The organism is Rhizobium pisi, assembly GCF_003938655.1.
Lineage (GTDB): Bacteria > Pseudomonadota > Alphaproteobacteria > Rhizobiales > Rhizobiaceae > Rhizobium > Rhizobium pisi.
Window position 1 is genome coordinate 57134 of sequence record NZ_RJJT01000010.1, and the last position, 57671, is coordinate 114804.

At 60.9% G+C, this 57671-nt stretch carries 46 protein-coding genes, 1 tRNA gene and 3 pseudogenes (2 of these 50 running past the window's edge); 34 read left to right on the forward strand and 16 right to left on the reverse strand.

Going from position 1 to position 57671, the window contains the following annotated elements; all coding sequences use genetic code 11:
- Positions 1-97, reverse strand: partial view of a 50S ribosomal protein L21 gene (gene rplU / locus EFD55_RS15435; RefSeq protein WP_004676173.1) — the 5' portion only. Its footprint begins 221 nt before the window's first position; only the first 97 of its 318 coding nucleotides appear in the window; the start codon lies at positions 95-97; its stop codon lies off the left edge, out of view.
- A 305-nt stretch (positions 98-402) separates the two neighbouring features.
- Here rplU and EFD55_RS15440 point away from each other — a divergent pair.
- A tRNA-Ser gene (locus EFD55_RS15440) sits at positions 403-492 on the forward strand.
- Positions 493-937: 445 nt separating this feature from the next.
- Positions 938-2569, forward strand: a complete 1632-nt coding sequence (locus EFD55_RS15450; RefSeq protein WP_125845923.1) for an ArnT family glycosyltransferase — start codon at positions 938-940, stop codon at positions 2567-2569.
- A gap of 35 nt (positions 2570-2604) precedes the next feature.
- Here the strand turns inward: EFD55_RS15450 and EFD55_RS15455 are convergent, their stop codons facing one another.
- Together EFD55_RS15455 and EFD55_RS15460 are read right to left on the reverse strand one after the other, a co-directional pair.
- Entirely contained in the window at positions 2605-3165 is a 561-nt protein-coding gene (locus tag EFD55_RS15455; RefSeq protein ID WP_125845924.1) for a DsbA family protein, read from the reverse strand.
- Positions 3166-3186: 21 nt separating this feature from the next.
- Positions 3187-4623, reverse strand: a pseudogene (locus EFD55_RS15460) (DUF6880 family protein).
- Positions 4624-4822: 199 nt separating this feature from the next.
- Here EFD55_RS15460 and EFD55_RS15465 point away from each other — a divergent pair.
- Positions 4823-5077: a DUF2934 domain-containing protein gene (locus EFD55_RS15465; protein ID WP_125845925.1), complete on the forward strand. Its 255-nt coding sequence runs from the start codon at positions 4823-4825 to the stop codon at positions 5075-5077.
- Between the two features lie 84 nt (positions 5078-5161).
- Here the strand turns inward: EFD55_RS15465 and EFD55_RS15470 are convergent, their stop codons facing one another.
- Positions 5162-5731 (reverse strand): GNAT family N-acetyltransferase, encoded by a 570-nt coding sequence (locus EFD55_RS15470; RefSeq protein WP_125846133.1) that lies wholly within the window; start codon positions 5729-5731, stop codon positions 5162-5164.
- A 61-nt stretch (positions 5732-5792) separates the two neighbouring features.
- Positions 5793-6437, reverse strand: coding sequence for a ThuA domain-containing protein (locus EFD55_RS15475; RefSeq protein WP_125845926.1), 645 nt, complete (start codon positions 6435-6437; stop codon positions 5793-5795).
- Between the two features lie 232 nt (positions 6438-6669).
- Between EFD55_RS15475 and galE the strand changes: the two genes are divergently transcribed.
- Together galE and EFD55_RS15485 are read left to right on the forward strand one after the other, a co-directional pair.
- On the forward strand, positions 6670-7653 hold the full coding sequence (gene galE, locus EFD55_RS15480; RefSeq protein ID WP_125845927.1) for a UDP-glucose 4-epimerase GalE: 984 nt from the start codon (positions 6670-6672) through the stop codon (positions 7651-7653).
- Positions 7631-9190, forward strand: coding sequence for an alkaline phosphatase family protein (locus tag EFD55_RS15485; RefSeq protein WP_125845928.1), 1560 nt, complete (start codon positions 7631-7633; stop codon positions 9188-9190). The genes galE and EFD55_RS15485 overlap by 23 nt, the downstream gene beginning before the upstream one ends.
- A 7-nt stretch (positions 9191-9197) precedes the next feature.
- Here the strand turns inward: EFD55_RS15485 and EFD55_RS15490 are convergent, their stop codons facing one another.
- Positions 9198-9695 (reverse strand): DUF1993 domain-containing protein, encoded by a 498-nt coding sequence (locus EFD55_RS15490; RefSeq protein ID WP_125845929.1) that lies wholly within the window; start codon positions 9693-9695, stop codon positions 9198-9200.
- Between the two features lie 379 nt (positions 9696-10074).
- Between EFD55_RS15490 and EFD55_RS15495 the strand changes: the two genes are divergently transcribed.
- From EFD55_RS15495 to EFD55_RS33780, 13 genes and pseudogenes are all read left to right on the forward strand, one after another.
- Positions 10075-11004, forward strand: a complete 930-nt coding sequence (locus EFD55_RS15495) for a sugar ABC transporter substrate-binding protein (RefSeq protein ID WP_027682402.1) — start codon at positions 10075-10077, stop codon at positions 11002-11004.
- 68 nt (positions 11005-11072) lie between these two features.
- Positions 11073-12614: a sugar ABC transporter ATP-binding protein gene (locus EFD55_RS15500; RefSeq protein ID WP_125845930.1), complete on the forward strand. Its 1542-nt coding sequence runs from the start codon at positions 11073-11075 to the stop codon at positions 12612-12614.
- 34 nt (positions 12615-12648) lie between these two features.
- A complete protein-coding gene (locus tag EFD55_RS15505; RefSeq protein ID WP_125845931.1) occupies positions 12649-13674 on the forward strand; it encodes an ABC transporter permease in 1026 nt (341 codons plus the stop codon).
- A 270-nt stretch (positions 13675-13944) separates the two neighbouring features.
- Positions 13945-15003, forward strand: coding sequence for a dipeptidase (locus EFD55_RS15510; protein WP_125845932.1), 1059 nt, complete (start codon positions 13945-13947; stop codon positions 15001-15003).
- Between the two features lie 35 nt (positions 15004-15038).
- On the forward strand, positions 15039-16682 hold the full coding sequence (locus EFD55_RS15515; protein WP_125845933.1) for an ABC transporter substrate-binding protein: 1644 nt from the start codon (positions 15039-15041) through the stop codon (positions 16680-16682).
- A gap of 19 nt (positions 16683-16701) precedes the next feature.
- On the forward strand, positions 16702-17769 hold the full coding sequence (locus tag EFD55_RS15520; protein WP_125845934.1) for an ABC transporter permease: 1068 nt from the start codon (positions 16702-16704) through the stop codon (positions 17767-17769).
- Positions 17766-18701, forward strand: a complete 936-nt coding sequence (locus tag EFD55_RS15525; protein WP_125845935.1) for an ABC transporter permease — start codon at positions 17766-17768, stop codon at positions 18699-18701. Before EFD55_RS15520 ends, EFD55_RS15525 begins: the two co-directional genes overlap by 4 nt.
- Positions 18698-19531 (forward strand): ABC transporter ATP-binding protein, encoded by an 834-nt coding sequence (locus EFD55_RS15530; RefSeq protein ID WP_125845936.1) that lies wholly within the window; start codon positions 18698-18700, stop codon positions 19529-19531. The genes EFD55_RS15525 and EFD55_RS15530 overlap by 4 nt, the downstream gene beginning before the upstream one ends.
- Positions 19528-20277 carry an ABC transporter ATP-binding protein gene (locus tag EFD55_RS15535; protein ID WP_125845937.1) on the forward strand — a complete coding sequence of 250 codons (750 nt, stop codon included), beginning with the start codon at positions 19528-19530 and terminating at the stop codon, positions 20275-20277. The genes EFD55_RS15530 and EFD55_RS15535 overlap by 4 nt, the downstream gene beginning before the upstream one ends.
- A gap of 162 nt (positions 20278-20439) precedes the next feature.
- Positions 20440-20628: a hypothetical protein gene (locus tag EFD55_RS15540; RefSeq protein WP_125845938.1), complete on the forward strand. Its 189-nt coding sequence runs from the start codon at positions 20440-20442 to the stop codon at positions 20626-20628.
- 127 nt (positions 20629-20755) lie between these two features.
- Entirely contained in the window at positions 20756-20920 is a 165-nt protein-coding gene (locus EFD55_RS33180) for a hypothetical protein (protein ID WP_164737544.1), read from the forward strand.
- 809 nt (positions 20921-21729) lie between these two features.
- Positions 21730-30250 (forward strand): annotated as a pseudogene (locus EFD55_RS15545) (glycoside hydrolase family 94 protein).
- A 227-nt stretch (positions 30251-30477) separates the two neighbouring features.
- A pseudogene (locus EFD55_RS33780) lies at positions 30478-31590 on the forward strand (OpgC family protein); the annotation flags it as partial.
- A gap of 52 nt (positions 31591-31642) precedes the next feature.
- On the opposite strand, the gene EFD55_RS15550 reads toward EFD55_RS33780, so the two are convergent.
- Positions 31643-31996, reverse strand: coding sequence for a VOC family protein (locus EFD55_RS15550; protein WP_125845940.1), 354 nt, complete (start codon positions 31994-31996; stop codon positions 31643-31645).
- Positions 31997-32435: 439 nt separating this feature from the next.
- Complete coding sequence (locus EFD55_RS15555) at positions 32436-34199, reverse strand: glucan ABC transporter ATP-binding protein/ permease (protein WP_125845941.1); 1764 nt, start codon at positions 34197-34199, stop codon at positions 32436-32438.
- Positions 34200-34503: 304 nt separating this feature from the next.
- Here EFD55_RS15555 and EFD55_RS15560 point away from each other — a divergent pair, with 304 nt between their 5' ends.
- The 3 genes from EFD55_RS15560 (at position 34504) to EFD55_RS15570 (ending at position 39715) form a co-directional block, all read left to right on the forward strand.
- Complete coding sequence (locus EFD55_RS15560; protein WP_125845942.1) at positions 34504-35244, forward strand: helix-turn-helix transcriptional regulator; 741 nt, start codon at positions 34504-34506, stop codon at positions 35242-35244.
- A 175-nt stretch (positions 35245-35419) separates the two neighbouring features.
- Positions 35420-38884: a pyruvate carboxylase gene (pyc, locus tag EFD55_RS15565; RefSeq protein WP_125845943.1), complete on the forward strand. Its 3465-nt coding sequence runs from the start codon at positions 35420-35422 to the stop codon at positions 38882-38884.
- A 258-nt stretch (positions 38885-39142) separates the two neighbouring features.
- On the forward strand, positions 39143-39715 hold the full coding sequence (locus EFD55_RS15570; protein ID WP_125845944.1) for an NADPH-dependent FMN reductase: 573 nt from the start codon (positions 39143-39145) through the stop codon (positions 39713-39715).
- A gap of 71 nt (positions 39716-39786) precedes the next feature.
- On the opposite strand, the gene EFD55_RS15575 is transcribed toward EFD55_RS15570, so the two are convergent.
- From EFD55_RS15575 to EFD55_RS15585, 3 genes are all read right to left on the reverse strand, one after another.
- Positions 39787-40548 (reverse strand): amino acid ABC transporter ATP-binding protein, encoded by a 762-nt coding sequence (locus EFD55_RS15575; protein WP_125845945.1) that lies wholly within the window; start codon positions 40546-40548, stop codon positions 39787-39789.
- Positions 40545-41225, reverse strand: a complete 681-nt coding sequence (locus tag EFD55_RS15580) for an amino acid ABC transporter permease (protein ID WP_125845946.1) — start codon at positions 41223-41225, stop codon at positions 40545-40547. Before EFD55_RS15580 ends, EFD55_RS15575 begins: the two co-directional genes overlap by 4 nt.
- A gap of 199 nt (positions 41226-41424) precedes the next feature.
- The gene (locus EFD55_RS15585) at positions 41425-42198 is read right to left on the reverse strand and encodes an amino acid ABC transporter substrate-binding protein (RefSeq protein WP_125845947.1); all 774 of its coding nucleotides are present in this window, start codon (positions 42196-42198) and stop codon (positions 41425-41427) included.
- Between the two features lie 329 nt (positions 42199-42527).
- Between EFD55_RS15585 and EFD55_RS15590 the strand changes: the two genes are divergently transcribed.
- The 4 genes from EFD55_RS15590 to hisC all read left to right on the forward strand — a co-directional run bounded on the left by EFD55_RS15590 (position 42528) and on the right by hisC (position 46985).
- On the forward strand, positions 42528-43304 hold the full coding sequence (locus EFD55_RS15590; RefSeq protein WP_125845948.1) for a DeoR/GlpR family DNA-binding transcription regulator: 777 nt from the start codon (positions 42528-42530) through the stop codon (positions 43302-43304).
- Between the two features lie 65 nt (positions 43305-43369).
- Positions 43370-44560, forward strand: coding sequence for an MFS transporter (locus tag EFD55_RS15595; RefSeq protein WP_125845949.1), 1191 nt, complete (start codon positions 43370-43372; stop codon positions 44558-44560).
- Positions 44561-44656: 96 nt separating this feature from the next.
- Positions 44657-45907, forward strand: a complete 1251-nt coding sequence (gene ispG, locus EFD55_RS15600) for a flavodoxin-dependent (E)-4-hydroxy-3-methylbut-2-enyl-diphosphate synthase (protein WP_125845950.1) — start codon at positions 44657-44659, stop codon at positions 45905-45907.
- 16 nt (positions 45908-45923) lie between these two features.
- Positions 45924-46985: a histidinol-phosphate transaminase gene (gene hisC, locus EFD55_RS15605; protein ID WP_125845951.1), complete on the forward strand. Its 1062-nt coding sequence runs from the start codon at positions 45924-45926 to the stop codon at positions 46983-46985.
- 8 nt (positions 46986-46993) lie between these two features.
- On the opposite strand, the gene EFD55_RS15610 is transcribed toward hisC, so the two are convergent.
- Entirely contained in the window at positions 46994-47908 is a 915-nt protein-coding gene (locus tag EFD55_RS15610) for a polyprenyl synthetase family protein (RefSeq protein ID WP_125845952.1), read from the reverse strand.
- A gap of 135 nt (positions 47909-48043) precedes the next feature.
- Here EFD55_RS15610 and mtgA point away from each other — a divergent pair, with 135 nt between their 5' ends.
- The 6 genes from mtgA (at position 48044) to EFD55_RS15640 (ending at position 51633) form a co-directional block, all read left to right on the forward strand.
- A complete protein-coding gene (gene mtgA, locus EFD55_RS15615) occupies positions 48044-48781 on the forward strand; it encodes a monofunctional biosynthetic peptidoglycan transglycosylase (protein WP_125845953.1) in 738 nt (245 codons plus the stop codon).
- A gap of 95 nt (positions 48782-48876) precedes the next feature.
- Positions 48877-49599: a DUF1868 domain-containing protein gene (locus EFD55_RS15620; RefSeq protein ID WP_125845954.1), complete on the forward strand. Its 723-nt coding sequence runs from the start codon at positions 48877-48879 to the stop codon at positions 49597-49599.
- Between the two features lie 12 nt (positions 49600-49611).
- The gene (locus EFD55_RS15625; RefSeq protein ID WP_125845955.1) at positions 49612-50259 is read left to right on the forward strand and encodes a glutathione S-transferase family protein; all 648 of its coding nucleotides are present in this window, start codon (positions 49612-49614) and stop codon (positions 50257-50259) included.
- Between the two features lie 155 nt (positions 50260-50414).
- Complete coding sequence (rpmF, locus tag EFD55_RS15630; protein WP_003543812.1) at positions 50415-50600, forward strand: 50S ribosomal protein L32; 186 nt, start codon at positions 50415-50417, stop codon at positions 50598-50600.
- 105 nt (positions 50601-50705) lie between these two features.
- Positions 50706-51095 carry a nuclear transport factor 2 family protein gene (locus tag EFD55_RS15635; protein WP_245438478.1) on the forward strand — a complete coding sequence of 130 codons (390 nt, stop codon included), beginning with the start codon at positions 50706-50708 and terminating at the stop codon, positions 51093-51095.
- A gap of 130 nt (positions 51096-51225) precedes the next feature.
- On the forward strand, positions 51226-51633 hold the full coding sequence (locus EFD55_RS15640) for a hypothetical protein (protein WP_125845956.1): 408 nt from the start codon (positions 51226-51228) through the stop codon (positions 51631-51633).
- Here the strand turns inward: EFD55_RS15640 and phaR are convergent.
- Positions 51628-52200: a polyhydroxyalkanoate synthesis repressor PhaR gene (phaR, locus tag EFD55_RS15645; RefSeq protein WP_125845957.1), complete on the reverse strand. Its 573-nt coding sequence runs from the start codon at positions 52198-52200 to the stop codon at positions 51628-51630. The two genes, EFD55_RS15640 and phaR, sit on opposite strands and share 6 nt — an antisense overlap.
- Positions 52201-52438: 238 nt before the next feature.
- Here phaR and EFD55_RS15650 point away from each other — a divergent pair, with 238 nt between their 5' ends.
- Both EFD55_RS15650 and EFD55_RS15655 read left to right on the forward strand, forming a co-directional pair.
- The gene (locus tag EFD55_RS15650) at positions 52439-53620 is read left to right on the forward strand and encodes an acetyl-CoA C-acetyltransferase (protein ID WP_125845958.1); all 1182 of its coding nucleotides are present in this window, start codon (positions 52439-52441) and stop codon (positions 53618-53620) included.
- 71 nt (positions 53621-53691) lie between these two features.
- Complete coding sequence (locus EFD55_RS15655) at positions 53692-54417, forward strand: beta-ketoacyl-ACP reductase (RefSeq protein ID WP_125845959.1); 726 nt, start codon at positions 53692-53694, stop codon at positions 54415-54417.
- Between the two features lie 364 nt (positions 54418-54781).
- On the opposite strand, the gene EFD55_RS33185 is transcribed toward EFD55_RS15655, so the two are convergent.
- From EFD55_RS33185 to EFD55_RS15665, 3 genes are all read right to left on the reverse strand, one after another.
- Positions 54782-54937, reverse strand: a complete 156-nt coding sequence (locus EFD55_RS33185) for a hypothetical protein (protein ID WP_165504875.1) — start codon at positions 54935-54937, stop codon at positions 54782-54784.
- 209 nt (positions 54938-55146) lie between these two features.
- Complete coding sequence (locus tag EFD55_RS15660) at positions 55147-55401, reverse strand: YMGG-like glycine zipper-containing protein (RefSeq protein ID WP_125845960.1); 255 nt, start codon at positions 55399-55401, stop codon at positions 55147-55149.
- A gap of 26 nt (positions 55402-55427) precedes the next feature.
- The gene (locus tag EFD55_RS15665) at positions 55428-55583 is read right to left on the reverse strand and encodes a DUF3309 family protein (RefSeq protein ID WP_017962528.1); all 156 of its coding nucleotides are present in this window, start codon (positions 55581-55583) and stop codon (positions 55428-55430) included.
- Positions 55584-56381: 798 nt separating this feature from the next.
- Here EFD55_RS15665 and EFD55_RS15670 point away from each other — a divergent pair.
- On the forward strand, positions 56382-57671 hold the beginning of the coding sequence (locus EFD55_RS15670; RefSeq protein ID WP_125845961.1) for a helicase-related protein. It continues 1863 nt past the right edge of the window; only the first 1290 of its 3153 coding nucleotides appear in the window; its start codon is at positions 56382-56384; its stop codon lies off the right edge, out of view.

Genomic DNA, 57671 nt, shown 5'->3' on the forward strand with positions numbered 1-57671 from the left:
TGGAGTCGCCTGCGGCAGCTTCCAGCTTTTCGATGGTCAGCACGTCGTTGGCTGCCACACGGTACTGCTTACCGCCGGTCTTGATGACTGCGAACATTTTTTATCCTTTCATGTTCGTTCCAGCTCTCCCCGCTACTTGAGCAAGGTGGCCGTCTTTTTATCAGTCGAAGTTAAGCAGGGATTTCAGAGGGAAAACCTCGAACTCTTCCTGCCGGTGAAGCCCCGCGCGAGCGCAGGACGAGCTAGGCACGGATTTCTCCAAACCTATTGCGCAGCCGAGATACGCGAGTGACAAAAAGGTGTCAAGGCAAAAGGATGGAATGTTTCGACTTTTCGGCTTGCCAGCCTGTCATTTGCTCGTTATGAGAACGCCCGCGCCGAACAAGCGCCGACCAAGACCGCGGAGAGGTGGCAGAGTGGTCGAATGCACCGCACTCGAAATGCGGCATACCTGCAAGGGTATCGTGGGTTCAAATCCCACCCTCTCCGCCATTTTCACGCGCTCAAGCCATTGCATTTGTTGCGCTTTATTTGGATCTCGGCAAATTGTGATCCCAGATACGATCCCGGCAGGCAAAGTTGAAGTGCGCTCGCTGCCTTGAGAATCGGCGCGACGCCAGACCTTAACCGTCGGGATCAAGAGGATGGCGCTACGAGCGTCTGAGTCAGTCGCGCACCGCCTCCTTCGCGTCCGGCGCCAACACCCCGTCAATCAACCACCCGCCAGTAAGTAATCAATCTGGGCGAATTGCTTTTTAAGGCATTGCTGATGAATTGTGGTCATGACAAAGCCGCCCCGCAAGCCTTTCAAGCCGCTGCTCGATGACGCCTACGAGCCGCTCAGCAGCCGACCGCGCCGGCGGCGAGATTCCGTGCAGCCCAATCTTCCGCTCCATCCGATCCCGCCGCGGTTGCGTCAGGCAGGGCGCGGTTTCAGATGACGGACGATCCGGAATTGAAACAGGCCGAAGGTTGGCAATACCCGCAACAGACGACCGGCCGGGACACGGCTGCTCGCAACTTCCTGAGCCTGGATACGGCGATCTTGCTCGGGATCCTCCTTATTGCGATCGTGTTCAGGTTCCACAAGATCACCTTGCCGCTGGTCGACGGCTTCAGCTGGCGCGAGATCAGCACCGCAATGATGGCCGACAATTTCCAGCAGCGCAGCTGGAACATCTTCTTTCCGGAGGTCAGCTGGACCGGGCCCGGGCCAAGCTATCAGGGCCGCGAGTTCCAGATCGTCAGCTATATCACAGCCCTGCTCTACCAACTCTTCGGCTGGCACGACTTGTTCGGCCGCACGGTTGCGGCCTTCTTCGGTCTGATGACGGTGTTTTCGCTGCACAGGCTAACAGCGCGATGCTGGGGCGAGATGCACGCCCACGCGGCGGCACTTGCCTACGCGCTAATGCCGGCGGCGATCATGATCGACAGCTCGTTTCTTCCCGATCCCGCGATGCTGGCGTTGGTCACTCTTGGCGTCTGGTTGTTCGTCAAATACTGGGTCGGCGGCAGCGGCTGGCTCTTGCCGCTCGCCACAATCAGCTTCACGCTCGGCGTGCTGTCAAAGCCACCAGGCCTCGCCGCCGGTGCTGTCATCTTCTATCTGACGGTCTGCTGGATTCTCGAGAAGAAGTGGAAGCAAGCGAGCTGGGTCTTCCTGTCGGGGCTCCTGAGCCTGGCCGTCATCGGCGCTTATTTCAGCTGGGCGATTTATCTCGGCCGCAGCTATCCGCCGTTTCATGTCGCCGGCAGCGGCGGCTATATCTGGGATGACGGCTTCTGGACATACTTCAGGAACGGTTTCTACTTCCAATCCGCGTGGAACACCTCGACCTTGTGGTTCTACGGCTATCCGTTAATGCTGCTGCTCGCAGTCGGCTTGTGGATGCCGCCCAGACCTGCCGAAGACCCTAGGCAACGCACCCTTTCGCGCATTCCCTATGTGTGGGCGGCTGCGGCCGTGATCGTCTATCTGGTGGCGGCGGGCGAGATCACCAGCAATGTGTGGAACTTCCACATCTTCCATGTGCCGGTCGCGATATTCTCAGGCCGCGGTGCGCTTCTTCTGGCAAGGCTTGCGTCGCGAACCGTTCCAACGCCGGCGTTCGTACTTCGCTCGATCTGCATCGTGGCCGTCACGCTTGTCTGGTCGACCGTTCCCCTCGTCAGGACGATGAAGAAGCCAATCGCCATGAAGGGCAAGCTGCTGGGCGAGGAACTGGCGCGGTTGGCGCAACCGGGCGACCTCGTCGTCGCCATCGCGCCCGAGGCCGGCGATCCCGTCGCAGTCTACTACAGCAGGGCGCGCGGCTGGGTGTTCCCGCCTGGTGGAGGCGATGTCGAATGGTCGAAATTCGTCGCAGATGACGCCACCGCGATCGCGCAGCTCGAGGAACTGCGTGCGCAGGGTGCGGATCTGTTCGGCGCGGCCAAGAACGCCACCGACAAGCAGAACCTGCTGTTCGTCGAGCATCATGCCGGGGTCATCGACTATCTGGACAAGACCGCAACCAAGCTTGTCGATTCGGATGATTTGCTGGTCTATAGGATCACGCGCCCATAAGGGCTGCGGCAGTCGGGACGCCCGCAAATCCAGCGTCAGGTACTCAGCACCTTCCTCACCCAGGCTGCGACCTCGTCACCGCTGCTCACATCTGTCTGTACCAGACCGTCAATCATGAAGGTCGGCGAGACATGGATGCCGTTCTGCCGGGCATATTTGCAGTGCCACTTGATCTCCCGATCGAGATCCGGGATTGCGAAGGCCTCTTTCAGCTTCACGCCGCTGTAGCCTTCCAGGCGCTCGATGATCTGGTTCGGCGTCACGTCCATATTCGGGCCGCCCGCGTGTTTGTCGAATTCGAATTCCTCTCGATGCGCGGCAACCGCGGCCATGACCTTCTTTGCCGTCTCCTTGCCGCCCTCCAGCGTCGAGGCTGCGATGACGCAGCGCGTGATGACACCGGAATACATATGCCAGGGTTGCGACTGCAGGCGGATCTTTACGGTGATCCTGTCTACGCCGGCTTGATCGAGAAGGGCGTCGAGCTTGTTGAATGCCTTGGCTGAGTAAGGATCGGTCAGCTCGAGGAAGGCCTCGAAGATGCGCGGGCCGTTGCCCCAAGTCAGCGGGTCTGCGTGCCAGGAAGTGGTCATTATGGAATTCCTCTCCGAAGCGATTTAGGTTACCAGGCTCCAGAAGCCATGCTTCTTGCCGTGCCGACGCTTAAGCTCCGCGACATAAACGTCATGGGATCCTGCGTTGCCAAAGTCATCGATGTGAGGCGCGAGGGACGCGCAGTCTGCAAGATGTCTCGCCGCGTGTTTATAGCGGCTGGAGCGGCTGTTTTCGAGCGTGAAATCGATCATGGAGCGCAAGAGAATGGTTTTCGCGAGCGGGTGTTTCTCCGCCAGAGCGTCGGCCGCCCTCGTCATCAGCTCATAGAGATCGCCGTCCAGTTCCGTCTTCCTCGTCACCACCAGTTTTGCCGCTTCGGCAGGCGCCGGCCAATTCAGGAAAAACCCGAGTGCGTGGTGGATATCAGGGAAAGTCTGGGCATGGGCGAATGCCTTCTCCTCGGCCTCGAGATCGTCGAAATCCGGCAGTCGTTTGAGGAAAGCCCGGAGGTGTTCCTGATGCAATGACCGCTTGAAGCACTCCCATCGATAGGCCTGCGCCTCCTCTGCGTCCCCCAGCGCCTCGAGCGTGTCGACGCGAGCAAGCTGCCATTCGAATGGCATGGCGGTCCAGCTTCTCATGTCGGCCTCGTCCAACGTCTCAAGCGCTTCCTTCGCCCGCCCGGCCAAGAGCAGGCGATGGGCGATATCGGCCGCAATCGTCGGCGTCTTGCGCGTTTTCTCGGGTTGTTGCGCGATGTAGGCATCGACGTCGCCCTGGGCGTCGGCAACTTCCTGTAAAGCGATGCGCACCGTCAGATCCCGGTGATTGCCGTGGATCTCATCTTCGTAAATCGGGCTTCCGCCGTTCCAGCCGATGATCTCGCGTTTATCCTCCGCCGGCGTGTCCGTCGGCTCCTTGGACCATTGGATGAAAAGGGTTTTCAGGCGATTGAGGCCATCTTTGCCGAGAGCCGGCGCCATCGCCGCAATCAGGTTGTCGTACTGCCCATAGCCATCATTCTGCGTGGCTCTGAACACCTTGTCGGCCAGAACGTTGATATCGATCCTGGCGGCGAGGGCGATTGCGCCGGCATCCTCACAAGCCTGATGAAAACTTTGGAGTAGCGAGCCGCTGCCGTCGTTGGATCTCTCAAAGATTGAATCCGCCAGTGCGAGGAACTGTCATATCAGTTCGAAGGCCTCTTCGGGATCATCGGCGGCAACAGTCTCCGCGATCGTCTTGCGCTGCGTTTCCAGGTCGTTTTTCAGCGCCTTCACCTTGCGCCAGTCGATCAAGGTGCGAGCGCGGGCAATACTGGCAAGCCGCTTTCGTACCTCACGCGCTATCTCGACGCTGCCGTGATTGCCGGCAAGCTCCATTCGCAGCCGTCGCTTGCGGGCGGCGCTGCCCATGCTGATCTCGATCAGCAGCTCGGCAAGGCGCGGGGCGCCAAGGGATTCGAGATTCTTCGCATTGAGTGTTGTCTTGGCTGCCATGGGTCATCGCCGTCGTTTCTGCCATGACCCTATCTTGGAGGCGGTACGGGGCCAAGGTGGGGAATGTGCGCAAGGGTTAATCCCTCGGCGCCTCTGTATTAGCTAAAAACTAACGCTGCCTCGTAACGACTCCTAAAGCCGGTTTTGGCACCTTGATGCCTGTCGAATATTGTTTCCAAATTTCTCGCTGGGGTTGATGATGAGTCATAATAAAGACGCCTGGGTCAGCCAGCGCGCTTATTCGCTGTGGGAATCGGAAGGCCGGCCGGAAGGGCGCGGGGAAAGCCACTGGATGCAGGCGATGAGGGAATTCGAGCAGCTGGAGCTGACGAAGGCCTCGCCCGATGGAAACGATCTCATCGAGAAGTTGAAGGCAGCCGGGCGGCTGATGCGGGTCTATGACGAGCCGGTCCTCGAAGTCGAGAACGAGCGACAGCGGAAAGCGGCCCTTTAAGGCAATTTCAGCAAAGGTGCTTATCGGTTTCGTGTCCGGAATGGCACAGGAAAAACCACGGAGCGATTTTTGCAACCAGAATAGTCAGCGACATTCCAGGCGGACGATCGGTCTTGCCGGCAGGCGTCTTGTCACTTCGACGAAGCCTGCATCGAGGAACATCGAAAGCGTTCCCGGATAGAGTTCGGCGCCGTTCGAAGCACGGGCCGCCTGATCGACGGGATAGGCCTCGAGACATTCAGCGCCATTCGCCCTTGCAAACTCGACGGCGTGTTTCAGCAGCAGGCGTGAGAAGCCCTGACGCCGGAACGGCTTGCGGACGATGAAGCAATTGATCGACCAGACCGGCCTGTCGTCGATCGGAGCGAAGGGTTTCGAGCGGCGCAGCCGGTCGAAGACGGCGCGCGGCGCCACACCGCACCATCCGGCCGGCTCGTCCTCATGGCAGGCGAGAATGCCGGGCGGGCGGGGCTGGGTCATGAGGCTTCGAAACCAGCTGCGATTTCCCTCCCCCCATCCCGCTTTATAGTCGGCATTCGGCAGATACCAGTAAGCGCAGCGGCAATTCCGGCCGCCGGAGCAATCGTCGAAGACCGCTTCTATATCGGCCTGGCGGTCGGCGGTTGCGGGGAAGAAAGAAAAGCGGTCCTGCATGCGGGGGAAGATATGGCGCGGCCGGATGATCGGCAAGCGCCTGCTCCCCGCCGCTCCAACTCTATTGGCGGGCGGCCCAGCCGAGGCCGCGCCGCAGGATCAGCGGCATATAGGGATGGTCGAATTCGGCGGCGACGTGGCCTAGGGCGGAATAAAAGATGCGGCCGGCGCCGAAATGGCGCTTGAAGACGACGGGCATCACGACATTGCGCGCCGCCGGATCGTAAGTGCCGGTAAAGGTCGTCGTCGCGAGGATTTCGACGCTCGGATCGTAGTGGAGGTAATATTGCTCCGAGTGATAGTCGAAGTCGGGAATGCCTTCCATGACAGGGTCGTTCTGTCGGGTGATGCCGACGCGGAAATCGATAATATTGCCAGGATGAGCGACCCAGGTGACGCCGGAGACGTAGCGGAAGGCAGCACTTTCCTTGAAGGAGGTGGCGAGCGCGCCGTGATGGCCGCCGAGCCCAAGCCCGCCGCGTACAGCCTCGACCAGGGCGCTGGCGTGAGCCTTTTCAAGCGTTTCGCCGGTGATAACAGGCACGAGAAGATCGGCCCTTGCGAGTTGAGGCGAGGCGAAGATGCCGAGATCACCGGTCACTTCGACGGCAAATCCGTCTTCGCGCAGGAGATCGGCGACGATTCCGGCGCATTGTTCAGGCTCATGGCCCTGCCAGCCACCCCAGACGATGATCGCCTTTTTCATATTGTGCCCTCCGCCGAAATCATTCCTTGCCCACTAGATCAGACGATTATGCAAATCACGCGAATAATGCGCCAACATTCGCGTCAATGCCCCGCGGTGAACCCTGTGCCGGCCGGAAGCGATATCGCCATTTGACGTATTGTCCGTCCAGGTTGATTGCAGTTCTTTCTTTTTATTGACGTGTATCTCGTCTAGGTTCCGCCTATCTCTCATTGAATAACAAGGGTGATACATGGCAGGTGAAACGGTTCTTGTTGTGGGTGGGGCCGGCTATATCGGCTCGCATACGTGCCTCGACTTGGCAAACAAGGGCTACAAGCCCGTCGTCTTCGATAATTTTTCGAACGGCCATCGCGAGTTCGTCAAATGGGGACCGGCCGAGGAAGGCGATATTCGCGACCGCGCCCGGCTGGATGAGGTGCTGGCCAAGCACAAGCCGGCGGCGATCCTGCATTTCGCGGCCCTGATCGAGGTCGGCGAATCGGTCAAGGATCCGGTTTCCTTCTACGAGAACAATGTGATCGGCACCCTGACGCTGCTTTCGGCGGCGCAGGCGGCCGGTATCAATGCCTTCGTCTTCTCCTCGACCTGCGCGACCTACGGCCTGCCGCAGAGCGTGCCGCTCGACGAGACGCACCGGCAGGTGCCGATCAATCCCTATGGACGGACGAAATATATCGTCGAGCAGGCGCTTGCCGATTACGACCAGTACAGGAGCCTGCGCTCGGTGGTGCTGCGCTATTTCAATGCGGCCGGCGCCGACTTCGAGGGCCGGATCGGCGAATGGCACCAGCCGGAAACGCATGCGATACCGTTGGCGATCGATGCCGCGCTCGGGCGCCGGCAGGGTTTCAAGGTGTTCGGCAGCGATTACGAGACCCGCGACGGTACCTGCGTGCGCGACTATATCCATGTGCTGGATCTTGCCGATGCGCATGTGCGCGCCGTCGAATATCTCTTGAGAGGCGGAGAATCCGTAGCACTCAATCTCGGCACGGGCACCGGTACGACGGTGAAGGAATTGCTCGGCGCGATCGAAGATGTGTCGAACAGACCTTTCCCGGTCGAATATATCGGCCGGCGCGAAGGCGATTCTCACACTCTGGTCGCCAATAACGACAAGGCGCGCGACGTGCTCGGCTGGGTGCCGCAATATGATCTGTCTCAGATCATCCGCTCCGCCTGGAACTGGCATGCAAAATCCAACCAGCATTGAGCCAACCCGCATTGAGAAGGCCCGCCGGCCGAACGTCCTGCTGATCACGGCGGACCAGTGGCGCGGCGATTGCCTGTCGGGCGTCGGGCATCCTTGCGTGAAAACGCCTGCTGTCGATGCGTTGGCGCGGGAAGGCACGCTCTTCCGGCGCCATTATGCCGGGGCCGCACCCTGCTCGCCGGCGCGGGCGACGCTTTATACGGGCCTCTATCAGATGAACCATCGCGTCTGCCGCAATGGTTCGCCGCTCGATGCCCGCTTCGACAATCTGGCGCTGGCGGCCCGGCGGGCCGGATACGATCCGACGCTGTTCGGCTATACAGACACGGCGCCCGATCCGCGCGGCATGGACAGGAACGATCCTCACCTGACGACCTATGAAGGCGTGTTGCCGGGCTTCATCGCTCGCCAGCTTCTGCCGGAGCACGAGAGACAGTGGCTCTCCTGGCTCAGGTCCCGCGGCCACATGAATGCCGTCAGTCGCGATATCCACATTCCCGTCGGCGCGGCGCCGGGAGAAATTTCCGATGCGGCGCCGGCCTACTCGCGCGACGAGACGCAGACGGCTTTCCTGGCCGGCGAGTTCATCCGCTGGATGGGCGAGCAGGACAGGCCCTGGTTTGCTCATATCTCCTTCCTGCGCCCGCATCCGCCGTTCTCCGTGCCGGAGCCGTTCAACCGCATGTTCAAGTCTGGTGACGGTCCGGCTTTTGCGCGTGCGCAAAACCACCAAGCGGAAGAAGACAGCCATCCCTATCTTGCGTATGCCATGCCACGCTCCGACAAGGGCAGCTTCGTCTATGGTGCGACGGGATCGCTCAGCTGCTGGAACGCGGAGGATTTCGCGGCGATTCGGGCGATCTATTACGGCATGATATCGGAGGTCGATACGCAGCTCGGCCGCATCTGGCAGGCCCTGAAAGATGCCGGCGCGTGGGACGATACATTGATCGTCTTCACTTCCGACCATGCCGAGATGGCCGGCGATCACTGGACGCTCGGCAAGGGCGGGTTCTTTGACGGCAGCTATCATATTCCGTTGGTGATCCGCGATCCCGCAAGCGGTGGCGCGGGCGGAACCGTCGACGATTTCACCAGTGCCGCGGATATTTTCCCCACCCTTTGCGAAAGGCTCGGCATCGAAGCAGCAAACGGGCTCGACGGGCGCTCGCTTATGCCGTTCGTCACGGGCGGGCGGGCAGAGGGCTGGCGGGATGCGGCCTTCTGGGAATTTGATTTCCGCGATATCGCCGGGGGCGAGGCGGAGCGGTATTTCGGGCTGAGGTCCAACGAATGCAACCTCGCCGTGATCCGCGACACGCGGTTCAAATATGTGCATTTCACCGGGCTGCCGCCGCTGCTCTTCAATCTCCGCGACGATCCGATGGAGCTCGATAATGTCGCTACGGATCCGGCCCATTTGGCGATCCGGCTCTGTTATGCCGAGAAGCTGCTTTCGCTGAGGGCGCGGCATCTGGACCAGACGCTCGCCTATACCGAACTCACGGAAAAAGGGCCGGTCAAGCGCCGGCCCTGATATCTTTCTAACCGAGATAATCGCGCTTGCCGATCGGCGCACCCTGGCTGCGCAGGATGGCGTGGGCCGTCGCAACGTGGAAATAGAAGTTCGGCAGGGCGAAGGTGGCGACATATTCGTCGCCCGGCAGGACGATGCCGCTTTTGCCCGGCAGGGTGATCTGGCGGCTTTCCGTGCCTTCCAGCGCTTCGGCCGAGAAGCCGGCGAGATAGGCTTCGGTTTTTTCCAGGCGCTCGCGCAGCTCGTCGAACGTCTTCTCGTTGTCCTCGAACTTCGGAGCCTCGGTCGCGGTCAGGCGGGCGAGCGTGAATTTGGCGCTGTCGCTGGCGCGCTGATACTGGCCGGAAAGCGGCAGCATGTCGGGTGCCAGCCGGGTGGAGATCAATATGCCGGGATCGAAATTCTTTTCCTTCGCATAGGCTTCGGCCTTGTCGAGATAGGTTTTCAGGCTGCCAAGGCCGCGCTGGAACATGGGAACTGTAAGGCGATATATCGAAATGGACATCTGTCCTGTCTCCAAAATCTTCAAATGATCCGGCCGCGGCGATAGGGCGAAGGCGCCACGGCCATGAGCCTGCCTTCGGCCCTCCCATAGATGGAGGTTCCCTTCGCCTTTCACAATGTGGGGAATGCAAGGCGCCGGTGGCAAAGCCCCGGCATTTGTCCCCGCATCTTCGTCTCGCCGCCACCGCTAAAGAGGCTTGACGTCGTTCCCAGAAAATGGAATGAATATTCCGCAGAGCAAATTTGACGGTTTGTTTGTTCCGTTTTTCGGACCGCCACGGGAGAGGTGGCGCATGCAGGGGATTGCGGCTTCAGGGCAAATTGCCTGGGGCTCCGGCGTGAGGAGGGTGCAGCCGGGCACCGCTTGTGGAGGAAATGAAATGAAAAAGTTTATCCTGGGCACTGCGATGGCGCTCGTCATGTCGACGGCCGCTCACGCAGAAACGGTCGGCGTCTCGATGGCGAAGTTCGACGACAACTTCCTGACCGTTCTTCGCAACGGTATGACCGATTATGCCAAGACGCTGAGCGGGGTTACGCTGCAGGTCGAAGACGCGCAGAACGACGTTTCCAAGCAGCAGAGCCAGATCCAGAACTTCATCGCATCCAAGGTCGATGCGATTATCGTCAACCCTGTCGATACCGATGCGACCACGGCGATGTCGAAGCTCGCCGCTGACGCCGGCATCCCGCTGGTTTATGTCAACCGCCAGCCTGTCAACGTCGACACGCTGCCGGAAAAGCAGGCCTTCGTTGCTTCCAACGAGCAGGAATCCGGCACGCTGGAAACCAAGGAAATCTGCCGCATTCTCGGCGGCAAGGGCAAGGCCGTCGTCATCATGGGTGAGCTTTCCAACCAGGCTGCGCGCATGCGCACCCAGGACGTTCACGACGTGATCAAGACGGATGAATGCAAGGGTCTGGAGATCGTCGAAGAGCAGACGGCCAACTGGGATCGCACCCAGGGCGCCGACCTGATGACCAACTGGCTCTCCAGCGGCATCGAATTCGACGCCGTGATCTCCAACAACGACGAAATGGCGATCGGTGCCATCCAGGCGCTGAAGGCGGCCGGCAAGGACATGACCAAGGTTGTCGTCGGCGGTGTCGACGCCACCCAGGACGCGCTTGCCGCCATGCAGGCAGGCGATCTCGACGTGACCGTCTTCCAGGATGCCGCCGGCCAGGGCAAGGGCTCGCTCGATGCTGCGCTCAAGCTCGCCAAGGGCGAAAAGATCGACAAGAAGGTTTATATTCCCTTCCAGCTCGTCACGCCTGCCAACGTCAAGGACTTCGTCACCAAGAACTGAGACGAGTGCCAACAGGATGCGGGCTCTGCCCGCATCCTTTCCGCCTGTCCGTATCCGGAGGAGATGATATGGCCGTCAGCCCGACAACCATGGCCGCCGTGCGTGCGAGCGGCGCCGTTCCGAATGCGGAATATCTGTTGAGCGCCGAGGGGGTTCGCAAGGAATTTCCGGGCGTCGTCGCGCTCGACGACGTGCAGTTCCGGCTGAAGCGCGCCTCCGTGCATGCGCTGATGGGTGAAAACGGCGCCGGGAAATCGACGCTGATGAAAATCCTCGCCGGCATCTACACGCCCGACAAGGGCGATATCCGCCTGAAGGGCGTCGATATCCGGCTGAAATCTCCGCTCGACGCACTGGAGAACGGCATTGCCATGATCCATCAGGAACTGAACCTGATGCCGTTCATGACGGTCGCAGAAAACATCTGGATCCGCCGCGAACCGAAGAACCGCCTCGGTTTCGTCGATCACGGCGTCATGCACCGCATGACCGAGGAACTCTTTACCAGGCTCAATATCGACATCGATCCCGATATCGAGGTCCGGTACCTGTCGGTCGCCAACCGGCAGATGGTCGAGATTGCCAAGGCGGTTTCCTATAATTCCGACGTGCTGATCATGGACGAGCCGACTTCGGCGCTGACGGAGCGCGAGGTCGAGCACCTCTTCCGCATCATCCGCGATCTCAGATCTCAGGGCATCGGCATCGTCTACATCACCCACAAGATGAACGAGCTTTTCGAGATCGCCGACGAGTTCTCGGTCTTCCGCGACGGCCGATATATCGGCACGCACGCTTCGACCGACGTTACCCGCGACGACATCATCCGCATGATGGTCGGGCGCGAAATCACCCAGATGTTTCCGAAAGAAGAAGTGCCGATCGGCGAGGTCATACTCTCCGTCAAGGATCTTTGCCTCAACGGCGTCTTCAAGAACGTCTCCTTCGAGGTAAGGGCGGGCGAGATTCTCGGCGTGGCCGGCCTTGTCGGTTCCGGGCGTTCGAATGTTGCCGAAACGCTGTTCGGCGTGACGCCGGCAAGCTCCGGCTCGATCGAACTCTACGGCAAGCCGGTGACGATTTCGTCGCCGACCGAGGCTATCCGTCACCAGATGGCGTTCCTGACCGAGGACCGCAAAGATACCGGCTGTCTGCTGATCCTCGATATTCTCGAGAACATGCAGATCGCCGTTCTGCAGGACAGATATGTCAAGGGCGGCTTCGTGCAGCAGGGCGCCATCGAAGCGACCTGCGAAGACATGGCAAAAAAATTGCGGGTGAAAACGCCCAATCTTTACGAGCGGGTGGAAAATCTTTCGGGCGGCAACCAGCAGAAAGTGCTGATCGGGCGCTGGCTGCTCACCAATCCGCGGATCCTGATCCTTGACGAGCCGACGCGCGGCATCGATGTCGGCGCCAAGGCGGAAATCCACCGGCTGGTCACGGAGATGGCGCGAAACGGCGTAGCAGTCATCATGATCTCGTCCGAAATGCCCGAGGTTCTCGGGATGAGTGACCGCATCATGGTCATGCATGAGGGGCGCGTGACCGGCTTCCTCAATCGCGATGAAGCAACGCAGATCAAGGTGATGGAGCTGGCTGCGCAGTGATGCGCCGTCGGCCATCGCCCAAGGGAGGTTTGACATGAGTACCAAGGCAGCAGAGGGCGCGGCTCCGCTCGCAACCCGTCAACGGCGGCGGCGCTTGCCGACTGAGCTCAGCATTTTCCTCGTGCTCGTCGGCATTGCGCTCATCTATGAAGTGCTCGGCTGGATGTTCATCGGCCAGAGCTTCCTGATGAATTCGCAGCGCCTAACGATCATGATCCTGCAGGTCTCCGTCATCGGCATCATCGCCGTCGGCGTCACGCAGGTCATCATCACCGGCGGCATCGATCTTTCGTCAGGCTCGGTCGTCGGCATGACGGCGATGATCGCGACCAGTTTCGCCCAGTCCTCGACCTGGGGGCGGGCCGTCTTCCCATCGCTGACCGACCTCCCGGCCGTCGTGCCGATCCTCGTCGGCCTGTTGATCGGGGCGGCCGCGGGTCTGGCGAACGGCGCGCTCATTGCCTACACCAAGATCCCGCCGTTCATTGCAACGCTTGGCATGTTCGTTTCGGCCAGAGGTGTGGCGAAGTGGTATACCAAGGGCCAGCCGGTTTCCGGGATCACCGAGCAGTTTCACTTCATCGGAACCAAGGCGTGGCCGGTCGTCGTCTTCCTGGTCGTTGCGCTGATCTTTCACATTGCGCTGCGCTATACCCGCTACGGAAAGTTCACCTATGCCATCGGCGCGAACCCGCAGGCGGCGCGCGTTTCCGGCATCAACATCGAGGCGCATCTCGTCAAGGTCTACGTGATTGCCGGCTTGCTTGCCGGCCTGGCCGGGATCGTTACGGCCGCTCGCGCCGAAACCGCACAGGCGAGCATGGGCGTCGGATATGAACTCGACGCGATCGCCGCAACCGTCATCGGCGGCACCTCGCTGACCGGCGGCGTCGGGCGCATCACCGGCACCGTCATCGGCACCATCATCCTCGGCGTCATGACATCAGGCTTCACCTTCCTCAGGATCGACGCCTATTACCAGGAGATCGTCAAGGGCTTCATCATCGTTGCGGCCGTCGTCATCGACGTCTACCGACAGAAGAAACGCCGCAAGCACTGATCTGCGGCCATACGATCCGAGGTTTTTCGCGGGGGCTTCGGCCCCCGTTTCGATTCTGGCGAAGCTCCGGACGTCGATGACGAATTTCTGAAAAAAGAGGTGGCGAATTCCGTCAGCTTTTCTATTCTGACTGCTTCATTCGCCCTCTGCAGCGCCGCGCGTCTGAAAAGACGCGCAAAGGACGCTGCAGCACTTTGAATGCTGCATAATTTTATTCATAAATCGATTCCGATTTAAGGAATTATGCAGTAGGGCAGCGCAGGAAGACAGATGCAATTCGTATTTGACGGTCACAACGACGTTCTCCTTCGACTCTGGACCCATGCAAAAGACGGTAGCGACCCGATCGCGGAATTCGCAGACGGCACGACGGTCGGCCATATCGATGCGCGTCGTGCGAGAGAGGGCGGTCTTTCGGGCGGTCTCTGCGCCATCTATATTCCCTCGGGCGATCTCGTCTTTGCCGATCCGGATGCCGAAGGCCGCTATGTGACGCCGATGGCGGCTCCTCTCGATCCGTTGCCTTCCCTTGCCATCGCCAATGAGATGGCGGCGATCGCGCTGCGGCTCGACCAGGCAGGCGCCTGGCGGCTCTGCCGGACGGTGAAGGATATCCGCAGCGCCATGGCGGAAGACATTTTCGCCGCCGTCATGCATATGGAAGGCTGCGAGGCGATCGGTGCCGATCTTTCTGCGCTCGAGGTATTCTATGCGGCGGGGCTTCGCTCGCTCGGGCCGGTCTGGAGCCGGCACAATGTCTTCGGCCACGGCGTGCCCTTCGCCTTCCCGATGTCGCCGGATACGGCACCTGGTCTCACCGACGCCGGTTTCGCGCTGGTGAGGGAATGCAATCGCCTCGGTGTCCTGATCGACCTTGCCCATATCACCGAGAAAGGGTTCTGGGATGTGGCGAAAACGACGGACCAGCCGCTGGTCGCAAGCCACTCCAATGCCCATGCACTGACCCCGGTCGCGCGTAACCTGACGGACAAGCAGCTCGACGCGATCCGCGAAAGCCGCGGGCTTGTCGGCATCAACTATGCCACTGCCATGCTGCGTTCCGACGGCCGTTCGGACAGCGATACGCCGCTGGCCGACATGATCCGCCACATCGACTATCTCGTGAACCGTATCGGCATTGACTGCGTGGCGCTCGGGTCGGACTTTGATGGTGCTACCATTCCCGAGGAAATCGGTGATGCGGCCGGCAATCAGAAGCTGATTGCCGCTCTCAAGGAGGTTGGCTATGCTGATGCCGACCTCGCAAAACTTGCCCGTGAAAACTGGCTTCGCATTCTGGCCCAAGCTTGGCGGGAGGACCGCGCCTAAGCCTTTTCATCCAATCAAAAACAGGGGAACAAACCATGATGATCACCAAGCTCAGCCGCAATTTCCGTGTGCTTTCCGCCGGAGCCGCTCTTTCGCTCCTGATGATGGCGGCGCCTGCCGCTTTTGCCGAGACACCCAAGGATACGCTGGTCGAGGGTTTTGCCATCGATGATATCATCACGATGGATCCGGGCGAGGCTTTCGAGCTTTCGACCGCCGAAGTCACCAGCAACAGCTACAGCCTGCTCGTTCGTCTCGACATCAACGATACGTCCAAGGTGAAGGGCGATCTCGCCGAGAGCTGGAGCGTTTCCGATGACGGCCTGACCTATACGTTCAAGCTGAAATCAGGCCTGAAATTCGCCTCCGGAAATCCGATCACCGCCGAAGATGTCGCCTGGTCGTTCGAGCGTGCCGTCAAGCTCGACAAGAGCCCGGCCTTCATCCTCACCCAGTTCGGCCTGACTGGCGACAATGTTGCCGAAAAGGCCAAAGCGACCGATGCCAATACCTTCGTCTTCACGGTCGACAAGCCCTATGCGCCGAGCTTTGTGCTGAACTGCCTGACGGCAACGGTCGCTTCCGTCGTCGACAAGAAGCTGGTGCTGGAGCATGTGAAGGCGGTGACGCCGGATGCCGAGCACAAATACGATAATGATTTCGGCAATGAATGGCTGAAGACCGGTTATGCCGGTTCGGGCGCCTTCAAATTGCGCCAGTGGCGGGCCAACGAAGTTGTCGTGCTGGAACGCAACGACAATTATTACGGCGACAAGCCGAAGCTCAACCGCGTGATCTATCGCTATATGAAGGAAAGTTCGGCGCAGCGGCTGGCGCTCGAAGCCGGCGATATCGACATCGCCCGCAACCTGGAGCCGGGCGACATCGACGCCGTTTCCAAGAATGCCGATCTGGCAACGACAAGCGCGCCCAAGGGCACGATCTATTACGTCAGCCTGAACAACAAGAACGAGAACCTGAAGAAGCCTGAGGTCCAGGAAGCCTTCAAGTACCTGGTCGACTACGATGCGATCGGCGCGACCCTCATCAAGGGGATCGGCGAAATCCACCAGACCTTCCTGCCGAAGGGCCAGCTCGGCGCGCTCGACGAAAATCCCTACAAGCTCGACGTTGCCAAGGCCAAGGAACTGCTCGCCAAGGCCGGTGTGCCCAACGGTTTCTCGATCACGATGGACGTGCGCAACACGCAGCCTGTGACGGGTATCGCCGAATCCATGCAGCAGACGCTGGCGCAGGCCGGCGTGAAGATGGAAATCATTCCGGGCGACGGCAAGCAGACGCTGACCAAGTACCGCGCCCGCACCCACGACATGTATATCGGCCAGTGGGGCTCGGACTATTTCGACCCGAATTCCAATGCCGATACCTTTACCGGCAATCCCGACAATTCCGACGCAGGCACGGTGAAGACGCTCGCATGGCGCAACACCTGGGAGGCGCCTGAACTAGACAAGGAAGCCAAGGCCGCCCTGCTGGAACGTGACGCCGCCAAGCGCGCCGCCATGTACCAGGATATCCAGAAGAAGTATCTGGCAAACAGCCCCTTCGTCTTCATTTTCCAGCAGACCGAGGTGGCCGGCTACCGCAAGAGCGTGAAGGACTTCAAGCTGGGTCCGAGCTTCGATACCAATTTCGTTGGTCCGATCGCCAAGGAATAATCCGGCGGGATTGACTGGTTTGAGTTCCGTGGAAACAACACAGGAGGCGCGGCCCCGAAAGGGCCGTGCCGGCGCCTTCGCAAAGGCGCTAGGGCGGTTCCTGTTTGCCGCCGTCACCACCTACTTCGGCCTGCTGGCCGTTACCTTCTTCATCGGCCGCGTCGTGCCGATCGATCCCGTGCTCGCCATTCTCGGCGATCGCGCACCAGCTCATGTCGTCGAGCGCGTACGACGCGAGATGGGCTTCGACCTGCCGCTCTATGAGCAGTTCTATATCTATATCAAAGGCATCCTGTCCGGCGATTTCGGCAATTCGGTGCTGACGACCAATCCTGTGATGGTGGATATCCGCCGTGCATTCCCGGCAACGGTCGAGCTTGCGACGCTCGGAACGCTCATCGGCGCCTGCGTCGGCGTGCCGCTCGGCGTTCTTGCCGCGGTGCGCCGTGGCAGCATCGCCGACCAGGTCGTGCGCGTCGTCGGCCTCATCGGTTATTCGGTGCCGATCTTCTGGCTGGCGCTGATCTCACTGGTGATCTTCTACGCGCAGTTGCGCTGGGTGGCCTTTCCCGGCCGCATCGACATCGTCTTCGAATATACCTTCACGCCGATCACAGGCTTCTATCTGCTGGACAGCGCCTGGCAGGGGCAGTGGGATGTCTTCTACGATGTCTTTCGCCACATCATCCTGCCGGCATCCCTGCTCGGCTATTTCTCCCTCGCCTATATCAGCCGGATGACGCGCAGCTTCATGCTGAACGAGCTTTCGCAGGAATATATCGTTGCCGCGCGCGCCAAGGGGCTTTCGGAAACGCGGGTGATCTGGGGGCATGCCCTGCGCAACGCCGCCGTGCCGCTCGTCACGGTCATTGCGCTTTCTTATGCCGGCCTGCTCGAGGGGTCGGTGTTGACAGAGACCGTCTTTTCATGGCCGGGCATCGGGCTCTACATCACCAATTCGCTGCAGAACGCCGATATGAACGCCGTGCTCGGCGGCACGATCGTCATCGGCACTGTTTTCATCGGCATCAACCTTCTGTCCGATCTTCTTTACCGGACACTCGACCCGAGGACGCGAAACCGATGACGGTTCCCGCCAGCCCATCCCCTGCGATGAGCCGCCGCGAATGGCTGCTTTCCGACCGGCCACAATCGCGCACACAGGCCCGCCTCGGCCGCGCCTATGTCACCTGGCGACAGTTCACGGCAAACAGGCTCGCCGTCGTCGGTCTGCTTGTTATCGTGGGGCTGCTCCTGGTGGCGGCTTTCGCCGATCTCATTGCCACGCACGATCCGGTCGTCGGCGATCTGCGCAATGCCCGCCTGCTGCCGCCGGGAACGGACGGCTTCCTGCTCGGTACGGACGATCAGGGCCGTGATATCTTTTCGCGATTGATCTACGGCTCGCGGCTGACGCTGCTCGTCGTCGGGCTCGTCGCCATCATCTCCGCGCCGATCGGGCTGATCGTCGGCACGGTATCGGGTTATGCCGGCGGCTGGGTCGATGCGACGCTGATGCGCATCACCGATATCTTTCTCGCCTTTCCGAAGCTGGTGCTGGCGCTTGCCTTCGTCGCTGCCCTCGGCCCCGGCATTCAGAACGCGATCATCGCCATCGCCATCACCTCCTGGCCGCCCTATGCCCGCATCGCCCGCGCCGAGACGCTGACGGTCAGGCGTTCCGACTATATCTCGGCGGTGAAGCTGATGGGCGCCTCGCCGCTGCGCATCATCGTGCGTCACGTCATGCCGCTCTGCATTTCCTCGCTGATCGTGCGGGTGACGCTCGACATGGCGGGCATCATCCTGACGGCGGCCGGTCTCGGCTTTCTCGGCCTCGGCGCACAGCCGCCGCTGCCGGAATGGGGTGCGATGATCGCCTCGGGACGACGCTTCATCCTTGATCAATGGTGGGTCGCGGCGATGCCCGGCATCGCCATCCTCATCGTCAGCCTGGGCTTCAACTTGCTCGGCGACGGCCTGCGCGATGCGCTCGACCCGAAGGAGAGCGGGCAATGACAACGCTTCTGACGGTCGATAACCTCAAGGTCAGCTACCCCACGCGAACCGGCGTGATCGAGGCGGTGCGCGGCGTCTCCTTCACGCTCGGCAAGGAAAGGCTCGGCATCGTCGGCGAATCCGGTTCCGGCAAGTCGCAGACCGGCCGGGCCATCATGGGGCTGACGCCGAAACACGGCATCGTCACGGCCGACAGGCTCGATTTCAGCGGCATCGACCTCATCAAGGCCTCTGCCGCGCAAAGGCGCAGCCTGCGCGGCAAGCGCATCGCCATGATCCTGCAGGATCCGAAATATTCGCTCGACCCGGTCATGTCGATCGGGCGGCAGATTTGCGAGACGCTGCGTACGCATGAGAAGGTCGGCAAGGCGGAGGCGCGCGATCGGGCGCTCGCCATGCTGGAAGCGGTGCAGATCCGCGACCCGAAACGGGTGTTCGATCTGCACCCGCATGAGGTCTCGGGCGGCATGGGGCAACGCGCGATGATCGCCATGATGCTGATTGCCGGACCCGAACTGCTGATCGCTGACGAGCCGACCTCGGCGCTCGACGTGACGGTGCAGCTCGATGTGCTGAGGATCATGGACAGGCTGGTGTCGGAGCGTGGCATGGGGCTGATCTTCGTCTCTCATGACCTGAGGCTGGTCTCTTCCTTCTGTGACCGCGTCATCGTCATGTATGCCGGAAAGATCGTCGAGGAACTCGCGGCCGCCGATCTCAAACATGCGCAGCATCCCTATACGAAAGGGTTGCTGAACTGCATGCCCGAGATCGGCGTAAACCGACATCCGCTGCCGGTGCTCGACCGCAGGCCGGAGTGGGCGGCATGAACGCAGCTCTCGCGATCGATAATCTTAGCGTCGTCTACGATCAGTTTCATGCGCTGAAGGATGTCGACATTACCGTCGAACGCGGCGAATCCTTCGGCCTCGTCGGCGAGTCCGGCTCGGGCAAGTCGACCTTGCTGCGCGCAGTTGCCGGGCTTGCGCCCGTTAGCGGCGGGACGATCCATATCGACGGCGAAGCGCTGAGAGGTTCGAAACGCAGCAAAGCCTTCTACCGGCGCGTGCAGATGGTCTTCCAGGACCCCTATGGCTCGCTGCATCCGCGCCAGACGATCGACCGGCTTCTGCTCGAACCGCTTGCCATTCACGGTATCGCCGACGGCGAAAGGCGCATCGCGCGCGCCCTTGACGAGGTTGGTCTCGGCAATGGTTTCCGTTTCCGCTACCCGCACCAGTTGTCCGGCGGCCAGCGGCAGCGTGTGGCGATCGCAAGGGCGCTGATCGTCGAGCCGTCCATTCTTTTGCTCGATGAGCCGACCTCGGCGCTCGATGCCTCGGTGCAGGCGGAGGTGCTGAACCTGCTGGAACAGATCCGCCGCGACCGCAAGCTCACCTTCGTGATGGTGAGCCACGATCTCGGTGTCATCACCCATATGTGCGACCGGCTCGCCGTGATGCGCAACGGCGCTGTCGTCGAGCGGTTGAGCTCGGAAGAGCTGGCGAAAGGCTTAGTTCAGGCGGACTATACGAGAAATTTGATGATCGCCAGCAAGGGTTTCGTCAAAGCCTGAAGGGTAATCTTTTCAAGCTCTTGAAAAGAAAAGATCGGCGACGGCGTTAAGGATAATGTTTTCCTAAAAGACGACCAATCAGCTAGACTATTGACAGTTGCCCCGGTTCTGTCATGATCCCGTTAACGATTGTTAGCTTTCGTGATCGATGGAGGTTGAGGCATGTTCTTTCTCGGTGGGATGACCATGGGTTACCTCGATCCTCCCGTGAAAGCCGAGCGCAGGGAACAGGGCTCACTATCCCTTCCTGCGGAAAAAGACCGCCGGCTGATCGACACGCCTGCCAATCCGCTTGAGAACGAGAACGTCGTTGAACGCTCGTTGATCTGGGCATGGCGCACGCTCTGCTAAAAGGGCTGGTTGAATTTTTCCTTCCGTTCGCTCTAGACGGAAATTTATCTCTACCTACCTGATAGAGAATATAAGAATATGATCGTGAGCCGCACAACCGGCCGCATAATAACAACGGAGGCGACATATGGCAGATCTGGGTATTTCGCATGCTCACGTGAACCACTATGGTTCCGCATCAAACAAGAAGCCGCTGACGACGCGCAACAGGTTTCAGGCGGCGCTGCATGGAGCGATCTTCACAGCGGCCTTCCTGTTCGTCGTAGCCATGGTTTGCGGCGTCGTCGGTTAATCCGACGGATCATAAGCTTCGGCAGGTGCCGGAGCTGCAGCGGTTTCCGCTCTCTCGAATTCCGGAACATTTAATCTGTCTCGGCATTCTCCTGACAATCGAATGTCAAAAGGAGAATGATCATGAGAGGTATTCTATTGTGGTTGATCGGTATTCCAATCCCGATCATCATCCTTCTTTACCTTTTTCACGCCGTCTAGAGGCCGTCGTATCGAATTTATTCGTGCGACGTGCTTGGATTCTTGTTGCAATCGGCTGCACGCGATTGCTGTATTCTTCTTGATACACCAGCAACCGGGCCGTCAGTCGGGCGAAGCAAGCTCTATTCCACAGCCGGACCAACCGTCACCGGGCGCATGATCCATGCGATCATGCGCCTTTCCTTTGTCCGAAATCGAAGAGTTCTTGCATTGGCGGACCCAAACGTGCCGCGACCTTTCAAATTCGCCTGCCACGTTTCAGGGCTTTGGTTTTGCGCGACACCTCAAAATGGCCGATATTTCCGTCACGCCGCGGGCCGGAAAAACCCACCCGAGGCCGCAATTCATACGCCTTGACTTGAATTATCCCGATGGTGTCCAAATTTTCGCCATGGCTTTCGCAGAGAGGATACCGATGGTCCCTATCACCCGTCGGGCTGTGCCCCGAACCAGGGCTTAACCCATTCGAAAACGCTTGGCCCTAGCGTCATTTGTCCCGCCTTCATCGATCTTCGAAGAATCGGGCTCCGTTCATGTAGCAGTCATGATAAGCAGTGCAAAAGGCTGAGCAAAACAGCCATAACTTTGTTTGGATCCAGAACCGAACCCATGTCCATTTCCAATCCTTCTCCGAGCCTTTCGCGCGAATCCGATACGAAGCAGATCGATCACAACGATTCGATCCGCTCGACCTACCTTTCCATCGAAGACATCAAGGCGATGGGCGATGTCGTCGCCCGCAACGGCGTCGACCGGCTGCCGGCTTTCGCCCCCTTCGATTTCTTCGCGCGCCATAAGGAAAACGAGAAGGAAATCCTGCGCGTCTACCGCACCACGGCCACGGACGTCGAGGCCGGCGAGACCATCACGCCGGCGGCGGAATGGCTGCTCGATAATCATTATATCGTCGAAGAAGCGATCCAGGAAGTCCGGCGCGACTTCCCCCGCCGCTTCTACCGCGAATTGCCGACGATGTCCGTCGGCGGCGTCGAGGTGCCGCGCACGCTCGTGCTTGCCTGGCTCTACGTCGCCCATACCCACAGCACAATCTCGCAGGAGAGCCTGACGGCGCTGGTCGACGGTTTTCAGGCCAACGAGACGCTCAGGATCGGCGAACTCTGGGCATTGCCCTCGCTCGTGCGCTATGTGCTCGTGGAAAACCTTCGCCGCATTTCGAGCCGCGTCGAAGCCAGCCGGCGCCTGCGCCGCCGCGCCAACGAAGCGGCCGACGAGCTGGTGCGCCTGAGCGATCCGACGAAAGCCGCTGCCTATCTGAAGACGCTGGAGCCGCTTGCCGAGGACAATACATTCTCGACGCAGTTCCTCTATCGCCTGCGCGACGGCTCGCAGACTTCGAGCCTGGCGATCACCTGGCTCGACGAGCGGCTGGAAGAACTCGGCCGCAATACCGAAGAGGCGACGACAGCCGAACACAGCCGCCTCTCCTCCGGCAATGTGACGATGGGAAACATCATCCGCAGCCTTCGCGAGATCGACGATACCGAATGGTCGGTCTGGGTCGAGCAGGTGAGCCATGTCGACAAGCTGCTCTGGGAGCATTCGGACTACGGCATTCTCGATTCCGGCTCGCGCAACAAATACCGCAAGCAGATCGAGAAGCTGGCCAAGCGCTCGCCGTTGACGGAAATGGAAATCGCCCAGCTGGCGCTCGACATGACCGATACCGCCAAGGCCTCGGGCGAGGCGCAGCCGCACGAACCGAATGTCGGCGGCTTCCTGTCCGGCGCACAGCGGCCGAAGCTCGAGGCGCGGGCGAGCTACCGCCCGACGATCACCCAGCATTTCGTGCGCGCCGTGCGCCGCTTCAACTGGCTGTCGATCGCCGCGCCCGTCATGCTGCTGACGATCCTCGCCATGTCGATCGTCGGCAAGTTCATGGCGAATGCCGGCATGGGCCCGATCGAAATCGCCGTCCTGCTGATCATGTTCTCGCTGCCGGCGTCGGAAGGGGCGACGGGTCTCTTCAACACCGTGCTTTCCTTCTTCGTGACTCCGGCCCGTCTCGTCGGCTACGAGTTCAAGGAAGGCATTCCGGAGGATGCGCGCACCCTGCTCGTCGTGCCCTGCCTGATCTCGAACCGCGACAGCGTCGACGATCATATGCGCAATCTCGAGGTTCATTATCTCGCCAATCCGCGCGGCGAAATCTATTTTGCGCTGCTCAGCGACTGGCCGGACAGCGATGTCGAGGAAACGCCCGCCGATCTCGAGGTTCTCGACTATGCCAGGCGCGAGATCGCCAATCTTTCCGCCCGCTATGCCTATGACGGCAAGACGCGTTTCTACCTGCTGCATCGCCGCCGCCTCTACAATCCTTCCGAAGGCGTGTGGATGGGTTGGGAGCGCAAGCGCGGCAAGCTGCACGAGCTGAACATGCTCCTGCGCGGCGACCGCGACACGACCTATCTGCCGGGCGCCAATGCCGTGCCGGCCAATGTGCAATATGTCATGACGCTCGACGCCGATACGCGCCTGATGCGTGACGCCGTCACCAAGCTCGTCGGTAAGCTCTATCATCCGATCAACCGTCCGGTGATCAATCCGAAAACCGGCCGCGTTGAAAGCGGCTATGGCGTGCTGCAGCCGCGCGTCACACCGTCGCTGACGACGGGCAAGGACGCGTCGGTCTTCCAGCGTGTCTTTTCGATCAACCGCGGCCTCGACCCCTATGTCTTCACCGTTTCCGACGTCTATCAGGATCTCGCCGGAGAGGGCACCTTCACCGGCAAGGGCCTCTACCATGTCGATGCCTTCGAAGCGTCGCTGAAGGGGCGGATCGAAGAGAACTCAGTGCTCAGCCACGATCTTCTCGAAGGCTCGATGGCGCGCTGCGCGCTCGTCACTGACCTCGAGTTGGTGGAGGATTTCCCGATCCGCTACGAGGTGGAAACCTCGCGCCAGCATCGCTGGGCGCGCGGCGACTGGCAGCTTCTGCCCTATATGTTCAATCCGAAATACGGCGTCACGGCACTCGGCCGCTGGAAGATGTTCGACAATCTGCGCCGCTCGCTGACGCCGATCGCCTGGTTCTTCGCCTCCGTTCTCGGCTGGTATTTCATGGGTCCGCTCGGCGCGCTCCTCTGGCAGATTCTCTTGATCTTCTGCCTCTTCGTCGCGCCGACGCTATCCCTCATCAATGGCATCATCCCGCGCACCAGCGATATCGTCGCCCGCGCCCATCTCTATACGGTCTGGTCCGATATCACCGCCGCCAACGCGCAAGTTGCGCTGCGCATCGTCTTCATCGCCGATTCGGCCTGCATGATGGCGGATGCGATCGGCCGTTCGCTCTACCGTCTGTTGGTCAGCCGCAAGCTGATGCTGCAGTGGCGAACCGCCGCCAGCGTTCAGGCCGGCGGCCAGGGAACGCTGATCTCCTATTACAAGGCGATGTGGCATGCGCCGGTATTGGCGCTGCTGGCGCTCGGTTTCGCAGCCCTTCCCGGCGGCAGTGCCTTCTTCGTCGGCATTCCCTTCGCACTGCTCTGGATCCTGTCGCCTGTCGTTGCCTGGTATGTCAGCCAGTCGGCGGAGACCGAAGACCGGCTGGAGGTGGCCGATTCCGTGTCGAGCGAACTGCGCAAGATCGCCCGGCGCACCTGGCGTTATTTCGAGACCTTCACGACGGCCGAGCAGAACTTCCTGCCGCCGGACAATATCCAGGAAACGCCGCATGTCATCGTTGCGGCACGCACCTCGCCGACCAATATCGGCGTCTATCTGCTCTCCGTCGTCTCCGGCCGGCATTTCGGCTGGTTCTCCTTCGAGGAGACGCTCGAGCGGCTGGAGCAGACGATCGCGACGATCGACAGGATGGAGAAGTTCCGCGGCCATCTGTTCAACTGGTATCATACCGATACGCTGCAGACGCTTGGGCCGCGTTATGTCTCCGCCGTCGACAGCGGCAATCTCGCCGGTCATCTGATCGCCATTTCGTCGGCCTGCCGCAACTGGGCCGAGGCGCCGTCGGCTCATATGCAGGGCAATCTCGACGGCGTCGGCGATACGGCTGGCATTCTCGGCGAAGTGCTGGCGGACCTGCCTGACGACCGCAAGACCGTGCGTCCGCTGCGCCGGCGGCTGGAAGAGCGCATCGTCGGCTTCCAGAACGCGCTTGCCGCCGTCAAGCGCGAGCACGAATTCGCCTCGATCCGCATCATCAACCTCGCCGTTCTCGCACGCGACATCGAGAAGCTCGCAGCCAATCTCGACCATGAGGTCAAGTCGAAGCAGAGCGAAGAGGTCACCCAGTGGGCGGCATCACTGGTAAAGGTCTGCGAGGCGCATATATCAGACAGCACCTTCGACCTTTCCAAGGTCGATGCGCTGAGGCCGCGCCTGGTGGCGGTGCGCGACAAGGCTCGCGATCTCGCCTTCTCAATGGATTTTGGCTTCCTGTTCCGGCCGGAGCGGCGCCTGCTGTCGATCGGCTACCGCGTCGAAAGCGGCGAACTCGACCAGGCCTGCTACGATCTTCTCGCTTCGGAATGCCGCCTGACCAGCCTCTTCGGCATCGCCAAGGGCGATCTGCCGACGGAGCACTGGTACCGCCTTGGCCGCCAGGTCGTGCCTGTGGGTTCACGCGGCGCGCTGGTTTCCTGGTCCGGCTCGATGTTCGAATATCTGATGCCGCCGCTCGTCATGCAGGAGCGCGGCGGGGGTATCCTCAACCAGACCAACAATCTCGTCGTCGTCGAGCAGATGAACTACGCCCGCAAGCTCGGCATTCCGTGGGGCATTTCGGAAGCGGCCTTCAATGCCCGCGACCATAACCTCAACTATCAATACACCAATTTCGGCGTGCCGACGCTGGGCCTGAAGCGTGGCCTCGGCCACAATGCCGTCATCGCACCCTATGCCTCGCTGCTTGCCAGCCAGTACGACCCGCCGGGTGCGCTCGAAAACCTGCAGAAGCTGCGCAAGGTCGGTGCGCTCGGCAAATTCGGCTTCCACGACGCCGTCGACTTCACGCCGACGCGCGTGCCGGAAGGCAAGAAATGCGCGGTGGTCTACAACTACTATGCCCACCATCATGGCATGTCGATCGCAGCCGTCGCCAATGTCGCCTTCAATGGCCACCTGCGCGAGCTCTTCCATTCCGATCCCGTCATCGAGGCGGCCGAACTCCTGCTGCAGGAAAAGGCGCCGCGCGACATCCCGGTCATGAGCGGCAAGCATGAATCCGATACGCCCGCCAGCATCCAGGACGACCTCCTGCGTCCGGAGCTCCGCAAGATCAGCGATCCGGCTTCGCGCGACCGCGAACTCGTGTTCCTGTCGAACGGCCATTATTCGATGATGCTGACGGCGACGGGCGCCGGCTATTCCCGCTGGAACGGCCTTTCCGTTTCGCGCTGGAAGGCCGATCCGACCGAAGACCGCTGGGGCACCTTCATCTTCCTGCGCGATACGGCCACCAACGAGTGGTGGTCGGCGACCGCTGAGCCGAAGGGCGTCGAAGGCGAAAAGATCAAGGTCGAATTCGCCGACGAGAAGGCGCACTTCACCAAGACGGTCGGCGAGCTGACGAGCGAGGTCGAATGCATCATCGCAACGGAGCATGATGCCGAGGCCCGCCGCGTCACCCTGCTCAACATGGGTGGGGAAGACCGTTTCATCGAAGTCACCTCCTACCTCGAACCTGTCATCACCTCCGACGATACCGACAACGCGCATCCGGCGTTCGCCCGAATGTTCGTCAAAACCGAGATCGGCAAGCGCGGAGACGTCATCCGAGCGGAACGCAACAAGCGCGATCCGAACGAGCCGAACATCAGCGTCGCGCATCTGATCGTCGACAATGCCGGCGACACCCGCCACACCGAATTCGAGACCGATCGCCGCAAGTTCATCGGCCGTGGCCGCAGCCTTGCCGATGCGGCGGCCTTCGATCCGGGTGCTGTGCTTTCCGGCAGCGACGGCTTCGTGCTCGATCCCGTGATGTCGCTGCGCCGCACCGTGCGGGTGCCGGCCGGCAAGAAGGTCAGCGTGTTCTTCTGGACGATTGCTGCGCCGACCCGCGACGAGGTCGACAAGGCGGTCAACCGCTACCGTCATCCCGACGCCTTCAACCACGAGCTCGTCCAGGCCTGGACGCGCACGCAGGTGCAGATGCGCCATGTCGGCGTCACCTCGCAGCAGGCGGCTGCCTTCCAGCATCTCGGGCGCTACCTTGTCTATCCCGACATGCAGCTGCGCAGCGATCAGGGGACCGTGGAGGCCGGCCTGCAGTCGCAATCGGCGCTGTGGCCGCTGGCAATCTCCGGCGACTTCCCGATCTTCACGCTGCGCATCAACGACGACATGGATCTCGACATCGCCCGTGAGGCGCTGCTGGCGCAGGAATATCTGCGCTCGCGCGGCGTCACCGCAGATCTCGTGATCATGAACGAACGCGCCTCGTCCTATGCGCAAGACATGCAGCACGCGCTCGACGCCATGTGCGAAAACGTGCGCCGCATGGGCCAGGCCGACGGCCTGCGCCAGCATATCTTCGCCGTCCGCAAGGACCTGATGGAGGAGGCCACCTATCACGCGCTGATCGCGGCTTCCCGCGTCACCTTGCATGCGAAGAACGGCAAGGTGATCGACCAGATCAACCGCGCCGTCGCGTTGTTTGCACCCTCCAAGGAGGAGCTGCAGGAGATGGAGCGGGCCGAGCGTGCCAAGCCTCCCGTCAAGCGTGTTGTGCCGGTGCCGCCGCCCGTCGTGCCCGCCGTCGTCATCGAGGAGGAAGGCGATCTCGACTTCTGGAACGGCATCGGCGGCTTTGCTCGCGACGGGCGCGAATATGTCGTGCGCCTGCCCGGCGGTCACGCGACGCCGCAGCCCTGGATCAACGTCGTCGCCAACGACAAGTTCGGCTTCCATGTGTCCGCGGAAGGCGCGGGCTTCACCTGGAGCGCCAACTCGCGCGACTACCAGCTGACCTCCTGGTCGAACGATGCGGTGGTCAACCGTTCAGGTGAGGCGTTCTATCTCGCCGATCTCGACAGCGGCACCATTATGACGCCGTTCGCAGCACTTTCCCGCCGGCCGGACATCCGTTTCGAAGCTCGCCACGGGCTTGGCTATTCCGTCTTCTCCAGCATCCAGAACGATATCGCGCTGGAACTGACGCAGACGATCGCCCGCGAAAAGCCAGTGAAACTGCAGCGCCTGCGCCTGCGCAACACCGGTTCGACCGGCCGCAGGCTGCGTCTCTACGGTTATGTCGAATGGATTCTCGGCAACAATCCGGGACGCACGGCATCTTTCATCCTGTCGAAGCATGATGAGGAGACGGGGGCACTGTTTGCCACCAATCCCTACAGCATCGATTATTCCAACCGCACCGCCTTCTTCGCGGCGAGCGAGACGCTTTCGAGCTTCTCGGCAAGCCGGCGCGAATTCATCGGCAAGGCGGGAACGATCCATGCGCCGCAGGCCGTCACCTCTTCCGCCGTCCTTTCCGGCACGACGGAACTCGACGGCGATCCGGCTGCGGCTCTGGCGATCGACATCGAGCTTGCTGCCGGCGAGGAGCGCGACTTTACCTTCTTCCTCGGCGATACCAGGACGGAGGAGGAAGCGCGCGCCGTCATCGCCGATATCCGCAAGGCTTCGTTCGACGATGCCGTCGAGGCGAACCGAGCCTTCTGGCAGGACTTCACCGGCAGGCTGCAGATTTCGACGCCGGATCAGGGGATGAACAATCTCGTCAATAGCTGGCTACCCTATCAGAGCCTCGGCTGCCGCATCATGGCCCGCACCGCCTTCTATCAGGCAAGCGGCGCCTTCGGCTTCCGCGACCAGCTGCAGGACACGCTGGCCTTCGTGTTGCACGAGCCTTCGATCGCCCGCCGGCAGATCCTGAACGCCGCCTCGCGCCAATTCCGTGAGGGCGACGTGCAGCATTGGTGGCTGCCGGGAACGGGTGCGGGCGTTCGCACGATGATCTCGGACGACGTCGTCTGGCTGAGTTACGCAATCCATCACTATTGCAGCGTCACCGGCGACAAGCGCGTGCTCGACGAGGAGCTTGCCTTCCTGGAAGGCCCGGCCCTTCTCGAAGGCCAGCACGACTCCTTCTACAAGCCGGAGATTTCCGAGGATAAGGCGAGCGTCTACGAACACGCGGCGCTGGCGCTCGATCTCGCCATTGCCCGCAAGGGGAAGAACGGCCTGCCGCTGTTCCTCGGAGGCGATTGGAACGACGGCATGAACCGCGTCGGCATCGGCGGACGCGGTACCAGCGTCTGGCTCGGCTGGTTCCTGGCGGGTGCATTGCGCTCCTTCATTCCTTATGCCGAAGAGCGTGGCGACACTGATCGCGCGGAGCGCTGGTCGGTGCATCTCACCGAATTGAAGAAGGCGCTCGAAACTGCGGCCTGGGATGGCGGCTACTACCGCCGCGGCACGTTCGACGACGGTACGCTGCTCGGCTCCAAGGAAAGCCCCGAATGCCGGATCGATTCGATCGCGCAGTCCTGGAGCGTGCTCTCCGGCGAGGGCGATCCCGCCCGGGCCGTCAAGGCGATGGATGCCGTGCTCGATCAACTGGTCGACGAAGATGCCCGCATCATCCGGCTGTTCACCCCGCCTTTCGTCAATTCCGCCAGGGATCCAGGCTATATCAAGGCCTATCCGCCGGGCGTGCGCGAAAACGGCGGGCAATATACCCATGCCTCGACCTGGGTGGTGATGGCGCTGGCGGAGCTGAAGCGGGGCGACGACGCCTTCCGCTGCTTCCAGATGCTCAACCCGATCACCCATGCGCTGGACAAGCCTTCGGCGGAGCAATACCGCGTCGAACCCTATGTCGTGGCGGCCGACGTTTACGGACATGATCCCTATACGTCGCGCGGCGGCTGGACCTGGTACACCGGTTCGGCCGGTTGGCTCTACCGTGCTGCCGTCGAAGGCATTCTCGGCATCCGCCTGAAGGCAGGCCGGCTTTACGTAAAGCCGGCGCTCCCTTCGGAATGGGACGGTTTTGCGGCAGAGGTGGAACAGGGCGGCGGCAAATACCGCATTTCGGTCTCAAAAGCGTCCAATGCCAGCGGCTACACTCTGTCGATCAACGGCAGCGAAGTCACCGATCCCGAAGGAGGGATATCCGCTCGGATAACAGCGTTCTCCACGCTGAAAAATACGGCGATTCGCGACGGCCAAAAGGGAACCCTTTTGGCCGTCGTCGCGTTTGCAAAATCGGATAATAAGGAGAGACCCATGGCAAGCACGCCGACCCAAGCCATCGTCCCTGGGCGCAGTTCCCTATCCGCAGCTGCGCCAGTGCGTGACACGAGGCTCGACGTTTTGCGTGGCCTGGCTCTGATCATGATCTTCATCAATCATGTTCCCGGGCAAATCTTCGAATATGCGACGACGAAGAATTTCGGCTTTTCCGATGCGGCCGAGGCCTTCGTGCTGATATCGGGCATTTCCGTCGGTCTTGCCTATGGTTCGCGTTTCGAGCCGGGTAATCGGCTCAGGATGGCGATCAAGGCGGTCAAACGCGCCTTCACGCTCTACCTCGCCCATATGATCACGACCTTCATGACACTGGCGCTGTTCATGTGTGGTGCTTGGCTGTTTCATCGGCCGGGCCTGCTGGTCGAAATCAACATCCTGGCGGTGCTGATGAACCTGAAGGAAGGTATTCCGGCACTTCTCCTGCTCGGCCACCAGATCGGCTACAACAACATTCTGCCGATGTACGGCGCGCTGATGCTGATGGTGCCGGTCATCCTGCTCCTGAACGCGCGAAGCCCGCTTCTGGCGCTCGCGGTCTCGGCCACTGTCTGGCTGCTTGCCGGCATCTATCAGGTGGCGCCGCACAACATGCTGATCGAAGGCTACTGGTTCCTCAACCCGCTCTCCTGGCAGTTCCTGTTTTCGATCGGCATCGTCTCGATCCTGCATATCAAGCGCGGCGGTACGATCCCGCGCCATCCGCTGCTGTTTGCCGCCGCTGCCGGTTATGTCGCGCTGTCCTTCGTCTGGGTGACGGGCCATCTCTGGATTTTCGGCAACTCGCTGGCAGCACTTGGCCTGCCGACCGTCGTCACCGGCTTCGACAAGACCTTCCTGTCGCTGCCGCGGCTGCTGCATGTGCTGGCGCTGACCTATCTCGTGATCAGCATTCCCGCGTTCTCGCGTATCCTGCGCCGTCCCGCGGACAATCCGCTGACGATCCTCGGCCGTCATTCGCTGAACATTTTCGTCGCCGGCACGATCCTCGCCATGATCGGCCAGGTGGTGCTCTACATCACCAACAAGGATCCGCTGGTCGGCCCGCTCTTCGTCATCGTCGGGATCGCGACCCAGTTCGCCTATGCCTATTATCTCGAGCGCAAACGCCGGCAGGACAAGGTCAAGACAAAGCTCATCACCGAGGCGGCCACGATTCCCGTTCCCATCCGCATCGGCGGGACGGCGAATGCCTATCGCCGGAACGACCGGAAATAAGGATAGGGTTTGCCGATCGACGGCAAGGAGCCGGTGGCCGATGGCCACCGGCTCAATTTTTATGGGCGAGAATGTTCACCAGCTTGCCGAACGGATCGCGCACGTAGAAACGCCTGACACCCCAAGGCTCGTCGGCCGGGCCGTATTCGATCGGAAAACCTGCCGCTGACACGGCCTCGAAGGCGGCATCGAGATCGTCGACCTCAATCGAGAGGTCGGGCACCGGCGTTCCGGAGCCGCCTTCGCTGGCAATGCTGAGCTGGAGGCTCATCTGCCTGGCCGCGCCGAACGTGGTGATCCAGCCGTGATCCATGATTACGTCGAGACCGAGGATATCCTGATAGAAGCGCTTCGCTGGTGTAATGTCAGGCGCCCCGATATTGGCGACGATGCGCAGGACCTTCATGGATTCGCTCCCGGATGTGCAGTGGTGAGGGGAGGATAGGGAAGATCAGCGGAGGATCAATCCGTATGGCCCGTCTGAGACGTTACGGCGTGTGGTTGTCCCCTCTGGCCTGTCGGGCAACTTCCCACAGGTGAGATCGGCAAGCGGCTGGCTCAGCGGATCTCTCGGACACCTTGCTATAGCTGAGATGGTAGACGGAACCCTGACGCCCACCCCATCTCCCCGTTGAAGATCGGGTCCCGATCACGATGGTATTTGGTGCGGCAAGCTTTAAGACGTTTGATGTTTTGCGGCGGAGTAAGCCTCCAGCCAATCTCCCTCCGTGTCTTGAGGGAAAGGTCCGGCAGCGCAGAAAGGTAGCCTCACGGCACGACCCCGAAACCAAACAAAAAGGCCGGAAGGAGCGATCCTTCCGGCCTTCGTCTGAAACCTGTACCGATCAGGCGGCTTCGGTGGTGTGGGCCTTGCGGACCTCTTCGTCCGTCAGGATACCGCTGGCGCGCAGCAGGGCGGCGAAGCGGCCGTTGCTGTGGCTGAGCTCGTCGAAGCTGCCCTGCTCGACGACACGGCCGTCATCCAGGAAGAGCACCATATCGGCTTCGCGGACCGTCGACAGACGGTGGGCGATGATGAAGGTGGTACGGTTCTGGCGCAGATTGTCGATCGCGGCCTTGACGCGGGCTTCGGTCTCGACGTCGAGCGCCGAGGTTGCCTCGTCGAGCACCAGGATCGGCGCGTCCTTGAGGATGGCGCGGGCGATCGCGATGCGCTGGCGCTCGCCGCCGGAGAGCTTGTTGCCGCGCTCGCCGACATGCGTCTCATAGCGATCCTCACGGGTCTCGATGAAGTCGGCGGCGGCGGCGGCTTCGGCCGCACGGCGCATCTCCTCTTCGCTCGCGCCCTCACGGCCGAGGCGGATGTTGTCGCTGATCGAACGGTTCAGCAGACCTGCATCCTGGAAGACGGTGGCGATGTGGCGGCGCAGCGACTTGCGGGTCACCTTGGTGATGTCGGTGCCGTCGACGAGGATCTGGCCGCCCTGGGCATCGTAGACGCGCTGCAGCAGGTTGACGAGCGTCGTCTTGCCGGCGCCGGTCGGGCCGACGATCGCAACCGTCTGGCCTGCCTTCACCGAGAAGGAGACGTTGTGCAGGCCCTGCGAGCTGTTGCCGAAGCCGAAAGAAACGTCGCGGAACTCGATCGCACCCTTGACGTCCTTGATCTCGCCGTTGCCGGCAGGCTCTTCGCGTTCACGCACCGAGTCTTCCAGCTTGTAGAAGTCCTCGAGCTTGGAGCGGGCTTCGAAAATCTGCGTCGCGAACTGGCGCATCAGGTCGAGGCGGCCGATCAGCAGGTTGGCGAAGCCGATGAAGGCGATGACGTCGCCGACGCGAATCTGGCCGGACTGAACGAGCATCGTGCCGATGATCAGGACCACCATCATCGCGATGGTGGAGGCCATGCGGTTCAGCGCGCTGGCGATTGCCCACCAGTCGAGCACCGGATACTGCGCTTCGAGCAGGCGGTCGGCGAAGGATTTCAGCGCCTTGGTTTCAGCCTCGATGCGGTTGTAGCTGTGCAGGACCGAAACGTTACTGATCGAGTCGCTGACATGCGAGAAGACGGTATGATAATGATTTTCGACCGAGGCCTGACCATCCTTGGTCCGGCTCATGACGACGCGGCCGATCAGCCAGTAGGCGATGCCGAGCACGATCAGCACGGCCGAAAGGCGCAGGTCCATCGACATGGCGGTCGGCACCAGAAGGGTAAGCGCGATGACCGTCGACAGGTGGTTGCGCATGAATTCGAGCCAGAGGCCGAACAAGGTCTCGCAGGCGCGCAGCAGCGTATGCAGCGCGTTCGACGTTCCACGCTGATGGTGCCAGCCAAGCGGCATCGAAATGATGCGGCTGAAGGCTTCCGTCAGTAGCGTCGCGCGTCGTCCATGGGCCAGCCTGTCGGCCTCGCGGGCCACAAGGACGAAGGCGATGGTATTAAACACGGCAAAGGTTGCCCACATGAAAAGGATGGGCTTGACCTCACCCTTGCCCGAGATCGCATCGATGATGCGACCGAACAGGATTGGTTCCGCGATGGTGATGGTCGCCAAGACAATATTTGCGAGAACCACCAGGGATACGCGGAGCTTATAGGCGCCAAGATAGCGCAGAGCCCTTGCATAGACCTTGAAAAGCGACACGTCTAACCTCTTGTGCATCTGCGAAAAACGGGAGGATGCGATGCTACAAAAGGTTACCTGAACCGGCGATTAACGGAGCATTCAGGGTTCAGCCGGCGTGATGATTAACACGAACGTACTATCGCAGGGTGCGACGAGATGACAATGGCGCGAAAATTGCCGCTTAGGTATATGTCGCGACAATTTGCACTTGCATTTTATTCAATGTTTAGCTCAGCATTAAATTAGAGACTGCATTTTATTGAGAAGACCGTTTCGCGACCAATCTGAAAAGCCGCCGACGGCCTCGCAAGGGGCAATATTTGTGAATATTAATTCGTTAATTCAATTGCTTGTAATTCTGGAGGAGTGCTCGAAACCCGAGGCCCTCGTCGGCGAGCTGGAACAGGTGATCCGGGGATGCGGCTTCGAATATTACAGCCTGTCGCGCCATTCGCAGCAGAATCCGGAACCCTGGGCCGGCACGCTGGCCGGCCGTTGGCCGGAACAATGGCAGCAGATATATGCCGCAAAAAAATATCTCCTGGTCGATCCGATCGTACGTTATCTCGCCCATGCGCAGCGGCCGTTCCGCTGGCGGGAGAGCATGGCGGCGTTCCGCAGGGATGCGCATGGGCGGCGTATGGAGCAGATGATGGTCGATGCCTTCGGCCACGGGCTGGAGGACGGCTATATTTTTCCGATCCATGGACGCAGCGGCATTCTCGGCGGCCTCAGCATCAGCGGCAAGCCGATCGAACTCTCGCCGGTGGAGATCGCGCTGTTCGAGGCGGTGGCGCGCAAGGCCTTCTGGCGGCTGCTTGATTTGAAAGGCGAGGCGCAGGCGCTGGAAACCGTGGTGCCGGCCGAAACGCCGCTGACGCGGCGCGAGATGGAAATCCTGCGTCATCTCGCCGAAGGCATGACCTCGATGGAGATCAGCAAGATGCTGAAGATCTCGAACCACACCGTCGACTGGTACATGAACGGCCTGCAGGATAAGCTGAAGGCGAAGAACAGGCAGCAGGCGGTGGCGCTCGCCTTTCGCCACGGCCTGATAAGCTAGGTTTCTTTTTCATTCTCACCGTCAAGGCCGCGGCAGACTTCCTGCCGGCATGTTTTGGCATGGCGAGAAAGTGCATTTCGCAGTCGCAAGAGAAATTGAACTTCTCGTGACAAGAAGTTAAGAATTTTCTTCGCGGGTGCAGCATGCCCGTGTCTGAACGACGGAGGAGACCGTTTTGCCCATATCCAAGATACTCGTTGCCAACCGCTCCGAAATAGCCATTCGCGTGTTCCGCGCGGCCAACGAGCTTGGAATAAAAACGGTGGCGATCTGGGCGGAGGAAGACAAGCTGGCGCTCCACCGCTTCAAGGCCGACGAGAGCTATCAGGTCGGCCGCGGCCCGCATCTTGCGCGCGACCTCGGGCCGATCGAAAGCTATCTGTCGATCGACGAGGTCATCCGCGTCGCCAAGCTCTCCGGCGCCGATGCCATCCATCCGGGCTACGGCCTGCTGTCGGAAAGCCCTGAATTCGTCGATGCCTGCAACGAGGCCGGCATCATCTTCATCGGCCCGAAGGGCGATACGATGCGCCAGCTCGGCAACAAGGTTGCCGCGCGCAACCTGGCGATCTCGGTCGGCGTGCCCGTTGTGCCCGCGACGGAGCCGCTGCCGGACGATATGGCCGAAGTGGCGAAGATGGCGGAAGAGATCGGTTATCCCGTCATGCTGAAGGCCTCCTGGGGCGGCGGCGGGCGCGGCATGCGCGCAATCCGCGATCCGAAGGATCTCGCCCGCGAGGTGACCGAGGCCAAGCGCGAAGCGATGGCCGCCTTCGGCAAGGACGAGGTCTATCTCGAAAAGCTCGTCGAGCGCGCCCGCCATGTCGAAAGCCAGATCCTCGGCGACACCCACGGCAATGTCGTGCATCTCTTCGAGCGCGACTGCTCCATCCAGCGCCGCAACCAGAAGGTCGTCGAGCGCGCACCGGCACCCTATCTCTCGGAAGCGCAGCGCCAGGAGCTCGCCGCCTATTCGCTGAAAATCGCGGCAGCGACCAATTATATCGGTGCCGGTACCGTCGAATATCTGATGGATGCCGATACCGGCAAATTCTATTTCATCGAGGTCAATCCGCGCATCCAGGTCGAGCATACCGTGACCGAAGTCGTCACCGGCATCGACATCGTCAAGGCGCAGATCCACATTCTCGACGGCTACGCCATCGGCACGCCGGAATCAGGCGTCCCGAAGCAGAAGGACATCCGCCTCAATGGCCATGCGCTGCAGTGCCGCATCACCACCGAGGATCCGGAGCACAACTTCATTCCGGATTACGGCCGCATCACCGCCTATCGCTCGGCATCCGGTTTCGGCATCCGCCTCGATGGCGGCACCTCCTATTCCGGCGCCATCATCACCCGTTTCTACGATCCGCTGCTCGTCAAGGTGACGGCCTGGGCGCCCAATCCGTCCGAAGCGATCGCCCGCATGGACCGGGCACTGCGCGAATTCCGTATTCGCGGTGTGGCCACCAACCTGACCTTCCTTGAAGCGATCATCGGCCATGCGAAGTTCCGCGACAACAGCTACACGACCCGCTTCATCGACACGACGCCGGAGCTCTTCCAGCAGGTCAAGCGACAGGACCGAGCCACCAAGCTGCTCACCTATCTCGCCGACGTCACCGTCAACGGCCATCCCGAAGCCAAGGACCGGCCGAGGCCGCTGGATAACGCCGCCCAGCCGGTTGTTCCCTATGCCAACGGCAATACCGTTAAGGACGGCACGAAGCAGCTTCTCGACACGCTCGGTCCGAAGAAATTCGGCGAATGGATGCGCAACGAGAAGCGCGTGCTCCTGACCGACACGACGATGCGCGATGGCCACCAGTCGCTGCTCGCCACCCGCATGCGCACCTACGACATCGCCCGCATCGCCGGCACTTACGCGCATGCGCTGCCGAACCTCCTGTCGCTCGAATGCTGGGGCGGCGCGACATTCGACGTGTCCATGCGCTTCCTCACGGAAGATCCGTGGGAGCGCCTGGCGCTGATCCGCGAGGGCGCGCCGAACCTTCTGCTGCAGATGCTGCTGCGCGGCGCCAATGGGGTGGGCTACACCAACTATCCCGACAATGTCGTCAAATACTTCGTCCGCCAGGCGGCGAGGGGCGGCATCGATCTCTTCCGCGTCTTCGACTGCCTGAACTGGGTCGAGAACATGCGGGTGTCGATGGATGCGATTGCCGAGGAGAACAAGCTCTGCGAAGCGGCGATTTGCTATACCGGCGATATCCTGAACTCGGCGCGGCCGAAATACGACCTGAAATACTACACCGACCTTGCCGTCGAGCTGGAGAAGGCAGGAGCGCATATCATCGCGCTCAAGGACATGGCGGGCCTCCTGAAGCCGGCAGCGGCGAAGGTTCTGTTCAAGGCGCTGCGCGAAGCGACCGGCCTGCCGATCCACTTCCACACGCATGATACGTCGGGCATTGCGGCGGCGACCGTTCTTGCCGCGGTCGAAGCCGGTGTCGACGCCGTCGATGCGGCGATGGATGCGCTCTCCGGCAACACGTCGCAGCCCTGTCTCGGCTCGATCGTCGAGGCGCTCGCCGGCTCCGAGCGCGATCCGGGCCTCGATCCGGAATGGATCCGCCGTATCTCCTTCTACTGGGAAGCGGTGCGCAACCAGTATGCCGCCTTCGAAAGCGACCTCAAGGGTCCGGCATCGGAGGTCTATCTCCACGAAATGCCGGGCGGCCAGTTCACCAACCTCAAGGAACAGGCCCGTTCGCTCGGCCTGGAGACCCGCTGGCATCGGGTGGCGCAGGCCTATGCCGACGCCAACCAGATGTTCGGCGATATCGTCAAGGTGACGCCGTCCTCCAAGGTTGTCGGCGACATGGCGCTGATGATGGTCAGCCAGGACCTGACGGTCGCCGATGTCGTCAGCCCCGACAGGGAAGTCTCCTTCCCGGAATCGGTGGTTTCGATGCTAAAGGGCGATCTCGGCCAGCCGCCGTCCGGATGGCCGGAAGCGCTGCAGAAGAAAGCGCTGAAGGGCGAGACGCCCTATACCGTGCGTCCCGGCTCGCTGCTGAAGGAGGCCGATCTCGATGCCGAGCGCAAGGCTATCGAGACGAAGCTGGAGCGCGGGGTGAGTGACTTCGAGTTCGCCTCCTACCTGATGTATCCGAAGGTCTTCACCGACTTTGCGCTTGCCTCCGATACGTACGGTCCGGTCTCTGTGCTTCCGACGCCCGCTTATTTCTACGGGCTGAAGGACGGCGAGGAACTGTTTGCCGATATCGAAAAGGGCAAGACGCTCGTCATCGTCAACCAGGCAATGAGCGCGACCGACAGCCAGGGCATGGTGACTATCTTCTTCGAACTCAACGGCCAGCCGCGCCGCATCAAGGTGCCGGACCGCGCCCATGGGGCGACGGGTGCTGCCGTCCGCCGCAAGGCCGAAGTCGGCAATGCCGCCCATGTCGGCGCGCCGATGCCGGGCGTCATCAGCCGTGTCTTCGTCTCGTCCGGCCAAGTGGTCAATGCCGGCGACGTGCTCGTCTCCATCGAGGCGATGAAGATGGAAACCGCGATCCATGCGGAAAAGGACGGCACGATCTCCGAGGTGCTGGTGCGCACCGGCGACCAGATCGACGCCAAGGACCTGCTCGTCGTCTACGGCGGGTAAGCAATTCGGCTGCCGGGGCGATCAAAGGTCGCTCCGGCCATTCCTCCTCGATCACTCGTTTGTGTGCAACCGCCAATCGGAATGCGAGACTTTTAAACGTTTTCCGGTGTCTGCGACTTGCCCTGCATGGCGCTTGTTTCCTAGAAACAACTCGGCGCATAGCCTGAGAGGATTACGCGCCATTTCACGGAGCGCTGCTGATGCGTCTTATCGGGCGCGGTGCTCCAGCGACCCCGCCATTCAACAGGAAAGAACCCCATGAGCCAGTTGAAAATCGCCGTCATCGTCGGAAGCACGCGTATCGGCCGCTTTGCCGATCACCCCGCTCAATGGATTGCCGAAACCGCCGGAGCGCGTTCGGAGCTTGCCATCGAGGTGCTGGATCTTCGTGATTATCCGCTGCCGTTCTTCGGCGAGGCGCGTGCAACCGAAGCCGAAAACGAGACCGCTGAGCGCTGGAAGAAGAAGCTGCGTGAATTCGACGGCTATATCTTCACCGCGGCCGAATATAATCATGCGCCGACCGGCGTCCTGAAGAATGCCATCGATCTCGGTGAATTCATTCAAAAGCCGGTCGCCTTCGTCGGCTACGGAGGCGTTGGCGGCGCGCGTGCGGTCGAGCATTTGAGGCTGATCTTTGTCGAAATGGGCGCCGCCTCGGTGAAAACGGGCGTGCACATCGCCTTCAGCGAATATCTGAGCGTGCTGAAGGAAGGCAAGAGCCTCGGCGATTATCCGCATCTCAACGAGGCGGCCAAGAACCAGCTCGACCAGCTCATCTGGTGGGGCAATGCGCTGAAGGCAGCGCGCTCGGTCATCACCTCGGCCTGAGGCAGGCCGCAGAACCGTCCAGAAGAACGCCTAAAACCGTCTCACGTAAATCACGATTCACGTGAGACAATTCAGATATCGTAGGTATGTGCGGCGTTGATCGTCGAGATGAAGCGCTTGGTGCGTTCGCGCTCCGGCGCGCTGAAGATCGCCTTGGCGCTGCCTGTTTCCACCACATTGCCGGCTTCCAGGAAGACGACGTCATTGGCGATCTTGGAGGCAAGCCGGAGATCGTGGGTCGCCATGACCATCGTCGTGCCCTCGCGGGCAAGCTGGCCCAGCACATCGACCACCTCGGCCGAAAGCTCCGGATCGAGCGCCGAGGTCGGTTCGTCGCAGAGAAGGACGCGCGGTGAAGGCGCAAGCGCCCGGGCGATCGCCACACGCTGCTGCTGGCCCCCCGAAAGCGTCGAGGGCCAGGCATCGGTCTTGTGCGCCATCCCGACCTTGGTCAGCAGCTCATTGGCGCGCTCACGCGCCTTTTCCCTCGGCCACTTCAAGACCGTCACCAGCCCTTCCATGACGTTCTCGATCGCCGTCTGGTGCGGGAAGAGCTGGAAATTCTGGAAGACCATGCCGGTTTGCCGGCGGATTTTCTGGATCGCCTGCCAGCTCGTTCGTTTGCCGGGCGCGAAGGAGAGCGTCTCCTCCCCGAGGCGGATGGCGCCTGATGTCGGGATTTCGAGCAGGTTGATGCAGCGCAGCAGCGTGCTCTTGCCGCCGCCGGACGGCCCGACCAGCGCGGTAACACTGCCCTCGGGAATGCGGATGCTGATGTCCTTCAGAATGACGGCGTCGCCGAAGCGCTTTTCGATGTTGGAAAGCTCGATCATGCATTTGCCTCCAGCATGCCGCCATAACGCGCGAAGCGGCGCTCGAGCCGCACCTGCAGCTGCGAGAGGACGGAACTCAGGACGAGATAGACCAGCGCCGCCTCGATATAAAGGATCAGCGGTTCATAGGTGGTGGCGACGATGCGCTGAGCCGCCTGGAAGAGTTCCGGCACCGTGATGGCAGCGGCAAGCGACGTATCTTTCACAAGCGAGATGAAGGTGTTCGACAGCGGCGGCACGGCGACGCGGGCGGCCTGCGGCATGATGGTGCGGCTCATCGCTTGGCGCCAGCTCATGCCGATCGAATAGGCGGCCTCCCATTGGCCTTTGGGCACCGAGGAGATAACGGCGCGGATGATCTCGGAGCTGTAGGCGCCGATATTCAAGGTAAAGCCGATCAAGGCGGCCGGAAAGGCGTCGAGCAGGATGCCGATGCTCGGCAGGCCGTAGAAGATCACGAAAAGCTGGACGAGCAGCGGCGTGCCGCGGATGACCCAGACGTAGAAGCGGGCGATGGCTGTGACCGGGGCCGGGCCGAAAAGGCGGGCAATCGCGGTGATCAGGCCGAGGATCAGGCCGAAAGCAAAGGAAAGCAGCGTCAGCGGGATGGTGAAGATCAACCCCGCCCAGAGGAGCGAGGGTAGCGATTCCGCCATCAGTTGGAGCCAGTGCGGCAAGGGGATGTTCCCTCTCGGTTGGGTGATATCTCGGAATACCCCTCCCCAACCCCTCCCCACAAGGGGGAGGGACTTAATCTAGCTCCCGCTCCCCGCACGAAATAGCGACCGAGCCGCAAGTCGAGACGTTTGTTTTGAGATGAGGCGGTGTGCCGCCAAAGCCCCTCCCCTTGTGGGGAGGGGACTTTTTAAATGGACCTTACTTCGAAACGTCCTGGCCGAAATACTTGTCGGCGATCTTCTTGTAGGTGCCGTCGGCCTTGATGTCGGCAAGCGCCTTGTTGATCGCCTCCAGCAGTTCTGGCTCGTTCTTGCGGATGATGATGCCGGAGTAATCGGCATTTTCCTGCTTGGCGGCGATTTTCACCGGCGCGTCCGGCTTGTGCTTCTTGAAATCGAGGAAGGAGAGGCTGTCGTTGATCGTGGCGTCGGCGCGCTTGGTCAGCACGAGCTGGATCGACTGGTCGAATCCGTCGGTGCCGACGAGTTCGGCGCCGGACTGTTCCGCAAGCTTGCCGAAGTTGCTGGTGAGCGACTGGGCGGCCTTCTTGCCCTTCAGATCGGCGAAGGTCTTGATGCCCTCGTCGCCTTCGCGGACGATCAGCACGGCCTTGGATGCGATGTAGGGCTCGGAGAAATCATATTTCTGCTTGCGGGCCTCGGTGATGCCGACCTGGTTGATGACGGTGTCGTAGCGCTTGGCGTCGAGGCCGGCGATCAGGCCATCCCATTTGCCTTCGACGAACTCGGCCTTGACGCCGAGCTTTTTGGCGATCGCTTCGCCGATCTCGACGTCGAAGCCGACGAGCTTGCCGCTTTCGTCATGATAGGTGAAGGGCGCATAGGTACCTTCGGTGCCGATCTTGAAGACGCCGGCCGATTTGACGGCGGCGAGGTTTTCGCCGGCATGGGCAGGCAGGAGGGCTGCGGCGTGAATGAGGGCGGCAGCGGCGACGGTTTTCAACCAGTTCATTGTTCTATCCATCCTTGGGAGGTTGTGATCGGATGAGGGATACTTTGCAGAAAACTAGGGCGCGGGAAGCGTAGAAAACTGCGAATAAAAGCAGCAACTGCAAATATTTTTCTCAAGCAGGTCCCTGAGCCGTGAATTTGCTGGAAAACGCGTCAGACAGCGACGCTGCGGTGCGGTCTTCCGCTCGGCATGCGGATCAATAGCGACCGGGCTTTCCTGGTGGAGCTTTGTTTCATCGCGTCAGAAAACGTGTGATCGTGCATGTTGCCTGCACGGTCGTAAGCGTTTATGCACGTTTTCGGTATTTCTGGTGTTGACCCGGTAGGAACATGCAGGATTTTCTGTTGCGAGAGCGTCAAGGCGTCATTTCCGAGCGGCTGCGGCTGAACGGCCGCGTGCTGGCGGCGGAACTTGCGCTCGAATTTGGCGTCTCCGAGGATACGGTGCGGCGCGACCTGCGCGAAATGGCGGCGGCGGGGCTCTGCGAGCGGGTCTATGGCGGCGCGCTGCCGGTTTCCCCGGCGCATGGGAGCCTGACGCAGCGTGTGAGCTTTGCCGCCGACCGCAAGCAGGCGCTGGCGCGGGCTGCGGCAAAGCAGATCGCCGCCGGTTCGTGCGTGTTCTTCGATGCCGGCAGCACCAATCTGGCGATTGCAAACGCCTTGCCGGCCGAACTCGAGCTGACGGCCGCGACCAACGCGCCGGCGATCGCCGCGGTGCTTATCGACAAGCCTGCCGTCAACGTCATCCTGATCGGCGGCATGGTGGACCGGCAGACGGGCGGCGCGCTCGGCGCCAAGGCCTTGCGGGACATGGAGCAGATTTCGCCCGATCTCTGCATTCTCGGCGCCTGCGGAATCGATCTCGAGGCCGGTATTACGACCTTCGGCTTCGAAGATGCGGAGTTCAAGCGGTTTGCCGCGTCGCGGAGCAAGCGAGTTCTGGCGGCTGTAACCTCGGAAAAATTCGGCACCGCCGCGCCCCACAGCGTGCTGCCGGTTGCGCATTGCGAATGCCTCGTCGTCGAGCACGATGCCGATCCCGCTATTCTCGCCGGCTATCGCGAGCGCGGATGCAGGACTGTCATCGCCGAGAAAACGAACTGAGCCGCCGTCACAGAGTTTAAGGAAATCGGGCGCTTGCGAGCCCGGCAATGAGGAAAGACCGGAAAATGGATAGTCATGTCAGTGCGCCTGGGGTCCGGAGCGGCTTCGTTACCAAAAGCAGAGCGGCGGTTTCCCTGCTCTTTCTCATGAACGGCTTCGTCGTCGGCTGCTGGGCGCCGAAGATCCCGGACTTTGCCGAGCGGCTGGCACTGAGCAAGTTCGAGCTTGGGCTGATGATCCTCGTCTTCGGCGTCGGCTCGCTGGTCATGATGCCAATCGCCGGCGCGCAGATCGCCAAACATGGCTCGCGTATCGTCGTTCAGATCCTGGCTATCGGCGTGCTGCCGCTGCTGCTGGCATTGACGCTGGCGCCGAATGTGATCACCGGGGCAATCTCGCTCTTCCTGTTCGGCGGCTTTATCGGCGCAATGGATGTGGCGATGAATGCCAATGCGGTGTCGGTCGAGAAATCCATGCGCCGCGCCATCATGTCGTCATGCCACGCTTTCTGGAGCCTCGGCGGACTGATCGGCTCAGGTCTCGGTGGTATTGTAATTTCCAAGCTCGGCATTCTCGGCCATGCGCAACTGGCGACGTTGCTGGCGGCGATCTTCCTCGCCGTTGCCTGGCCGATGATCCTTGCCGATCCCCCGCATCCCGACACCAAGAAGGAAAAGACAAGGCTGCCGATGGTGGCGCTGCCATACCTGCTTGGATTGATGGCGCTGTTCTCAATGGTGCCGGAAGGCGCTGTGCTGGATTGGGGCGCGCTTTATCTTCGGCAGGAAATGGATGCGTCGGTAGCGCTTTCCGGTCTCGGTTTCGCGGCCTTTTCGGCGACCATGGCGATCATGCGCTTTGCCGGCGACCTGGTGCGCGATCGTCTCGGCGGCGTCAAGACGCTGCGCATCTGCACACTGTTTGCCATCGTCGGCATGCTGCTTGCCAGCCTTGCGCCGGATCCGGAGATCGCCATACTGGGCTTTGCGCTTTGCGGCATCGGCATTTCCAACATGGTGCCGATCGCCTTCTCGGCGGCGGGCAATATTCCTGGCCTTAAGCCCGGCATCGGCATCTCGGTCGTGACGACCATGGGCTATTCCGGCATGCTGGTTGCGCCGTCCGTGATCGGCTTCGTGGCTGAACATGTCGGTTTTGCCGTCGTTTTCATGGCGCTGCCGGTGCTGCTTCTGGTCGTTCTGTTGTTCTCCAGGCTTGCCCGCTACGCAGACGGCGTTTCCGGCGGAGGTCACTGAGCCTCCTCCAAGTAAAAGTGATATCGGGGGCGGTTGACAAGAAAGCGGTCATGATCCACCTGAAAGACACTGTTTTAAGGGGTGCAAGAGCTTTTCATGTCTTCAGCCGCCGATTTTGATCCGAAACCGCGCCGTGCTTCCGTTGCCGTCGATGTCGGCGGCGTTATCGTCGGCGGCGGTGCGCCGATCGTCGTGCAGTCCATGACGAATACCGATACGGCCGATATCGATTCGACGGTCGCGCAGGTCGCGGCCCTCCATCGGGCGGGTTCCGAACTGGTGCGTATCACTGTCGACCGCGACGAAAGTGCCGCCGCCGTGCCGAAGATCCGCGAGCGGCTGCTGCGGCTCGGCATGGACGTGCCGCTGATCGGCGACTTCCACTATATCGGCCACAAATTGCTCGCCGATCATCCGGCCTGCGCCGAGGCGTTGGCGAAATACCGCATCAATCCCGGCAATGTCGGCTTCAAGGACAAGAAGGACAAGCAGTTCGCCGAGATCATCGAGATGGCGATCCGCTACGACAAGCCGGTGCGCATCGGCGTCAACTGGGGCTCGCTCGATCAGGATCTGCTGACGGCGCTGATGGACCAGAATGCCGAAGCTGGTTCGCCGCTTTCGGCCCGGCAGGTGACGCGCGAGGCGATCGTGCAGTCGGCGCTGCTTTCGGCAGCCCTTGCCGAGGAGATCGGCCTGCCACGCAACCGCATCATCCTGTCGGCCAAGGTCAGCCAAGTGCAGGACCTGATCGCCGTCAATTCCATGCTCGCCGATCGCTCCAATCACGCGCTGCATCTCGGCCTGACCGAGGCCGGCATGGGCACCAAGGGCATCGTCGCTTCGTCGGCGGCGATGGGCTTCGTGCTGCAGCACGGCATCGGCGACACGATCCGCGTGTCGCTGACGCCCGAGCCGAACGGCGACCGCACGCGCGAAGTCCAGGTGGCGCAGGAAATCCTGCAGGTCATGGGCTTCCGCCAGTTCGTGCCGGTCGTTGCCGCCTGTCCCGGCTGCGGACGCACGACCTCGACCGTGTTCCAGGAACTGGCGCAGAACATTCAGAACGACATCCGCAAGAATATGCCGGTCTGGCGCGAGAAATATCCCGGCGTCGAGGCGCTGAACGTCGCCGTCATGGGCTGCATCGTCAACGGGCCGGGCGAGAGCAAACATGCCGATATCGGCATTTCGCTTCCCGGCACCGGCGAGACGCCGGCCGCCCCGGTTTTCATCGACGGCAAGAAAGCGCTGACGCTGCGCGGTCCCAATATCGCCTCCGATTTCGAGGCACTTGTCGTTGACTATATCGAGAAGCGCTTCGGCCAGAAGACGGCTGCGGAATGAGAGCCCGCGATTTCGGATGAGCCGGTATTGGTCTGATATCGTCAGCAAGCTTCAGCCCTATGTCGCGGGTGAGCAGCCGCGCATCCCGGGCCTGGTCAAGCTCAATACCAATGAGAATCCTTACGGGCCGTCCCTGAGGGCGCTCGAGGCGATCAGGCAAGCTGCGGACGATCGTCTGCGGCTCTATCCCGACCCTGCCGCCACCGAACTGCGCGAGACGATAGCAGCCCGTTTCGGCGTGGCGGCGGAAGAAGTCTTCGTTGGCAACGGCTCCGACGAGGTTCTCGCTCACACGTTCCAGGCGCTGCTGAAACACGATCTTCCGCTTCTCTATCCCGACGTGACCTACAGCTTCTATCCGACCTATAGCCTGCTATACGGTATCGAAGCGATCGAGATCCCGGTCGATGATGCGTTCCAGATCCGGCTCGCCGATTATGACAGGCCATGCGGGTCGATAATCATCCCCAATCCGAATGCGCCGACCGGCATAGGTCTGCCGCTGGCCGGAATCGAGGCGCTTCTTGCCGCCCATCCGGATGCCGTCGTCGTGGTAGACGAGGCCTATGTCGATTTCGGCGGTGAAAGCGCCGTGCCGCTCATTTCCCAATATCCCAATCTGCTGGTTATTCAGACCTTGTCGAAATCCCGCTCCTTCGCAGGGCTGCGCGTCGGCTTTGCACTGGGACAGCGAGACCTGATCGAGGCGCTGGTGCGCGTCAAGGACAGCTTCAATTCCTATCCGCTCGATCGCCTGGCGCAGGTCGCCGCGACCGCCGCGATCAAGGACGAGGCGTGGTTCGAGACATGCCGGAAGAAGCTCATTGCCAGCCGGGACCGTCTCGTTCGGGAACTCGAAGCGCTGGATTTCGAAGTGCTGCCGTCCCAGGCGAATTTCGTTTTCGCAAGGCACGAAAGCCGGTCGGGTGCTGCGCTTCAAGCCGCTCTGCGGGAGCGTGGCGTTCTCATCCGGCATTTCGCCAAGCCGCGTATTTCGGACTTCCTGCGCATCAGCATCGGCACGGACGAGGAATGTGCCCGCCTGATTTCCGCTCTCAAGGAAATACTGGCAGCCTGATTGTCGGCTCAGCTCTTCCGGTCGGCGATGAAAAGCGCCGCGGCGGTCAGGGTCGAGGCGCGGGCGCCGTAGGGGGCAAGCAGCGCTTCGGCATCTTCGACATGCCGGCGGAGCTGGGTCTCGGCCCATTCCATGCCATGGAGCGCCACGAGCGTTCCCTTGCCGCGGGCTGCATCCTTGCCGGTGGCCTTGCCCATGGTCTCGGCGTCCGAGGTCAGGTCGAGAATGTCGTCGGCAAGCTGGAAGGCAAGGCCGATCTTTTCGCCGAAGGCCCGCAGGCGGCGGCGATCTTCGGGCGAGCTGCCCGCCATGATGGCGCCGGCCTCGCAGGCAAAGCGGATCAGCGCGCCTGTTTTCATCGCCTGGAGGCGGATGATGCCGGCCTCGTCGGGGGTCTGTCTTTCCGCAGCGAGATCGAGCGCCTGGCCGCCCGCCATGCCGCCGAGGCCGGCGGCGCGGGCAAGCGCCAGCACCAGAGAGGCCTTGTCCGTGTCGGGAAGGCTTGTTTCCGGTGCGGCGATAATGTCGAAGGCATAGGTCAGCAGGCTGTCGCCTGCGAGGATCGCGGTGGCTTCGTCGAATTTGATATGCACCGTCGGTTTGCCGCGGCGGAGATCATCATCGTCCATGGCCGGCAGGTCGTCATGCACCAGGGAATAGCAGTGGACACATTCCAATGCCGCGCCGACGCGAAGCGCTGCCTGCTCGTTGCCGCCGAGAAGGGCCGCACTTTCGACGACGAGGAACGGGCGTAGCCGCTTGCCGCCGTTCAGCACGGCATAATGCATGGCGCTGCGCAGGGCCTCGGGCCTGGCGATTTCATCGGAAAGGGGACTCGGTGAAAGCAACGCTTCGAGCAGCGCCTCGATTTCGCGGGCGTTGTTCTTCAGCCTCGTTTCGAAAGTATCCCGGTTCGCGTCCATGGGCGCTGTTTGGCATGAGGCACGGGGGGCTTGCAACGGAATTGTCGATGACTGCCGCAAGATTTCCCATGTGCTCTGGCATAAGCGCCGCGCAGGCGTTATGAGAACGACAGGAGCGAAATCGGGCTGGGGACATTGGATATAGCGCCGGAGATAGAGGAGAGCGTCGAGACGCCGGCCCGTCGGCAATGGCTCGGAGACCGCCGTGTATTGAAACGCATCGTTCTTGCCGTGCTGGCGCTGCTCATCCTTCCCTATGCGCTGATCTTTTTCTATGTGCTGCCCTTCATCCATCCCGTCTCGACGTTGATGCTGCGCGATCTCATGCTGCTGCGCGGCTATGACCGCAGATGGGTGTCGCTGGACGAAATCGCCCCGGTTCTGGTGCAGTCGGTGATGATGTCCGAGGATGGGCAATATTGCTTCCACGGCGGCGTCGACTGGGCCGAGATGCGCATGCTGGTCGAGGACACGCTGAAAGGCCAGGCAACGCGCGGCGGCAGCACGATTCCGATGCAGACGGCAAAGAACCTCTTCCTCTGGAACAGCCGCTCCTTCGTGCGCAAGGCGCTGGAGCTGCCGCTTGCGGTCAGCACGGACTTCGTGCTGTCGAAACGGCGGCTGATGGAAATCTATCTCAACATCGCGGAATGGGGGCCCGGCATCTATGGCGTCGAGGCGGCGGCCCAGTATCATTTCAAGGTACCGGCCTCGAAACTGACGCGGCGCCAGGCGTCCCTGCTCGCTGTCTCGCTGCCGAACCCCTTCGATCGCAATGCCGGCAAGCCCGGCCGGAGGCTCAGGACACTCGCCTCTGTCATCGAACGCCGGGCGCAGGGTTCGGGTGATTACATCAAATGCATCTATAAGTGAGATCAGAACTTGTCGCTGGAAGGGCCAAGCGTCATCTGACATTCTTAGTTCTGCCATATGGGCGAGTGCAGTCCCACCAGAACCCCTGAGTCGCCATGACCATCACGACGCTTTCGCCCGAACTTCTCCGTTTCTCAAAGACCCATAATCCGAACTCGCCCGCCCATCTCGGCAGCCGTTATCGCAAGGTCGGCGGCTTTCTGCCGGAAGCCGGCAACACCATCGTCTGTCATTCCGTGAAGGGTTCGCGCACGCAGATGGCGCTGATCGAGGCACGGGAGAAATATCTGGCGATGCCCGAGGCTCCGCAATTCCTCTTCACGCCGATCTCGAGTCTTCATATGACGCTTTTCGAAGGCATCATCGAGTCCAGGCGCCAACAGGATTACTGGCCGGGAGACATCCCTCTCGATGCGCCGATCGACGACATGACCGAACTCATGGCGGCACGGCTCGAAGGTTTCTCGATGGCCGAGCCCTTCAACATCGCCGTCGTCGAAGCCCGGCCGTCAGGCCTGCTCGTCGATGGCGCGACAGAGAAGGACCGCAGGGTCATGCGCGCATGGCGCGACGCATTTGCCGATCTTCTCGGCTATCGCCAGCCGAACCATGCGGATTACCAGTTCCATGTCACTTTCGCTTATGCGATCGAGCCGCTCGAGGACGAAGCCTTGCCGCGCTGGCAGGCGATGCTCGACGAGGTGACGGCCGATATTCGCCGCAAGGCTCCGGTTTTCGAGCTTGCGCCGCCGGCATTCTGCGTGTTCGAGGATATGAACCATTTCCATGAACTGCTGATCTTCGATTTCGACAGCTGACGGAAGAGGCCCATGGACAAACCGACGCTCTTTATCGCCAACAAGAACTATTCCTCCTGGTCGTTCCGTCCATGGATGGCGCTGACCGGCGCCGGCGTCGATTTTGAGGAGGTCCTGATCCCCTTCGACTTTCCGGGCGGCAATCCCGAGATCAAGGCCGTGTCGCCGACCGGCCGCGTGCCGGTCCTGCAGCACGGCGCATTGAAAATCTGGGAATCGCTTGCGATCATCGAATATGTCGCCGAGCTCCATCCGCAGGCGGGCCTTCTGCCGAGCGACCGGGCGGAGCGGGCGCTTGCCCGTTCTGTTTCGATGGAAATGCTTTCGGGCTTTGGCGCCCTGCGCAACGCCTGCCCGATGAATATTCGCCGGCCGAAGGGCAGGATCGCATTGCCGGACGGAGTCAAAGCCGATATCGACCGCATCGAGACGATCTGGCGCGACCTCCTGCAGAAATCCGGCGGACCGTTTCTCTTTGGGAGCTTCAGTGGCGCGGATGCGATGTTTGCGCCCGTCGTCAACCGGTTCGATATCTATGATCTCGTCAGCCGCGACAATACGCTGGCCTACATGGAGACGATGAAGGCGCATCCGGCCTGGCGGAAATGGGAAGAGGCGGCCCGCGCCGAGCCCTGGATCGTCGAGGAGGACGAGGTCTGAGGCTCGAATCTTCGGTCTCGCAAAAAATACGCATGGGGACTGGTCAAGCCCGCCCCTTGCATGTATAAGCGCGCCAAATTCCGAAATCGCGACATGTCCGTTTCGGCCGCCAGTCTGGCCGTGGGAATGTTTTGCCCGCAAGTGGAGTAAGTAAAATGGCTGTACCGAAGAGAAAAACGAGCCCGTCCAAGCGCGGCATGCGCCGTTCGGCTGATGCGCTGAAGGCTCCGACCTATGTCGAAGACAAGAACTCCGGCGAACTGCGCCGTCCGCACCATATCGATCTGAAGACCGGTATGTACCGCGGCCGCCAGGTTCTGACGCCGAAGGAAAGCGCATAATTTTCCGATCCGGTTTGTCCGATCGAAAGTTTTAAAGGCCGGCGTCACGCCGGCCTTTTGCATTTGGGCCGGGTCCTACCCTCAGATCGCCCGTTGATGCCCGGTATGGGCGCTGAGAGATCTTCGATGTCGATTGAATACGAAAACATCCTGGAAGACTTGCGTCGAAGAGAGCCGATCTTTCATCGGCGCGAATTCGGGACAAGCCGTGATGATCTGCTGCGGATGACGGATGAGGAATTTTGGGAAATCGGCGCCAGCGGAAAGATCTACACGCGCGAATTCGTCATCGCCAATTCTCTGGAGCGCTACGAGCAGCCGGAACCGCATGATTGGCCTTGCGAGGATTTTTCCATCAGTGAACTCGCCGAGAACCTGTATCAGATCAACTACATACTCAAGGAACCGGATCGGACGACCCGCAGAACGACCCTGTGGCGAAAATCCGGCGGTGGCTGGAAGATCGTTTTTCACCAGGGCACCGTGATTGCGTGAGGACCCAGGTTCGGACGATCTTGCGCGGAGATCCTCCAATATCGTTCAGGCAGCAAATATAATATTTGCAATGGCTTGAAGTAGGACGACGATTTACGGCAGTATTCTCATCGCGCCAGGAGATTTGCCGATGATAGCCGCCATGCCGCTGATGATTATCCCGTTTATTCTTTACAACCTGGCGATGCTCGGCCTGATGGGCGACGGCGGCATTGCTGCGTTGCATCATGACATCATCGTATTGTCGATGCTCTCCGGCGCGATCTGGAGCATGGCGCTCGGCGATCTCTTCATCGTCATTGCACTCGTCGTGCTGTTTTTTGAAATCCTGAAAGCGACCAGAACCGGTCCCGGCAATCTGATCAACCACATCTTGTCGATGCTGGTGTTCATCGCCTTCCTGGTCGAGTTTCTGCTCGTCCAGGATGCGGCAACTCAGGTATTCTTCATCTTGATGACGATCGCTCTGATCGATGTAATCGGCGGTTTCGCCGTCTCGATCCGCAGCGCCGGGCGGGATGTCTCAATCGGATTATAGGTTGTCGAGCTTGGTCTGGAGGGCGCGCAGCTGTTCCTTCAGCTCGTCGATATCCTTGGCCTCGGCCTTGCGGCTTTCCTTGGCGGGCGGCGTCATGAAGGGCGAGAACATCTGCATCGCCTGCTGAAACAGCTCGGTGTTGCGGCGAACCTGGTCTTCCACCATCTGCATCGGCAATTGCAGGTTCTTGCCGATCGGCGTCTCGCCGAAGGCGCGGTTCACCTGTTCGCGCATCTGCGCCTGCTGCTCGGTGAAGGCGCGCATGGAATGTTCGAGAAAGCTCGGCACGACCATCTGCATCTGGTCGCCGTAATAGGTGATGAGCTGGCGCAGGAAGGAGATCGGAAGCAGCGTGTTGCCGGTCTTCGATTCCTGTTCGAAGATGATCTGGGTCAGCACCGAATGGGTGATATCATCTCCGCTTTTTGCATCCTGGACGATAAAATCCTCGCCCTTCTTCACCATCTCCGCCAGATCTTCCAGCGTCACATAGGTGCTGGTGCCTGTATTGTATAAGCGGCGATTGGCGTATTTCTTGATGACTATCTGACCCTCATGCTTCGCCATATCAGTCTCCTGAACCCCCGTCTGATTTATGGATGTTCCTCCACTTGAGACTGTAAACGCAAAAGAAGGCCGGTGACAATCTCTTTGTGCGATGCGGCAAACCTTTAACAGAGCAGATGAATCGGCTTTGGCAGCTACCGGCGAAAAATGGCGACCCCCGGTCTTCGCGTTTGACTTGTGGTCAAAGCTTTGCCAGTTTCCACTTATGTAAGTGAGACGAAAAACGAGGAGCGTCCCCATGAGCAATTCATCCATCGTCATCGCTAGCGCAGGGCGAACAGCGGTCGGTTCGTTCAACGGCGCTTTCGGCACAGTTCCCGCGCATGAGCTCGGGGCGGCCGTCATCAAGGGGGTGCTTGCTCGCGCCGGCGTCGATGCCGCCGAGGTGGACGAGGTGATCCTCGGCCAGGTGCTTGCCGCCGGCGAAGGCCAGAATCCTGCCCGCCAGGCAGCGATGAAGGCCGGCGTTCCGAAGGAAGCAACAGCCTGGGGCGTCAACCAGCTCTGCGGCTCCGGCCTGCGCGCCGTGGCGCTCGGCATGCAGCAGATCGCCACTGGCGACGCCAGGATCATCGTTGCCGGCGGCCAGGAATCCATGTCGATGGCGCCGCATGCCGCGCATCTGCGCGGCGGCGTCAAGATGGGCGACATGAAGATGGTCGACACCATGATCAAGGACGGTCTGACCGACGCTTTCCACGGCTATCACATGGGCGTCACCGCTGAAAATATCGCGCGTCAGTGGCAACTTTCGCGCGACGACCAGGACCAGTTCGCCGTCGCCTCGCAGAACAAGGCGGAGGCGGCACAGAAGGCTGGCCGCTTTGCCGACGAAATCATCCCCTACGTCATCCAGACCCGCAAGGGCGACGTGACCGTCGATGCCGACGAATATATCCGCCACGGCGCCACGCTGGAGGCAATGGGCAAGCTGCGCCCGGCCTTCGACAAGGAAGGCACGGTCACCGCCGCGAATGCCTCCGGCCTCAATGACGGCGCCGCCGCGGCAGTGCTGATGAGTGAGGCGGAAGCTGTCCGTCGCGGCATCCAGCCGCTCGCCCGTATCGTGTCCTGGGCAACGGCCGGCGTCGATCCGTCAATCATGGGTACCGGCCCGATCCCGGCTTCGCGCAAGGCGCTCGAAAAGGCCGGCTGGTCGGTCGGCGATCTTGATCTCGTCGAAGCCAATGAGGCCTTCGCTGCGCAGGCCTGCGCCGTCACTAAGGATCTCGGATGGGATCCCGGCATCGTCAATGTCAACGGCGGCGCGATCGCGATCGGCCATCCCATCGGCGCATCCGGCGCACGCATTCTCAACACGCTGCTGTTCGAAATGAAGCGGCGCGGCGCAAAGAAGGGCCTTGCCACCCTTTGCATCGGCGGCGGCATGGGTGTCGCCATGTGCTTCGAAGCACTTTAAATAGCATACGATCCGAGTTTGATTAAAAGTCCTGCCGGGTGGCGGGACAAAAAACAAAAGGGGAGCGGAACATGAGCAGAGTGGCTTTGGTCACCGGGGGTACTCGCGGCATCGGTGCAGCCATATCGCTGGCGTTGAAAAACGCCGGATACAGGGTTGCGGCCAACTATGCCGGCAACGACGAGAAGGCCAGAGCCTTCCACGACGCCACCGGCATTGCCGTGTTCAAATGGGATGTTTCGGACTACGCCGCCTGCGGCGAGGGAATAGCCAGGATCGAAAGCGAGATCGGACCGGTCGAAATTCTCGTCAACAATGCCGGCATCACCCGCGATGCGATGTTCCACAAAATGTCGCCGCAGCAGTGGCACGAGGTGATTAATACCAACCTCAGCGGCCTGTTCAATATGACTCACCAGGTCTGGACCGGCATGCGCGACCGCAGCTTCGGCCGTATCGTCAATATCTCGTCCATCAACGGCCAGAAGGGCCAGATGGGCCAGGTGAACTATTCCGCGGCCAAGGCCGGCGATCTAGGCTTCACCAAGGCGCTGGCCCAGGAAGGCGCGGCGAAAAACATCACCGTCAACGCCATCTGCCCCGGTTACATCGGAACGGAGATGGTGCTTGCCGTGCCGGAGAAGGTGCTGAACGAACGCATCATCCCGCAGATTCCGGTCGGCCGTCTTGGCGAGCCGGAAGAGATCGCGCGCTGCGTCACCTTCCTTGTCTCCGACGATGCCGGCTTCATCACCGGCTCGACGCTGAGCGCCAATGGCGGGCAGTTCTTCGCCTAATCGGGTCGCAATCTTTCAGATTCGTTCCCCGCGCTTTCGGTCTTTGTTCTTACGTATGTCGCGCAAAACCGCTGCACAGTTTTGCGCGACATGCTTTAGCACCCAGCCCGAAAATCGAGATCGATTTTCGAAAGGGTCATGTGTGGATTGAAAGTGATGGCGCGTCCGGCAGGACGCGCTCGGATTGTTCAGAAAGTCCGCCAACGCCTCTCTTCGGCATGCTCTGGCTTGTCCCGAGCATCTACGCACAATCGATACGCAGCAGATCCTCAGCACAAGGCCGAGGATGACACCGGGAGTGCGCGTTCCCCCGAAGCGGATAGGCACGAGAGCGATGCCAGACTGGTGGCTGTTTCGCGAAAGCTTAAGAGCGGCGGTCGGTCGGGTGCCGTTGTGCGCGGACCTTGACCGGCACTTTTCGTAGTGAGCGGCCTTCATTGCGAAGGGCTGACATTGCGGTCATCAGGAATGCCGATGCGATGAGAACGGCGACGGCGGAATTCAGGAAAATCTGTGCCATGGAAGAGTTCCTTTCAGGCGCGTGAGGCGGCTTCTGCCTGCCCCGGGTGGCGGGCTCGTGCCTGCCTTTGCGCTCATGAAGGAAATATGCGCCTGCCTTTTGAGTGCCGGTAGGTTTGACTTTCGCGACCGATCGTCAACGCCATATTGACGGATGAAAAAGAAAACGGGCGCTGAAGCGCCCGTTGGGAGTCCGATATGGGTTGCTGATCAGCAACGAGCCTCGTAGCGGCGGCCGTAGCGGTCACGATAGATGCAGTAGCCGCGGCGCTCGACCGAATGGCCGATGAGCGCACCGGTCAGGCCACCCGCAACGGCGCCGACGGCGGCACCACCCCAGCTGTTGGTGACGACACCGCCGATGACCGCGCCGGTGCCGGCGCCGATCGCCGTGCCTTGCTCGGTCGCCGTGCAGGATGCCAGAGCGCCGACGAGTGCGCCAACAAGAACAATCTTCTTCATCATGTCGTAACTCCCCAGTTTGGTGGCCTTTAGATGCGGCCCATTAGTACAAGGATAATGATAATGACGAGAACTAGCCCCAAACCGCCGGAAGGTCCATAGCCCCAGCCACGGCTGTAGCCCCAATTCGGCAAGGCTCCGATCAGCAGCAGAATGAGGATAATAAGAAGTATCGTTCCAAGCATGGTATGTTCCCTTCATTTCATCCGCATTTTCGATGGACGAGAAACACGCATTGGCGATTTTTGTTCCCGGTTCAGCGCTGGAAATGTGGCGCGCTCTGGTCTCCGTCATTCCGGAAAATCGCTCATATGGTTAAAAAGGCATTTAAATACAATATGTTGCGGTGAACAAAGCGGGAAAGTTGCAATGTCGCCGATTCGTCAGCGATTCGTTCCGTTTTTGATCGACGCGCCGCTCTCGGCCACTTCGGCTTAACGTCTTCTGAATCCGGCTTTCCAAAGATTAATGCCGATGCGGGGATACAAGACGAGGAGATCTGTCGGCGATCCGCATCTAGCGTTCCGGTGCTGCTTCGCCACCAGATGTGGTCGTGAACGAAAGGCGAAAATGGCGCGGTCAGCGATTCGTCTCCGATTCGTTCCGGCTTTGGTCGAGAGGTTAATTTCGGGCGCAATTTTCGATTGCCGGCGATCCGTCAGACACGATGGATCGCGATGGCGAAAATGCGAAGGAGCGGGAGTCACACGATTCAGCATCTAGTGGGAAAAAGTGATTCAAAATCAATACTTAGCCGTGAACAAAAGCTGAATCAGCTGGAGTCAGCGATTCGTCGCTGATTCGTTCTCACGCTGTTCCGAATCGCAAAAGCGGATGTTCCGCAGGACTCGTAAAGGTCGCAATCCCGGTGGCATTTTTGAAATCTTCCCTTGCGTTTGCGGCGGCGGCTGTCCATGTGTTCTGTGCTTCAATCTGGGGGAGCGAGATTTTCCTGGGGCCTTTGGCCTCGTTTGCATGGATCCATGACTCTGACTTCGCAGCCGATGATTCTGAGCGGGCGCGGTGTGACCGCAGTGCTCGGACCAACCAATACCGGCAAGACCCATTATGCCATCGAGCGCATGGTCGCGCACGGGACCGGCGTGATCGGCCTGCCGCTCCGGCTTCTGGCGCGCGAGGTCTATACGCGGGTGGTCGAGAAGGTCGGCGTGCAGAACGTGGCGCTCGTCACCGGCGAGGAAAAAATTTCGCCGCCCAATGCGCGGTTTTCCGTCTGCACCGTCGAGGCAATGCCGCGTGAGACCAAGGCCGCTTTCGTCGCGATCGACGAGGTGCAGCTCGCCGGTGATCTCGAGCGTGGCCATATCTTCACCGACCGCATCCTGCATCTTCGCGGCCGTGAGGAAACGCTGCTGCTCGGCGCGGCGACGATGCGGCCGATCCTGCAGCAGCTTCTGCCCGGCATCACCGTCGTCGAGCGGCCGCGGCTTTCGCATCTTTTCTACGCCGGACAGAAGAAGATCACTCGGCTGCCGCAGCGCTCGGCCATCGTCGCCTTCTCGGCCGACGAGGTCTATGCCATTGCCGAGCTCATCCGCCGGCAGCGCGGTGGCGCGGCGGTCGTGCTGGGGGCGCTGAGCCCCCGCACCCGCAATTCGCAGGTGGCGCTTTATCAGGCGGGCGACGTCGAATATCTGGTGGCGACCGATGCGATCGGCATGGGCCTCAATCTCGATGTCGATCACGTCGCCTTCGCCCAGGACCGGAAATTCGACGGCTACCAGTTTCGCAATCTCAATCCGGCCGAACTCGGCCAGGTCGCCGGGCGCGCCGGCCGGCACGTGCGCGACGGGACCTTTGGCGTCACCGGGCAGGTCTCGCCCTTCGACGAGGAACTGGTGCAGCGTATCGAGGGGCATGAATTCGACAACGTCAAGGTTCTGCAGTGGCGCACGACCGCGATGGATTTCTCCTCGATCCCGTCGTTGCGCGCCAGCCTCGAAGTAGGGCCGCGCGTGCCGGGGCTGACGCGGGCACTGCCGGCCGTCGACCAACAGGCGCTGGAGCAGCTTTCTCGCTACCCCGAGATCATCGATCTTGCCGATAGGCCCGAGCGCGTCGAAAAACTCTGGGAGGCTTGTGCGCTTCCCGACTACCGGCGTATTACCCCGGCACAACATGCCGATCTTATTTCGACCCTCTTTTCCGATCTCGTGCGCTATGGCACGGTGAACGAACAGTTTCTCGCGGAGCAGGTTCATCGCTCCGATCGGACAGATGGGGAAATTGACACGCTTTCGGCGCGAATCGCG

Excerpts from the sequence above, each read along its gene's own strand:
- EFD55_RS15590 (WP_125845948.1), top strand. The coding sequence starts at position 42,528 with ATGCAGGATTTTCTGTTGCGAGAGCGTCAAGGCGTCATTTCCGAGCGG.
- EFD55_RS15475 (WP_125845926.1), bottom strand. The coding sequence starts at position 6,437 with ATGAAAAAGGCGATCATCGTCTGGGGTGGCTGGCAGGGCCATGAGCCT.
- EFD55_RS15655 (WP_125845959.1), top strand. The coding sequence starts at position 53,692 with ATGAGCAGAGTGGCTTTGGTCACCGGGGGTACTCGCGGCATCGGTGCA.
- EFD55_RS15595 (WP_125845949.1), top strand. The coding sequence starts at position 43,370 with ATGGATAGTCATGTCAGTGCGCCTGGGGTCCGGAGCGGCTTCGTTACC.
- EFD55_RS15470 (WP_125846133.1), bottom strand. The coding sequence starts at position 5,731 with ATGCAGGACCGCTTTTCTTTCTTCCCCGCAACCGCCGACCGCCAGGCC.
- EFD55_RS15660 (WP_125845960.1), bottom strand. The coding sequence starts at position 55,401 with ATGATGAAGAAGATTGTTCTTGTTGGCGCACTCGTCGGCGCTCTGGCA.
- EFD55_RS33180 (WP_164737544.1), top strand. The coding sequence starts at position 20,756 with ATGGCAGATCTGGGTATTTCGCATGCTCACGTGAACCACTATGGTTCC.
- EFD55_RS33185 (WP_165504875.1), bottom strand. The coding sequence starts at position 54,937 with ATGGCACAGATTTTCCTGAATTCCGCCGTCGCCGTTCTCATCGCATCG.
- rpmF (WP_003543812.1), top strand. The coding sequence starts at position 50,415 with ATGGCTGTACCGAAGAGAAAAACGAGCCCGTCCAAGCGCGGCATGCGC.
- EFD55_RS15530 (WP_125845936.1), top strand. The coding sequence starts at position 18,698 with ATGACAACGCTTCTGACGGTCGATAACCTCAAGGTCAGCTACCCCACG.
- EFD55_RS15515 (WP_125845933.1), top strand. The coding sequence starts at position 15,039 with ATGATGATCACCAAGCTCAGCCGCAATTTCCGTGTGCTTTCCGCCGGA.
- ispG (WP_125845950.1), top strand. The coding sequence starts at position 44,657 with ATGTCTTCAGCCGCCGATTTTGATCCGAAACCGCGCCGTGCTTCCGTT.
- EFD55_RS15575 (WP_125845945.1), bottom strand. The coding sequence starts at position 40,548 with ATGATCGAGCTTTCCAACATCGAAAAGCGCTTCGGCGACGCCGTCATT.
- galE (WP_125845927.1), top strand. The coding sequence starts at position 6,670 with ATGGCAGGTGAAACGGTTCTTGTTGTGGGTGGGGCCGGCTATATCGGC.
- EFD55_RS15585 (WP_125845947.1), bottom strand. The coding sequence starts at position 42,198 with ATGAACTGGTTGAAAACCGTCGCCGCTGCCGCCCTCATTCACGCCGCA.
- EFD55_RS15625 (WP_125845955.1), top strand. The coding sequence starts at position 49,612 with ATGGACAAACCGACGCTCTTTATCGCCAACAAGAACTATTCCTCCTGG.
- EFD55_RS15640 (WP_125845956.1), top strand. The coding sequence starts at position 51,226 with ATGATAGCCGCCATGCCGCTGATGATTATCCCGTTTATTCTTTACAAC.
- phaR (WP_125845957.1), bottom strand. The coding sequence starts at position 52,200 with ATGGCGAAGCATGAGGGTCAGATAGTCATCAAGAAATACGCCAATCGC.
- EFD55_RS15610 (WP_125845952.1), bottom strand. The coding sequence starts at position 47,908 with ATGGACGCGAACCGGGATACTTTCGAAACGAGGCTGAAGAACAACGCC.
- EFD55_RS15505 (WP_125845931.1), top strand. The coding sequence starts at position 12,649 with ATGAGTACCAAGGCAGCAGAGGGCGCGGCTCCGCTCGCAACCCGTCAA.
- EFD55_RS15525 (WP_125845935.1), top strand. The coding sequence starts at position 17,766 with ATGACGGTTCCCGCCAGCCCATCCCCTGCGATGAGCCGCCGCGAATGG.
- EFD55_RS15665 (WP_017962528.1), bottom strand. The coding sequence starts at position 55,583 with ATGCTTGGAACGATACTTCTTATTATCCTCATTCTGCTGCTGATCGGA.
- EFD55_RS15550 (WP_125845940.1), bottom strand. The coding sequence starts at position 31,996 with ATGAAGGTCCTGCGCATCGTCGCCAATATCGGGGCGCCTGACATTACA.
- EFD55_RS15635 (WP_245438478.1), top strand. The coding sequence starts at position 50,706 with ATGGGCGCTGAGAGATCTTCGATGTCGATTGAATACGAAAACATCCTG.
- EFD55_RS15495 (WP_027682402.1), top strand. The coding sequence starts at position 10,075 with ATGAAAAAGTTTATCCTGGGCACTGCGATGGCGCTCGTCATGTCGACG.
- EFD55_RS15540 (WP_125845938.1), top strand. The coding sequence starts at position 20,440 with ATGTTCTTTCTCGGTGGGATGACCATGGGTTACCTCGATCCTCCCGTG.
- EFD55_RS15620 (WP_125845954.1), top strand. The coding sequence starts at position 48,877 with ATGACCATCACGACGCTTTCGCCCGAACTTCTCCGTTTCTCAAAGACC.
- EFD55_RS15570 (WP_125845944.1), top strand. The coding sequence starts at position 39,143 with ATGAGCCAGTTGAAAATCGCCGTCATCGTCGGAAGCACGCGTATCGGC.
- EFD55_RS15650 (WP_125845958.1), top strand. The coding sequence starts at position 52,439 with ATGAGCAATTCATCCATCGTCATCGCTAGCGCAGGGCGAACAGCGGTC.
- hisC (WP_125845951.1), top strand. The coding sequence starts at position 45,924 with ATGAGCCGGTATTGGTCTGATATCGTCAGCAAGCTTCAGCCCTATGTC.
- EFD55_RS15535 (WP_125845937.1), top strand. The coding sequence starts at position 19,528 with ATGAACGCAGCTCTCGCGATCGATAATCTTAGCGTCGTCTACGATCAG.
- EFD55_RS15490 (WP_125845929.1), bottom strand. The coding sequence starts at position 9,695 with ATGTCCATTTCGATATATCGCCTTACAGTTCCCATGTTCCAGCGCGGC.
- EFD55_RS15485 (WP_125845928.1), top strand. The coding sequence starts at position 7,631 with ATGCAAAATCCAACCAGCATTGAGCCAACCCGCATTGAGAAGGCCCGC.
- EFD55_RS15450 (WP_125845923.1), top strand. The coding sequence starts at position 938 with ATGACGGACGATCCGGAATTGAAACAGGCCGAAGGTTGGCAATACCCG.
- EFD55_RS15510 (WP_125845932.1), top strand. The coding sequence starts at position 13,945 with ATGCAATTCGTATTTGACGGTCACAACGACGTTCTCCTTCGACTCTGG.
- EFD55_RS15465 (WP_125845925.1), top strand. The coding sequence starts at position 4,823 with ATGAGTCATAATAAAGACGCCTGGGTCAGCCAGCGCGCTTATTCGCTG.
- EFD55_RS15500 (WP_125845930.1), top strand. The coding sequence starts at position 11,073 with ATGGCCGTCAGCCCGACAACCATGGCCGCCGTGCGTGCGAGCGGCGCC.